General features: G+C 67.6%; 55 protein-coding genes (1 of these 55 only partly in view). 28 read left to right on the top strand and 27 right to left on the bottom strand.

Going from position 1 to position 56,614, the window contains the following annotated elements:
* The first annotated feature begins 16 nt into the window (after positions 1 to 16).
* From WS92_RS15330 to WS92_RS15320, 3 genes are all read left to right on the top strand, one after another.
* Positions 17 to 799, top strand: coding sequence for an aldolase (locus WS92_RS15330; protein WP_059932096.1), 783 nt, complete (start codon positions 17 to 19; stop codon positions 797 to 799).
* 81 nt (positions 800 to 880) lie between these two features.
* Complete coding sequence (locus tag WS92_RS15325) at positions 881 to 1,777, top strand: dihydrodipicolinate synthase family protein (protein ID WP_009911529.1); 897 nt, start codon at positions 881 to 883, stop codon at positions 1,775 to 1,777.
* A gap of 14 nt (positions 1,778 to 1,791) precedes the next feature.
* A complete protein-coding gene (locus tag WS92_RS15320) occupies positions 1,792 to 2,481 on the top strand; it encodes an MOSC domain-containing protein (RefSeq protein WP_015602120.1) in 690 nt (229 codons plus the stop codon).
* Positions 2,482 to 2,531: 50 nt separating this feature from the next.
* On the opposite strand, the gene WS92_RS15315 is transcribed toward WS92_RS15320, so the two are convergent.
* The gene (locus tag WS92_RS15315; protein WP_059932094.1) at positions 2,532 to 3,422 is read right to left on the bottom strand and encodes an alpha/beta fold hydrolase; all 891 of its coding nucleotides are present in this window, start codon (positions 3,420 to 3,422) and stop codon (positions 2,532 to 2,534) included.
* A 114-nt stretch (positions 3,423 to 3,536) separates the two neighbouring features.
* Between WS92_RS15315 and WS92_RS15310 the strand changes: the two genes are divergently transcribed.
* Together WS92_RS15310 and WS92_RS15305 are read left to right on the top strand one after the other, a co-directional pair.
* Complete coding sequence (locus WS92_RS15310; RefSeq protein ID WP_059932092.1) at positions 3,537 to 4,433, top strand: LysR substrate-binding domain-containing protein; 897 nt, start codon at positions 3,537 to 3,539, stop codon at positions 4,431 to 4,433.
* Positions 4,434 to 4,635: 202 nt separating this feature from the next.
* Positions 4,636 to 5,598 carry a LysR family transcriptional regulator gene (locus tag WS92_RS15305; RefSeq protein WP_006024844.1) on the top strand — a complete coding sequence of 321 codons (963 nt, stop codon included), beginning with the start codon at positions 4,636 to 4,638 and terminating at the stop codon, positions 5,596 to 5,598.
* A 294-nt stretch (positions 5,599 to 5,892) separates the two neighbouring features.
* On the opposite strand, the gene copC is transcribed toward WS92_RS15305, so the two are convergent.
* Positions 5,893 to 6,264: a copper homeostasis periplasmic binding protein CopC gene (gene copC / locus WS92_RS15300; RefSeq protein WP_006024842.1), complete on the bottom strand. Its 372-nt coding sequence runs from the start codon at positions 6,262 to 6,264 to the stop codon at positions 5,893 to 5,895.
* A 144-nt stretch (positions 6,265 to 6,408) separates the two neighbouring features.
* Between copC and WS92_RS15295 the strand changes: the two genes are divergently transcribed.
* Positions 6,409 to 7,131 carry a pseudouridine synthase gene (locus WS92_RS15295; protein ID WP_059932090.1) on the top strand — a complete coding sequence of 241 codons (723 nt, stop codon included), beginning with the start codon at positions 6,409 to 6,411 and terminating at the stop codon, positions 7,129 to 7,131.
* Between the two features lie 116 nt (positions 7,132 to 7,247).
* Positions 7,248 to 7,436, top strand: a complete 189-nt coding sequence (locus WS92_RS15290; RefSeq protein WP_006024840.1) for a hypothetical protein — start codon at positions 7,248 to 7,250, stop codon at positions 7,434 to 7,436.
* Here the strand turns inward: WS92_RS15290 and WS92_RS15285 are convergent.
* The gene (locus WS92_RS15285) at positions 7,429 to 8,508 is read right to left on the bottom strand and encodes an NAD-dependent epimerase/dehydratase family protein (RefSeq protein ID WP_059932237.1); all 1,080 of its coding nucleotides are present in this window, start codon (positions 8,506 to 8,508) and stop codon (positions 7,429 to 7,431) included. The genes WS92_RS15290 and WS92_RS15285 overlap by 8 nt on opposite strands.
* A gap of 28 nt (positions 8,509 to 8,536) precedes the next feature.
* On the opposite strand from WS92_RS15285, the gene WS92_RS15280 reads away from it, so the two are divergent.
* From WS92_RS15280 to WS92_RS15270, 3 genes are all read left to right on the top strand, one after another.
* Positions 8,537 to 9,568 (top strand): CDP-6-deoxy-delta-3,4-glucoseen reductase, encoded by a 1,032-nt coding sequence (locus WS92_RS15280; RefSeq protein WP_006024836.1) that lies wholly within the window; start codon positions 8,537 to 8,539, stop codon positions 9,566 to 9,568.
* Positions 9,569 to 9,844: 276 nt separating this feature from the next.
* Entirely contained in the window at positions 9,845 to 11,029 is a 1,185-nt protein-coding gene (locus WS92_RS15275) for an acetylornithine transaminase (RefSeq protein ID WP_006024835.1), read from the top strand.
* 6 nt (positions 11,030 to 11,035) lie between these two features.
* A complete protein-coding gene (locus WS92_RS15270; protein ID WP_015601391.1) occupies positions 11,036 to 11,494 on the top strand; it encodes a GNAT family acetyltransferase in 459 nt (152 codons plus the stop codon).
* A 73-nt stretch (positions 11,495 to 11,567) separates the two neighbouring features.
* On the opposite strand, the gene WS92_RS15265 is transcribed toward WS92_RS15270, so the two are convergent.
* The 8 genes from WS92_RS15265 to WS92_RS15230 form a co-directional block, all read right to left on the bottom strand.
* A complete protein-coding gene (locus WS92_RS15265) occupies positions 11,568 to 12,236 on the bottom strand; it encodes a DUF2278 family protein (RefSeq protein WP_015602268.1) in 669 nt (222 codons plus the stop codon).
* Positions 12,237 to 12,487: 251 nt separating this feature from the next.
* Positions 12,488 to 13,204, bottom strand: a complete 717-nt coding sequence (locus tag WS92_RS15260) for an ABC transporter ATP-binding protein (protein ID WP_059932088.1) — start codon at positions 13,202 to 13,204, stop codon at positions 12,488 to 12,490.
* Positions 13,204 to 13,977, bottom strand: coding sequence for an ABC transporter ATP-binding protein (locus WS92_RS15255; RefSeq protein WP_009911514.1), 774 nt, complete (start codon positions 13,975 to 13,977; stop codon positions 13,204 to 13,206). Before WS92_RS15255 ends, WS92_RS15260 begins: the two co-directional genes overlap by 1 nt.
* 61 nt (positions 13,978 to 14,038) lie before the next feature.
* A complete protein-coding gene (locus tag WS92_RS15250) occupies positions 14,039 to 15,208 on the bottom strand; it encodes an ABC transporter permease subunit (protein WP_015600361.1) in 1,170 nt (389 codons plus the stop codon).
* 10 nt (positions 15,209 to 15,218) lie between these two features.
* A complete protein-coding gene (locus tag WS92_RS15245; protein ID WP_006024830.1) occupies positions 15,219 to 16,169 on the bottom strand; it encodes a branched-chain amino acid ABC transporter permease in 951 nt (316 codons plus the stop codon).
* Between the two features lie 222 nt (positions 16,170 to 16,391).
* The gene (locus WS92_RS15240) at positions 16,392 to 16,892 is read right to left on the bottom strand and encodes a hypothetical protein (RefSeq protein WP_059932086.1); all 501 of its coding nucleotides are present in this window, start codon (positions 16,890 to 16,892) and stop codon (positions 16,392 to 16,394) included.
* 274 nt (positions 16,893 to 17,166) lie between these two features.
* Positions 17,167 to 18,147: a 4-hydroxy-3-methylbut-2-enyl diphosphate reductase gene (ispH, locus tag WS92_RS15235; protein ID WP_006024828.1), complete on the bottom strand. Its 981-nt coding sequence runs from the start codon at positions 18,145 to 18,147 to the stop codon at positions 17,167 to 17,169.
* 2 nt (positions 18,148 to 18,149) lie between these two features.
* Positions 18,150 to 18,605, bottom strand: coding sequence for an FKBP-type peptidyl-prolyl cis-trans isomerase (locus tag WS92_RS15230; protein WP_009911510.1), 456 nt, complete (start codon positions 18,603 to 18,605; stop codon positions 18,150 to 18,152).
* A 138-nt stretch (positions 18,606 to 18,743) separates the two neighbouring features.
* On the opposite strand from WS92_RS15230, the gene radC reads away from it, so the two are divergent.
* From radC to nadB, 4 genes are all read left to right on the top strand, one after another.
* Positions 18,744 to 19,538 carry a RadC family protein gene (gene radC / locus WS92_RS15225; protein WP_015602417.1) on the top strand — a complete coding sequence of 265 codons (795 nt, stop codon included), beginning with the start codon at positions 18,744 to 18,746 and terminating at the stop codon, positions 19,536 to 19,538.
* A gap of 256 nt (positions 19,539 to 19,794) precedes the next feature.
* Positions 19,795 to 20,028, top strand: coding sequence for a 50S ribosomal protein L28 (gene rpmB, locus WS92_RS15220; RefSeq protein WP_004186391.1), 234 nt, complete (start codon positions 19,795 to 19,797; stop codon positions 20,026 to 20,028).
* Positions 20,029 to 20,045: 17 nt separating this feature from the next.
* Positions 20,046 to 20,213 (top strand): 50S ribosomal protein L33, encoded by a 168-nt coding sequence (gene rpmG / locus WS92_RS15215; RefSeq protein WP_004185395.1) that lies wholly within the window; start codon positions 20,046 to 20,048, stop codon positions 20,211 to 20,213.
* Between the two features lie 167 nt (positions 20,214 to 20,380).
* Positions 20,381 to 21,982 carry an L-aspartate oxidase gene (nadB, locus tag WS92_RS15210; protein ID WP_009911507.1) on the top strand — a complete coding sequence of 534 codons (1,602 nt, stop codon included), beginning with the start codon at positions 20,381 to 20,383 and terminating at the stop codon, positions 21,980 to 21,982.
* Between the two features lie 132 nt (positions 21,983 to 22,114).
* Here the strand turns inward: nadB and nadC are convergent, their stop codons facing one another.
* The 6 genes from nadC to purN all read right to left on the bottom strand — a co-directional run bounded on the left by nadC (position 22,115) and on the right by purN (position 28,971).
* Positions 22,115 to 22,999, bottom strand: a complete 885-nt coding sequence (gene nadC, locus WS92_RS15205) for a carboxylating nicotinate-nucleotide diphosphorylase (protein ID WP_059932083.1) — start codon at positions 22,997 to 22,999, stop codon at positions 22,115 to 22,117.
* Positions 22,996 to 24,132: a quinolinate synthase NadA gene (gene nadA, locus WS92_RS15200; protein ID WP_059932235.1), complete on the bottom strand. Its 1,137-nt coding sequence runs from the start codon at positions 24,130 to 24,132 to the stop codon at positions 22,996 to 22,998. Before nadA ends, nadC begins: the two co-directional genes overlap by 4 nt.
* A 156-nt stretch (positions 24,133 to 24,288) precedes the next feature.
* Positions 24,289 to 25,485 carry a DesA family fatty acid desaturase gene (locus tag WS92_RS15195; protein WP_006024821.1) on the bottom strand — a complete coding sequence of 399 codons (1,197 nt, stop codon included), beginning with the start codon at positions 25,483 to 25,485 and terminating at the stop codon, positions 24,289 to 24,291.
* Between the two features lie 196 nt (positions 25,486 to 25,681).
* Positions 25,682 to 27,034 (bottom strand): mechanosensitive ion channel family protein, encoded by a 1,353-nt coding sequence (locus WS92_RS15190; RefSeq protein WP_015601676.1) that lies wholly within the window; start codon positions 27,032 to 27,034, stop codon positions 25,682 to 25,684.
* 15 nt (positions 27,035 to 27,049) lie between these two features.
* Entirely contained in the window at positions 27,050 to 28,312 is a 1,263-nt protein-coding gene (locus WS92_RS15185; protein ID WP_059932081.1) for an RsmB/NOP family class I SAM-dependent RNA methyltransferase, read from the bottom strand.
* A complete protein-coding gene (gene purN / locus WS92_RS15180) occupies positions 28,309 to 28,971 on the bottom strand; it encodes a phosphoribosylglycinamide formyltransferase (RefSeq protein WP_006024818.1) in 663 nt (220 codons plus the stop codon). The genes WS92_RS15185 and purN overlap by 4 nt, the downstream gene beginning before the upstream one ends.
* A 125-nt stretch (positions 28,972 to 29,096) precedes the next feature.
* Between purN and WS92_RS15175 the strand changes: the two genes are divergently transcribed.
* The 5 genes from WS92_RS15175 to dut all read left to right on the top strand — a co-directional run bounded on the left by WS92_RS15175 (position 29,097) and on the right by dut (position 35,325).
* A complete protein-coding gene (locus tag WS92_RS15175) occupies positions 29,097 to 30,089 on the top strand; it encodes a bifunctional riboflavin kinase/FAD synthetase (protein WP_006024817.1) in 993 nt (330 codons plus the stop codon).
* A 111-nt stretch (positions 30,090 to 30,200) separates the two neighbouring features.
* Positions 30,201 to 33,038 (top strand): isoleucine--tRNA ligase, encoded by a 2,838-nt coding sequence (gene ileS, locus WS92_RS15170; protein ID WP_015601466.1) that lies wholly within the window; start codon positions 30,201 to 30,203, stop codon positions 33,036 to 33,038.
* Positions 33,039 to 33,539: a signal peptidase II gene (lspA, locus tag WS92_RS15165; protein ID WP_059932079.1), complete on the top strand. Its 501-nt coding sequence runs from the start codon at positions 33,039 to 33,041 to the stop codon at positions 33,537 to 33,539.
* Between the two features lie 61 nt (positions 33,540 to 33,600).
* Entirely contained in the window at positions 33,601 to 34,812 is a 1,212-nt protein-coding gene (gene coaBC / locus WS92_RS15160; protein WP_059932075.1) for a bifunctional phosphopantothenoylcysteine decarboxylase/phosphopantothenate--cysteine ligase CoaBC, read from the top strand.
* Positions 34,813 to 34,878: 66 nt separating this feature from the next.
* Positions 34,879 to 35,325, top strand: a complete 447-nt coding sequence (gene dut, locus WS92_RS15155) for a dUTP diphosphatase (protein ID WP_006024813.1) — start codon at positions 34,879 to 34,881, stop codon at positions 35,323 to 35,325.
* A gap of 83 nt (positions 35,326 to 35,408) precedes the next feature.
* On the opposite strand, the gene WS92_RS15150 is transcribed toward dut, so the two are convergent.
* The 5 genes from WS92_RS15150 to clpS all read right to left on the bottom strand — a co-directional run bounded on the left by WS92_RS15150 (position 35,409) and on the right by clpS (position 41,181).
* Positions 35,409 to 36,212: a COG4705 family protein gene (locus WS92_RS15150; protein WP_059932073.1), complete on the bottom strand. Its 804-nt coding sequence runs from the start codon at positions 36,210 to 36,212 to the stop codon at positions 35,409 to 35,411.
* 135 nt (positions 36,213 to 36,347) lie between these two features.
* Positions 36,348 to 37,082 (bottom strand): hypothetical protein, encoded by a 735-nt coding sequence (locus WS92_RS15145; protein WP_059932070.1) that lies wholly within the window; start codon positions 37,080 to 37,082, stop codon positions 36,348 to 36,350.
* Entirely contained in the window at positions 37,079 to 38,470 is a 1,392-nt protein-coding gene (locus WS92_RS15140) for an amino acid permease (protein ID WP_059932068.1), read from the bottom strand. Before WS92_RS15140 ends, WS92_RS15145 begins: the two co-directional genes overlap by 4 nt.
* A gap of 99 nt (positions 38,471 to 38,569) precedes the next feature.
* Positions 38,570 to 40,870: an ATP-dependent Clp protease ATP-binding subunit ClpA gene (gene clpA, locus WS92_RS15135; RefSeq protein ID WP_006024809.1), complete on the bottom strand. Its 2,301-nt coding sequence runs from the start codon at positions 40,868 to 40,870 to the stop codon at positions 38,570 to 38,572.
* Positions 40,867 to 41,181, bottom strand: coding sequence for an ATP-dependent Clp protease adapter ClpS (gene clpS / locus WS92_RS15130; RefSeq protein ID WP_006024808.1), 315 nt, complete (start codon positions 41,179 to 41,181; stop codon positions 40,867 to 40,869). Before clpS ends, clpA begins: the two co-directional genes overlap by 4 nt.
* A 529-nt stretch (positions 41,182 to 41,710) precedes the next feature.
* On the opposite strand from clpS, the gene WS92_RS15125 reads away from it, so the two are divergent.
* Positions 41,711 to 41,914: a cold-shock protein gene (locus WS92_RS15125; protein WP_004196460.1), complete on the top strand. Its 204-nt coding sequence runs from the start codon at positions 41,711 to 41,713 to the stop codon at positions 41,912 to 41,914.
* A gap of 123 nt (positions 41,915 to 42,037) precedes the next feature.
* Here the strand turns inward: WS92_RS15125 and WS92_RS15120 are convergent, their stop codons facing one another.
* Together WS92_RS15120 and icd are read right to left on the bottom strand one after the other, a co-directional pair.
* Positions 42,038 to 43,636, bottom strand: coding sequence for a multicopper oxidase family protein (locus WS92_RS15120; RefSeq protein WP_059932232.1), 1,599 nt, complete (start codon positions 43,634 to 43,636; stop codon positions 42,038 to 42,040).
* 170 nt (positions 43,637 to 43,806) lie between these two features.
* Positions 43,807 to 45,066 (bottom strand): NADP-dependent isocitrate dehydrogenase, encoded by a 1,260-nt coding sequence (gene icd, locus WS92_RS15115; RefSeq protein ID WP_006024806.1) that lies wholly within the window; start codon positions 45,064 to 45,066, stop codon positions 43,807 to 43,809.
* Between the two features lie 264 nt (positions 45,067 to 45,330).
* On the opposite strand from icd, the gene WS92_RS15110 reads away from it, so the two are divergent.
* The 6 genes from WS92_RS15110 (at position 45,331) to WS92_RS15085 (ending at position 51,779) form a co-directional block, all read left to right on the top strand.
* The gene (locus tag WS92_RS15110; RefSeq protein WP_059932067.1) at positions 45,331 to 45,909 is read left to right on the top strand and encodes a pseudouridine synthase; all 579 of its coding nucleotides are present in this window, start codon (positions 45,331 to 45,333) and stop codon (positions 45,907 to 45,909) included.
* 260 nt (positions 45,910 to 46,169) lie between these two features.
* Entirely contained in the window at positions 46,170 to 46,388 is a 219-nt protein-coding gene (locus WS92_RS32255; protein ID WP_071810810.1) for a hypothetical protein, read from the top strand.
* A 192-nt stretch (positions 46,389 to 46,580) separates the two neighbouring features.
* Positions 46,581 to 47,090 (top strand): DUF192 domain-containing protein, encoded by a 510-nt coding sequence (locus tag WS92_RS15105; RefSeq protein WP_043282056.1) that lies wholly within the window; start codon positions 46,581 to 46,583, stop codon positions 47,088 to 47,090.
* Positions 47,091 to 47,364: 274 nt separating this feature from the next.
* Positions 47,365 to 49,479, top strand: coding sequence for an elongation factor G (fusA, locus tag WS92_RS15100; RefSeq protein WP_059932065.1), 2,115 nt, complete (start codon positions 47,365 to 47,367; stop codon positions 49,477 to 49,479).
* A gap of 260 nt (positions 49,480 to 49,739) precedes the next feature.
* Positions 49,740 to 50,207: a hypothetical protein gene (locus tag WS92_RS35830; RefSeq protein ID WP_156443001.1), complete on the top strand. Its 468-nt coding sequence runs from the start codon at positions 49,740 to 49,742 to the stop codon at positions 50,205 to 50,207.
* A gap of 84 nt (positions 50,208 to 50,291) precedes the next feature.
* On the top strand, positions 50,292 to 51,779 hold the full coding sequence (locus tag WS92_RS15085; protein ID WP_061083894.1) for a hypothetical protein: 1,488 nt from the start codon (positions 50,292 to 50,294) through the stop codon (positions 51,777 to 51,779).
* A gap of 27 nt (positions 51,780 to 51,806) precedes the next feature.
* Here WS92_RS15085 and WS92_RS15080 read toward each other — a convergent pair whose 3' ends face one another.
* A complete protein-coding gene (locus tag WS92_RS15080; protein WP_156521402.1) occupies positions 51,807 to 52,034 on the bottom strand; it encodes a hypothetical protein in 228 nt (75 codons plus the stop codon).
* A gap of 168 nt (positions 52,035 to 52,202) precedes the next feature.
* Positions 52,203 to 53,048 carry an aldo/keto reductase gene (locus WS92_RS15075; RefSeq protein ID WP_059932061.1) on the bottom strand — a complete coding sequence of 282 codons (846 nt, stop codon included), beginning with the start codon at positions 53,046 to 53,048 and terminating at the stop codon, positions 52,203 to 52,205.
* Between the two features lie 167 nt (positions 53,049 to 53,215).
* Here WS92_RS15075 and WS92_RS15070 point away from each other — a divergent pair, with 167 nt between their 5' ends.
* On the top strand, positions 53,216 to 53,962 hold the full coding sequence (locus WS92_RS15070) for a GntR family transcriptional regulator (RefSeq protein ID WP_015600055.1): 747 nt from the start codon (positions 53,216 to 53,218) through the stop codon (positions 53,960 to 53,962).
* Between the two features lie 14 nt (positions 53,963 to 53,976).
* Here the strand turns inward: WS92_RS15070 and WS92_RS15065 are convergent, their stop codons facing one another.
* Complete coding sequence (locus tag WS92_RS15065) at positions 53,977 to 55,410, bottom strand: CoA transferase (RefSeq protein WP_059932059.1); 1,434 nt, start codon at positions 55,408 to 55,410, stop codon at positions 53,977 to 53,979.
* 164 nt (positions 55,411 to 55,574) lie between these two features.
* Here WS92_RS15065 and WS92_RS15060 point away from each other — a divergent pair, with 164 nt between their 5' ends.
* Positions 55,575 to 56,614, top strand: partial view of a citrate/2-methylcitrate synthase gene (locus tag WS92_RS15060; RefSeq protein ID WP_059932230.1) — the 5' portion only. It continues 298 nt past the right edge of the window; the window shows 1,040 of its 1,338 coding nt (coding positions 1–1,040); it begins with the start codon at positions 55,575 to 55,577; its stop codon lies beyond the right edge, outside the window.

Below are 56,614 nucleotides of genomic sequence, written 5' to 3'. Positions count from 1 at the left end.
ACATCCTGGAGGTGGTATGGTCGACACATTGAAGATGGGCAAGGCCGAGCTCGTCGCGCTCGCGCAGCGGCGGCTCGACAACGAAATCAAGGATAGCGGGTGGACCGCGCGCGAGATGCTTGCGCTCACGTGCCGGATCCTGTTCGACGACGGGCACGACTGCGGCCTCGCCGGACAGATCACGTGCCGTGCGGATACGCCGCACACGTACTACACGCAGCGCCTCGGGCTCGGTTTCGACGAGATCACCGAATCGAATCTGCTGCAGGTCGATCAGGATCTCGAAGTGATCGGCGGCGAAGGCATTCCGAATCCCGCCAACCGCTTTCACACGTGGATCTATCGCGCGCGCCCCGACGTCAACTGCATCATCCACACGCATCCGGCGCACGTCGCCGCGCTGTCGATGCTCGAGACGCCGCTCGTCGTGTCGCACATGGACACCTGTCCGCTCTACGACGATTGCGCGTTCCTGAAGGATTGGCCAGGCGTGCCCGTCGGCAACGAGGAAGGCGAGATCATCTCGAACGCGCTTGGCGACAAGCGCGCGATCCTGCTGTCGCATCACGGCCAGCTCGTCGTCGGCAAAACGATCGAGGAGGCGTGCATGCTCGCGATCCTGATCGAGCGCGCAGCGCGGTTGCAACTGCTGGCGATGGCGGCCGGCGCGATCGAGCCGATCCAGCCCGCGCTCGCGACCGACGCACACGACTGGATCTCGACGCCGAAGCGCGACGCCGTGACGTTCGCGTACTACGCGCGGCGCGCGCTGCGCCATCACCCCGACTGCCTCGGCTGATCCGCCGAATTGCCCGCGCGTCGAATCGATAGCGAACCGACGACGAACCGACGACATCGAGCACTCCGGAGCCCCCGACTCATGTCCAACCCATTGCAAGGCATCATCGCCTACCCCGTCACCCCCTTCTCGCCCGACGGCCAGGTCGACACGACCGCCCTCGGCGCGCTCGTCGAACGCCTGATCGCAAGCGGCGTGCACGGCATTGCGCCGCTCGGCAGCACAGGCGAGAGCGCCTATCTGTCCGACGCCGAATGGGAAGCCGCCGCGTCGGCCTCGATTCGCGCCGTCGACCGCCGCGTGCCGGCCGTCGTCGGCATCTCCGATCTCACCACCGCGAACGCGGTGCGCCGCGCGAAGTTCGCCGAGCAGGCAGGCGCTGACGCGGTCATGGTGCTGCCCGTGTCGTACTGGAAGCTGGACGACGAAGCGATCGTCGGCCACTATCGCGCGATCGGCGACGCGATCGGCATCCCGATCATGCTGTACAACAACCCGGCGACGAGCGGCATCGACATGTCGCCCGAGCTGATCGCACGCATCTTCCGCACGGTCGACAACGTGACGATGGTCAAGGAGAGCACGGGCGACATCAAGCGCATGCACCGGCTCGCGCAACTGGGCGACGGCGCGATCCCGTTCTACAACGGCAGCAATCCGATGGCGCTCGCCGCGCTCGCGGCGGGCGCGGCCGGCTGGTGCACCGCCGCGCCGAACCTGAATGCGCGCCTGCCGCTCGCGCTGTACGAAGCGATGCGCGCGGGCGATCTCGGCACGGCCCGCGCCGTCTTCCACCGGCAACTGCCGCTCTTGCAGTTCATCGTCGCGGGCGGGCTGCCCGTCACGGTGAAGGCGGGGCTGCGGCTCGCGGGCTTCGACGCGGGCGAGCCGCGCAAGCCGCTGCGCCCGCTCGGCGAAGAGCGCACGCGCGAGCTCGCCGCGATTCTCGACGCGCTGCGCGACGCTGCTCACGCGTGAACGGAACGGCGCGCATGCATACGATGAACGCGAAACTCGATGCGCTGCTGATCGGCGCGATACGGCCGCTCGCGGATACGGCGCACGCGAGCGCGATCGGCAAGCAACCGGTGCGCGAGCGCCTGTGGCTCGCGCGCACCGGCTTCGCCGGCGACGAGCAGGCCGACCGCAAGCATCACGGCGGCCCGGACAAGGCGGTCCATCACTATGCGTTCGACCACTATGCGCTATGGGCGGCCGAGATCGGCCCACGCGACGTGCTCGCGCGGCCGGGCGCATTCGGCGAGAACCTGTCGACGCGCGGCATCGCCGAGCGCGACGTGTGCATCGGCGACGTCTTCACGCTCGGCGGCGCGACGCTGCAGGTCTCGCAGTCCCGGCAGCCGTGCTGGAAGCTCAATGCACGCTTCGGATTCCGGAAGATGTCCGCGCGCGTCCAGCAGAGCGGACGGACCGGCTGGTACTACCGCGTGCTCGACGAGGGCTGGGTCGAGCCCGGCGGCGAACTCGCGCTGCGCGAGCGGCCGCATCCGGAATGGCCGCTGTCGAGCGTGCTCGATGTGCTGTACCGGCGCACGCTCGATGCCGGCGCGCTCGAAGCGCTGTCGCGCATCGACGCGCTGCCACTGTCATGGCGCCAACTGTTCGAGCGGCGGCTGAAGGCCGGCGCGGTCGAGGACTGGACGAAGCGGCTCGACGGATGACATGAGCGCGCAACGGGCGGCGAGGACCGGCGCCCGCCGCCCTGTCGCGCTCACGCGCCGGCGCAGAACGCGACGATCGCATCGGCGACGCGCGCCGCCGCCTCGCGTTGCGGAAAGTGACCGACGCCATCGAGTACGACGCGCTCGTAGCGTCCGGCGAAGAACCGCTCGCGCGATGCGGAGCTGTCCGGATGGTTGCAGGTGTCCGCGCCGCCGTGCAGCACGAGCGTCGGCACGGACAGAACGGGCGCGGGATTCAGACGCGCTTCGTCGTGCGCATACGCGGCGCAACCGTTCGCGAAGCCCCAGCGGTGCCGGTACGAATGCAGCACGACGTCTGCCCAGTCGGGCCCATCGAACGCGTCGGCCGCTTCGTCGAAGTCCTCCGGCGCATACCAGCCGGCCGGCGCCCACGTGTCCCACATCGTCCTCGCGAACGCGCGGCGATCGTCGCGCACCGCCCGCTCGCCGCGCGACGTCGCCATGAACCAGTGATACCAGTAACGGCGCGCCTGCTGCAGCGACAGCGGCTGATTCGGGTCGTTCGTGCCGTAGCCGACCGACAGCATCACGAGATGCGACGCCGCCCGCTCACGCAACCCGCACGCGTTCGCGGCGGCGCGCGCACCCCAGTCGTGTCCGACGAGCACCGGGCGTTCCAGCCGCAGCGCGTCGGCGAAATCGAGCAGATCGCGCCCGAGCGCCGCGAGTTGCCCGCTGCGCGGCGTCGCCGCGTCGCGAAAGCGGGTTGGCGCAAAACCGCGCAGCGCGGGCGCAAGCACGCGATAGCCGGCGTCGGCGAGCACGGGCGCGGCCGCTTTCCAGCACGCCGGGCTGTCCGGCCAGCCGTGCAGCAGCACGGCCGTGCGCGCGCCGTCCGGATTCCATTCGAGATACGCGACGTCCAGCAGCGGGGTCGTCGCAAACAGATAGTCGGGCATCGGGGTCTCCGCCGGTTGTCAGGTCGGTGACGTCGATCGTAGCCCGGGCTCTCGTCACGATTCTCAAAGAATCATCATCTATTATTCGAATATCTCGTTGAATCGGTGATCCGCATGAATGCGCCGTCGGACTCGGCAGCGATGTCGCTCGACATCGTGCTGCTGCGCACCTTTCTCGAAGTCGCCGACAGCCGCGGCTTCGCGCCCGCGGCCGAGCGGCTCGCGCTCACGCCGTCGGCCGTCAGCGGGCACATCAAGCGGCTCGAGCAGGCGACGGGCGCCGTGCTGCTCGCCCGCACGACGCGGCAAGTCGAGCTCACGCCCGCAGGCGAGACGCTCTATGCATATGCACGCAACATCGTCGAGATGGAGCGCGAAGCGCGTGCGCGGCTGCGCGGCTCGCCGCTGCACGGCCGGCTGCGCGTGGGCGCGTCGGAGGATTTCGCCGGCGCGTGGCTGCCGCAGGTGCTGCACGCGTTCGGCCGACTGCATCCGCGCGCGACGATCGAGCTGAAGGTCGGCATCACCGCGGATCTGCTGCGGCACCAGGCGTCGGGCCGCCTCGACGTCGTGCTCGGCAAGCATTGCCGCCGCATCGACGACAACGCCGGCGAACTGCTGTGGGAAGAGCCGCTCGTATGGGCGTTCGCATCCGGCGCCGCGCTCGACGCAAACGACGCGCTGCCGCTCGCGCTCTTTCCCGAGCCTTGCGTGTACCGCGAAGTGGCGCTCGCCGCGCTGAGCGACGCGCTGCGGCCATTTCGGATCGCGTTCGAAAGCGGCAGCATGGCGGGCTGCGTGGCGGCCGCGCTCGCGGGATTCGCCGTCACCGTCGTCGCGCGCAGCCAGTTGCGCGACGGCCTGCGCGAATGCGGGCCGAACGACGCACTGCCCGCGCTGCCCGCCGCGCGCTTCTACGCGTTCTCGCATCGACCGACGCCCGCCAGCAACGCGCTGATCGACGCGGTGCGCGAAACCGGACGCCGCCGCCGCTTCGCACCGGCGCATTAACGCGCCGGCGCAAACGAACGCGCGCTCGTTCGAGACGTTCGTCTCACAATGAATCGCCAATACGCGGCAGCCGAAGCGAGATAAACGGTCGACGATGAATCGACGAAAATCGATGAACGCGGGCATAAGAAAATCCCGCGAGTTCGAAAACAAGTCGCGGATATACTAGGATTCATCCATTCAAAATCTCGTCAAAACGTCCATGCGCGAGGTCAATCGTTTCTCCGAGATGGCCGTGTTCGTTCAGGTGATCGAGTCGTGCGGATTCTCTGCGGCGGGACGACGGCTCGACATGACGCCATCGGCGATCAGCAAGTTCGTTCAACGGCTCGAGACGCGGCTCGGCGTGCGCCTTTTGAATCGCACGACGCGCAAGCTGCAGCTCACGCCCGAAGGCGCCGCGTTCTACGAGCGCTGCGTGCGCATCCTCGAAGACATCGCCGACGCCGAGCGCGAGGCGATGCACGGCGCGATTCCGCAGGGGCGCGTGCGGATCAATTCGCACGTGCCGTTCGGCAAGCATCATCTGATGCCGCTCTTGCCCGAGTTCCAGCGCCGCTATCCGGACATCACGCTCGACATCGTGCTGTCGGACGCGGCCGTCGATCCGCTCGACAACCGCAGCGACATCGCGATCCGCTCCGGCGCACTCGACGATTCGCGGCTCGTGATGCGCAGGCTCGGCGGCAGCCGGATGGTCGTCGTCGGCTCGCCCGCGTATTTCGAGCGCAACGGCGTGCCGGCGACGCCCGACGATCTCGATCGCCACAACTGCATCGGCCTCAGCGGCAACGCGAAGGCATGGCCGTTCGTCGCGGCGGAAGGCCAGCGCCTGTTGCCGTCGGGCGGCCACCTGCTGCTCGGCGACAACGAAAGCATCCGCGAAGCGGCCGTTTCCGGGCTCGGGCTCGCGCGGCTCGCGCGCTTTCACGTCGACGCGGACCTCGACGCGGGACGCCTCGTGCCGGTGCTCGAGGCATTCAATCCGGGCGACGAAGAAGAGATCAACGCGGTGTTCGTCGGGCCGAGCGAGCATCTGCCGATGCGCGTGCACGCGCTGCTCGATTTCCTGAAAGAGCGGATACGGATCGGGCCGCGCGCCGCCGGCGATCGCGGCGAGGCGCCGACGCTCGGCGCGCGCGCCGTCGTCACGCGGCTGCGCTGAGCGCGCCGCCGGCGATGCGCTTCGGCGTGCCGTCGCGCGCACGAGCGGGTGCGTGCATATGCATATGTGCGTGCATCGTGCACGCGTGCTCGATGCGCTTTCAGCGGCTAGCCGCGTTTGACTCCGTCCGGAAGCGGGAAAACGGCGAAACGCGCGCCGAACGCCGGCGGACAAATTCGCGGCTTCCGCGCAACCGGCGCGGCGACGAACGATCTCGAATAGCGAATCGACGAGATGTGGATTCGTCGAACGCTGCCGCGCATCGGAACACCGCGGCGGCCCCTCGCCCGGCGCCTATTTCACGGTGAACGTATAGCGGCCCTGCGTGCGGTGGCCGTCGGTTGCAACCGCCACCCACTTGACCGTATACGCGCCGGCCTGCAGCGGCTTGAGCGCGACCGACATGCGCTTGCGATCGTTCGCGTCGACGACCGCCTTCGCGGCCTGGGCCGGCGCGCCGGCTGCGTCGACGACGACGATCGAGCTGAACGCGGGCTCGAGCGTCTCGGTGAAGTCGATCGACACGGCCTGCGGCGCCGCGACCGCGGCATTCGCGGGCGGATCGGTCTTCTCGGGTTTCGCGTGCGCGAATGCGGCGCCCGACAGCGCGAGTGCGAGCGCGGCGGCGAGGCCGCGCCGCGCGACGGAAGTGATCGTCATGGTCATCGTTACCTTCGTTTGAACGAGGAATGGCGGTCGCGAGCGCGACCGCGGGGCCTCGAGCTTACCAGCCCACGCGCGCTTGCGCCCGAGCGCGCCGCGACCGTTCTCCCGATCCGCGTTTGATGCGCTTGGTACAATGCGCGCGCCATGGATCTCGAAAGCATTCTGTTCACCCAAGGCTTCGGGTCGCGCCGCCAGTGCCGCGCGCTCGTCGAAGCGGGACGCGTCGCCGCCGGCGGCGCGACGTGCACCGACGCGCACGCGTCGTTCGACACCACGCAGCTCGTGTTCGAAGTCGACGGCGTCGCTTGGCCGTACCGCGCGCGCGCGTACGTCGTGCTCAACAAGCCGGCGGGCTACGAGTGCTCGCGCGAGCCGCAGCATCATGCGAGCGTGTTCAGCCTGCTGCCGCCGCAGTTCGCCGAACGCGGCGTCCAGTGCGTCGGCCGCCTCGACCAGGACACGACGGGCCTGCTGCTCCTGTCCGACGACGGCCAGTTCGTCCATGCGTACACGTCACCGAAGCGCAAGACGCCGAAGACCTACGTCGCGACGGTGCGCCACCCGCTCGACGACGCGCAGCTCGACACGCTGCGCGCGGGCGTGCTGCTGCACGGCGAGCCGAAGCCGGTCGCGGCGCTCGCCGCCGTCGCCCGAGGAGAACGACTCCTCGAAATAACGATCGCCGAAGGGAAATACCACCAGGTGAAGCGGATGGTCGCCGCCGCGAGCAACCGCGTCGACGCGTTGCATCGCTCGCGCATCGGCGGCTTCGCGTTGCCCGGGGATCTCGCCGAAGGCGCATGGCGCTGGCTCGACGAGCACGATCTCGCCGCATTGCGCGGCACGGCGAAAACCCTGTCAGGGTAAGCCCGAACGGCCGCCGCCCGGCGGCCTGAGCCATGCCGCATCGCAGCATGGCAGTGTCATCAAGCCCCGCTATACTCGAAACAAACCACAATACGTTCCAGGTTTGGGGGGACATCATGACCATCGACAATCCGATCGAAATATCGTCCGTGATACTGGCGTTCGCGGCGCTCGGCGCGATCATCATCGGCGGGCTGCTCACCGCGATGCATCTGAAGCGCAAATATCATCCGAATCTGATTGGCGCGCTGATCGGCGCGCTGCTGTGCTTCCTGTTGATCGAGGCGTTGCCGGCAATCACTTGACCGGGCGCGGCGCGGGCACGGTGCGCAGAAAGTCGTCGACAGTCGGATAACGCAGCGCGATGCGCAATTCGCGCTTCATTCTCGCGTTCGCGAGCCGCCGCGACTCGCGCATGAACGACAGCAGCATCGGCTCGAGCTGCCGCTCCGCTTCGGCGCGCGCGATGCGCGGCGGGCTGCGCATGCCGAACGCGCGCGCGATCCGCTCGAAGTAGTCCCCCATCTTCAGCTCGGTATCGTCGCTCGCATGGACGACCCGCGCGGGCTTGCCGCGCGCGGCGGCGCGCAACAGAATCGACGCGAGATCGTCGGCATGAATATGGTTCGTATAGACGTCGTCGGCCTCGGCGAGGGCCGGCGTCCCCTTCTCGAGCCGCGCGAGCGGCAACCGGTTCGCCGCGTAGATGCCGGGGATCCGCACGATGCGCGCGGACAGCGCACCGCGCGCGGTCGCGCGGCGAAGCTGACGCTCGGCCGACACGCGCCGCTGCGCGCGCGGATTCGCGGGCCGCACCGGCCGCGTTTCGTCAACCCGCGCGCCGCCGCAATCGCCGTAGACGCCGCTCGTGCTCGCGTAGACGACGACGGGACGCGACGGGGCGTCGGGTACAATAGCCGATGCTCGAAAAAGTGGCCGAGCCGATCTGGCAGTGGCCCGCCCGGCGCGCAGCCTGCCGTATGCCGGCGCGAACTGACGCGACGGCCGCCGCGGCGACGCGAGCGCGGCGATGAGCGCCTGCGTTCGGCGATCGACGTCGCCCGTGGCCTGCGGCGGCGCGAGATGCAGCACGACGTGCGCGACGCGCGCGATCCGCTCGAGCGTCGCGCGCGCGTCCAGATCGCCGACGACGGGCACGACTCCCGCCGCCCGAAGTTCGGCGCAGCGCGAGCGCCGGCTCGTCAGCGCGACGACGCGCAGGTTCTCGCGCCGCGCGCGCAGTTGCGCGGCGCAGCGCAGGCCGACGTCGCCGCAGCCGACGATCAATACGCGCGGCCGGCGCAGGATTCGTGTCGCAATCATGGTGTATCGGTTGATCCGCAGGAATGCATTGTAGCTGCCGTGCACGCCTTGCACGGTCCCCACTTTTTGTTCTCAACGACTTATGGCTTTTAACGTAACCCTCAAGCAAAGCGGCCGGCAGTTCCAGGTCGAGGCCGACGAAACCGTGCTCGCGGCGGCGCTGCGCCAGAACGTCCATCTGCCCTACGGCTGCAAGAACGGCGCGTGCGGCTCGTGCAAGGGCACGATCGTGCAAGGCCAGTTCGAGCAGGGGCCGCATTCCGCATCGGCGCTGTCGAACGACGAGCGCACGCGCGGCCTCGCGCTCCTCTGCTGCTCGAAGCCGCAGAGCGACCTCGAAGTCGACGTGCGCGAGATCGCGGGCGTCGACGGCGTCCAGGTGAAGAAGCTGCCGTGCCGCGTCGCGGCGCTCGAGCGCCGCGCGGACGACGTGATCGTGCTGAGGCTGCAGTTGCCCGCGAACGAGCGCCTGCAGTATCTGGCCGGCCAGTACATCGAGTTCATCCTGAAGGACGGCGCGCGCCGCAGCTATTCGATGGCGACCGCGCCGCACGAGGAAGGGCCGATCGAGCTGCACATCCGCCACATGCCGGGCGGCAAGTTCACCGACCACGTGTTCGGCGCGATGAAGGAACGCGACATCCTGCGCCTCGAAGGCCCGCTCGGCACGTTCTTCCTGCGCGAGGATTCGGACAAGCCGATCGTGCTGCTCGCATCCGGCACGGGCTTCGCGCCGATCAAGGCGATCATCGAGCACGCGCACCACGCGAAGCTCGAGCGCCCGATGACGCTCTACTGGGGCGCGCGCCGCAAGAAGGACCTGTATCTGCTCGACGCCGCCGAGCAATGGGCGAAGGAGATCCCGAACTTCAAGTTCGTGCCGGTGCTCTCCGAGCCCGACGCGAGCGACGCGTGGGCGGGCCGCACGGGCTTCGTGCATCGCGCGGTGATCGAGGATCTGCCGGATCTGTCCGGGCACCAGGTGTATGCATGCGGCGCGCCCGTGATGGTCGAATCCGCGCAGCGCGACTTCACGCAGCACCATGGCCTGCCCGCCGACGAGTTCTACGCGGACTCGTTCACGAGCGCCGCGGACCTCGCACACCCGGTCTGAGCGCCGCGCGGCCCGGGAAAACCGCCGCGACACGGAATTGTCGCGTCGCAGCGGTTTACTTGAGGCCGCGTGATGCCTTATGCTTGCGCACATGAACCGCTTCCAGTCCCCTCTCCGACGTCGCCGCTCGCCGCTCCGCACGGATGCCGCCGGCTCGCCACGGACTCGCGCGTAACCGCTTCCCCGTTACGCACAAGCTGTTCGAACCACCAAGCCACGGCATCCCGTGGCTTTTTTTATTGTCTTTTCGCCGACTGCCCGCTGGAGCCTGCCGCTATGCCGCTGAACGACTACCCGATCGACTCGCTGATGTACATCACGAACCGCCCCGACATCGTGTTCACGCACGGCAAGGGCTCGTGGCTCTACGACCACACCGGCAAGCGCTACCTGGATTTCATCCAGGGCTGGGCGGTCAACTGCCTCGGCCACTGCAACGACGGCCTCGTCCAGGCGCTGCAGGCGCAGGCCGAGAAGCTGCTGAACCCGTCGCCCGCGTTCTACAACGAGCCGATGGCGAAGCTCGCGGGCCTCCTCACGCAGCACAGCGTGTTCGACAAGGTGTTCTTCGCGAACAGCGGCGCCGAAGCGAACGAAGGCGCGATCAAGCTCGCGCGCAAATGGGGCCGCAAGTTCAGGAAGGGCGCGTACGAGATCATCACGTTCGACCACGGCTTCCACGGCCGCACGCTCGCGACGATGTCGGCGAGCGGCAAGGCAGGCTGGGACACGATCTACGCGCCACAGGTGCCGGGCTTTCCGAAGGCCGAGATCAACGATATCAACTCGGTCGAGCGGCTGATCAACGACAAGACCGTCGCCGTGATGCTCGAGCCGATCCAGGGCGAAGGCGGCGTGATCCCGGCGTCGCGCGAATTCATGCGGCAACTGCGCGCGCTGACGAAGCAGCACGACCTGCTGCTCATCGTCGACGAAGTGCAAAGCGGCTGCGGCCGCGCCGGCACGCTGTTCGCGTACGAGCTCGCCGGCGTCGAGCCGGACATCATGACGCTCGGCAAGGGTATCGGCGGCGGCGTGCCGCTCGCGGCGCTGCTGTCGAAGGCGGACGTAGCGGTGTTCGAGGCGGGCGACCAGGGCGGCACCTACAACGGCAACCCGCTGATGACCGCGGCGGGCCACGCGGTGATCTCGCAGCTCGTCGCGCCGGGCTTCCTCGAAGGCGTGCGCGCGCGCGGGGAATACCTGAAGCGCAAGCTGCTCGAACTGTCGGAGGAGCGCGGCTTCGAGGGCGAGCGCGGCGAAGGCCTGCTGCGCGCGCTCCTGCTCGGCAAGGACATCGGCCCGCAGATCGTCGAGAAGGCGCGCGACATGCAGCCGGACGGCCTGCTGCTGAACGCCGCGCGCCCGAACCTGCTGCGCTTCATGCCGGCCCTGAACGTGACGAACGACGAGATCGACCAGATGATGGCGATGCTGCGTTCGGTGCTCGATTCGCTCTGATCGCGCATGTCGACCGAGATCGTCACGAACGACGTCGCGATCCGCCCGTTCGGGCTCGGCGACACCGACGCCGTGCTCGCCGTGTGGCGCGACGCGTTCCCGTCGTATTCGGACGCGAGCACGCCGCACCGCGATCCGCGGCGCTCGATCGAGCTCAAGCTCGCGACGCAGCCCGAGCTGTTTTTCGTCGCGACCGCCGACGGGCGTGTCGTCGGGACCGTGATGGCCGGCTACGACGGTCATCGCGGCTGGCTGTATTCGCTCGCGGTCGAACGCGGCGCGCGGCGGCTCGGCATCGGCCGCGCGCTGCTCGCGCATGCGGAGGCGGCGCTCGCCGCGCGCGGCTGCCCCAAGGTGAACCTGCAGGTGCTACCGGGCAACGACGACGCGTGCCGTTTCTACGAAGCGCTCGGCTACCGCGCGGAAGAGCGCATCTCGTTCGGCAAGCGGCTCGCGACGGATTGACGTTGCAGTGAACGCGGCGCACCGCGCCGCCGTTTTTCGCAGCATGCGCCGCCGCCCGCATCGCCGCGCCCGCCTACGAAATCGGCCCCGCGCCCGGCAGCGGATTGCCCAGGCCGTCGGTCGGCACCGCCTGCTGCTCGAATGCCGCGAAGTACGCGGCCCATTGCTCGCCGCCAAGATCGACGAAAAGCGCGCCGTCCTGCCACACGTCGTTGTGATCGTTCGCGTCGTTGCCCGGCCGATGCAGGAAGTGCGGCCCGGACGATCCCTGGTTCATGTGCGTATCGTGTATGCCGTTGCCTTCGACGTACGTGCGCCCGAACACATACAGATCGAGGTTCTGCTGACGCGCGGCGTCGACGAGCCGCAGCATCGACGGAATCGGCTCCGGATGCTCGGTGCCGTCCATTACGTCGCTCATGCGCCACGCGCCTGTTTCGCTCAGGACGTCGCTGCGCACGAAGTCGAGCGCCGGCAGCGCAGCGCCGCCCGTCAGGTCCGTATAGCCTTCCGCCGCCGCGGCGAGCGTCTGCGTGACCGGATGATGGAAATCATAGACGAGCTTGTACTTGAGCAAGTCGTCCGCGTCGTTGGTGCCGACGTTGATCGCAACGTCCCAGTCGCCGTCGGGCAGCGCGAGCGTCAAATGGACGTGATACTGCGTCTCGTTCGCGCGCGCCGCCGCTTTCAGACCCGCAACCGCTTTGATCTTCGCTTTCACGAAACCGTAATCGAGGCTCATGTGCGTCTCCGTTCGAGGGTAGCGTACACATTGTGCCTGAGCTGCGTGTCGGTTTTCGATAGGCCGATCGGCGAACGCGGGCGACAGTTGCTCCGCGCGCACGCTGCCGCGCTCGGCATGCCCCCTGACACATTCGCCGCCCCGGCAAAACGAACGGGAGGCCGCCGAAAAACAAAAAGCCGCCACGGCGCGCCGTGACGGCCTCATGAACGCCACCCCGCGCAAACCGCGCGGCCGGCATCGATCGGCGTTTACTCGCCCAGATACGCGGCGCGCACCTTCGGATCGTCGAGCATCTGCTTCGCGTCGCCTTCCATCGTGACCGTGCCCGAGTCCATCACGTAGCCGCGGTCCGCCGCCTGCAGCGCGAGGCGCGCGTTCTGCTCGACGAGCAGCACCGTGATGCCATCCTTCGAGATCTCGCGCACCACCTCGAAGATCTTCTCGACCATGATCGGCGACAGCCCCATCGACGGCTCGTCGAGCAGCAGCAGCTTCGGCTTGGACAGAATCGCGCGCGCCATCGCGAGCATCTGCTGCTCGCCGCCCGACAGCGTGCCGGCGAGCTGCGTCGCGCGCTCCTTCAGGCGCGGAAAGAAGCCGAACATCCGGTCGACGTCCTTCTTGATCTGCTCGTTGTCGTTGCGCAGATAAGCGCCCATCTGCATGTTCTCGACGATCGACATCCGCGCGAAGATCCCGCGGCCTTCCGGCACCATCGCCAGGCCGCGCTTGAGCAGTTCGTGCGGCGGCACGCCCTTGATCGACTGGCCGTCGTACTCGATGTCGCCCGCCGAATACGGCTTCAAGCCCGTGATCGCCTTCATCGTCGTGGTCTTGCCCGCGCCGTTCGCGCCGATCAGCGTGACGAGCTCGCCCTGACGGACTTCCATGTCAACGCCCTTGACGGCCTGGATGCCGCCGTAGTTGACCTGCAAGCCCTTGATTTTCAACATTGCCGCTGCCATCAGTGCACCCCTGCGCCGAGATATGCCTCAATCACCTTCGGATTCTTCTGCACGTCCTGCGGCAGACCCTCGGCGATCACCTTGCCGTAATCGAGCACCGTCATCCGGTTGCACAGGTGCATGACGAGCTTCACGTCGTGCTCGATCAGGAGAATCGTCCGGCCGTCCGACCGGATCTTGTCGAGCAGACGCGTGAGCTCGACCTTCTCGGTCGCGTTCATCCCGGCCGCCGGCTCGTCGAGCGCGAGCAGCTTCGGATCGGTCGCGAGCGCGCGCGCGATCTCCAGGCGCCGCTGGTGGCCGTACGACAGGTTGCGCGCGGTGTAATCCGCGTACTGCAGCACGCCGACGTAATCGAGCAGTTCGATCGCGCGCTCCTTGATCTCGCGCTCTTCCTTGCGCTCGGCGGGCGTCTGGAACACGGCGCCCAGCAGGCCGTGCTTCGTGCGCACGTGGCGCCCGACCATCACGTTCTCGAGCGCGGTCATTCCGCCGAACAGGCGAATGTTCTGGAACGTGCGCGCGATGCCCGCCTTTGCGACCTGATGCACGGCGGTCGGCGTGTAATCCGCGCCGTCGAGCTTGAACTCGCCGGAATCCGGCGTATAGAGCCCCGTGATCACGTTGAAGAAGGTGGTCTTGCCCGCGCCGTTCGGGCCGATCAGGCCGTAGATCTGGCCCTCGCGGATCTCGAGGCCGACGTCGGACAGCGCCTGCAGGCCGCCGAAGCGCTTGTTCACGCCTTTGACGGACAGTCGAATTTGTTCGCTCATTACCTTTTCTCCAGTGTCGACCGGCGCTGGCGCTTCAGCGCTTGCGCCGGTCCCACGTCCTTTACGCGCGCACCGGCTTCTTGCCGCCGCGCTTCGCCAGTTTCGCGATCCTGTCCTCATGCTTCGGCGCGGGCCACAGGCCTTCCGAGCGATACAGCATGATGACCACCATCGCAAGGCCATAGAGTGCCTGGCGAATCACTTCGGTATCGACGATGTCGTGGCCGAACAGCATGTGCTGCAGCGGGCTCATCGTCGAGCGCAGGAATTCGGGGAACACGGCGAGCAGGACTGCGCCGAGGATCACGCCCGGGATGTGGCCCATGCCGCCCAGCACCACGCACGCGAGCACGACGACCGATTCCCAGAACGTGAACGATTCCGGCGACACGAAGCCCTGGAACGCGCCGAACATCGCGCCCGACAGGCCGCCGAACGACGCGCCCATCGCGAACGCGAGCAGCTTCACGTTGCGGGTGTTGATGCCCATCGCCTTCGCGGCGATCTCGTCTTCGCGGATCGCGGCCCATGCGCGGCCGATACGCGAGTGCTGCAGGCGCGTGCAGACCCAGATGACGAGCAGCGCGCAGAGCACGAACAGGTAGTAGTACATGTACACGGACGGCAGCGAGAAGCCGAAGATCTCGTGCGTCTGCGACAGGTTGAAGCCCGCGACCTGGACGGGATCGATGCCGGTGATCCCCTGCGGCCCGTTCGTCACGTTGACCGGACGGTCGAGATTGTTCATAAAGATCCGGACGATCTCGCCGAAGCCGAGCGTGACGATCGCGAGGTAGTCGCCGCGCAGGCGCAGCGTCGGCGCGCCGAGCAGGATGCCGAAGATCGCCGCGAGCGCCATCGCGATCGGCACGATCAGGAAGAATGGCACGTGCAGGCCGCCCGGCACCATCTGCGCGATCCAGTCGAAGTGCGACGTCAGGTGAGGCGAGCTCAGGAGCGCCGCGGTATAAGCGCCCACCGCGTAGAACGCGATGTAGCCCAGGTCGAGCAGGCCGGCGAAGCCGACCACCACGTTCAGGCCCAGCGCAAGCATCACGTACAGCATCGCGAAATCGAGCACGCGGACCCAGTAGTTGCCGCCCGCCGCGCCGATGACGAGCGGCGCGGCGATCACGAACGCCGCGATCAGGATGCCGATGGTGGCGGTCTTCGCGGGATGGCGCTCCTCGACGAGCGAAGCCGACGTTTCGATCGGTTGAATGGATGTCATGTTGTTCTCCTTACGCGCGATCGGCGACACGTTCGCCCAACAGGCCCGACGGCCGGAACACGAGCACAATGATGAGCACGATGAACGCGAACACGTCTTGGTAATTGCTGCCGAACACCCCGCCCGTCAGATTGCCGATGTAGCCCGCGCCCAACTGCTCGATGAGGCCGAGCAGCACGCCGCCCACCATCGCGCCGCCGAGGTTGCCGATCCCGCCCAGCACCGCGGCCGTGAACGCCTTCATGCCGGGGATGAAACCCATGTAGAAGTGGACGTTGCCGTATTCGGACGCAATCATCACGCCTGCGAGCGCCGCGAGCGCGGAGCCGATCATGAACGTCGCGGAGATCACGAAGTTCGGGTTCACGCCCATCAGGCTCGCCGTGTTCGGGTTCTCGGCGATCGCGCGCATGGCGCGGCCGAGCTTCGTCTTGTGCACGAGGAGGAGCAGCCCCGCCATCACGAGGAACGCGACGATGATGATCGTGATCTCGGTCATCGAAATCACCGCGCCCGGATTGTTCTCGCCCGCCCTGATCACGTTGATCGGATCGGTCGGCAGCAACTGCGGGAACGGCAGCGGGTTGCGCGACCAGATCATCATCGCGGCCGTCTGCAACAGGATCGACACGCCGATCGCGGTGATGAGCGGCGCGAGGCGCGGCGCGCGACGCAGCGGCCGGTACGCGACGCGCTCGATCGTGAAGCCGACGCACGCGCAGACCACCGCGGCGATCCCGAGCCCGATCGTCAGCGTGGCGACGTGGCCGAGCCCGGGAAAGTGGTTCTGCAACACCGTGATCGCGGAAAGCGCGACCATCGCGCCCACCATCAGCACGTCGCCGTGCGCGAAGTTGATGATGCCGAGAATGCCGTACACCATCGTGTAGCCCAACGCGATGATGGCGTAGACACTGCCGAGCACCAGTCCGTTGAGGATCTGCTGGACGAAAATATCCATTTAAAGCTCCTTGGCCCGTGCCACCGGATGCGCGCTCAGCCATGCGGATAAGCGATGGAATCGCGCGATCTCAACGACACTGCGGGTACTTGATCAATACCGGTAAGGTGATGCCGGCCCGGCGCGGACGATGCGGACTGTGCGACCGCGCGTCTTGCCGGGACGGATACGAAAACGGCACCGCACTGAAGCCTCGGTGCCGTCGCGAGTCCCGTCTGTAGTTCACGACTCGAGGACGGTGTGCTTGGCCTCCTTGAAGTCGTAGAGCGTCCATGCGCCAGCCCTCGCGGAGCCGACGCGGCCGCGCGTGACGCCGGCCGCCTCGCGGGCGGACGCCGACATCGGCTGCGGCACGTCGAATGCTTCGCTCGGGATGGCGCGCCTCGTGGTGTCGGCGATCGCGTGCACTGCGTCGCTCGTAATCGGCGCACGTCGGGACGGCGCCGCCACGCGACGGACTGCCGTCCGTCGCGCAACCGGCTCGCCCGGCGCGCCGATGTCGACGGATGCGACGACGTCGATGCGTGCGCGCTTGATCCGAGTCGGCTTCGCGGCGAAATTCGCCGCAGGACGCCCGGCCCCGGCGACGATCACGTCGCCCGGGGAGGCGGCCGAGGCTGTCGCGAGCCGCGCCGCCGCCCCGCCGTCGCGTCCGTCGGCGGCCGCTGCGAAGAGCGCAACCGCCGCGTCGACGGGCCCGGCGTAAACCAACTCCAGATGCATCGAATAAGGTCTCCAGCGCCTTGCCAAAACCATGTTCCGAGGCCATCAGGCCTGAAAACGGGCGCATTGTAACTCTATTTATAGGACGACCAATATTCCTGATTCGACAGGGTTTTCCTGCATTGCAACCTTTTTTGAGAGCGGAGTTCGGGACGATATTGCAACCGGGTTGCACTGTCTTAGTGCCGAATGGTTGCTCCCGGGGAAAACGCGCCCAAAACAAAAGCGCGCCCGAGGCGCGCTTTTTGCATTCCGACGGAAACGAAACCGGCGATCAGACGGCGGAAGACAGATTCAGGCCGCGCGGCAACGGGAACGACACGTTCTCCTCGATGCCTTCGAGCGCCCGCACGTTGGTCACGCCGAGCTCGCGCAAGCGCGCGATCACGGCCTGCGCGAGCACCTCGGGCGCTGACGCGCCGGCGGTCACGCCGATCCGGCGCTTGCCGGCGACCCAGGCCGGGTCGATCTGCTCGGGCGCGTCGACCATGTAGGCGGCGACGCCGCGCTTCTCGGCGACCTCGCGCAAGCGGCTCGAGTTCGAGCTGTTCGGGCTGCCGACGACGATCACGACGTCGCACTGCGGCGTCATGAACTTCACCGCATCTTGGCGGTTCTGCGTTGCGTAGCAGATGTCCTGCTTCTTCGGCTCGCGAATCGCGGGAAATTTCGCCTTGAGCGCGCCGATGATCTCGGCCGCGTCGTCGACGGACAACGTCGTCTGCGTGACGAGCGCGACGCGCCCGGGATCGGGCAGCTCGAGCTTGCGCACGTCCTCGACGCTCTCGACGAGATGCATGCCGCGCTCCACCTGGCCCATCGTGCCTTCGACCTCCGGGTGGCCCTTGTGGCCGATCATCACGATGTCGACGCCTTCCTGGCGCATCTTCGCGACCTCGACGTGCACCTTCGTGACGAGCGGACACGTCGCGTCGTAAATGCGCAGCCCACGCACGGCCGCCTCGTCGCGCACCGCCTTCGACACGCCGTGCGCGCTGAAGATCACCGTGTTGCCGGACGGCACTTCCTCGAGTTCCTCGACGAAAATCGCGCCCTTCTTCTTCAGGTCCTCGACGACGTACTTGTTGTGCACGATCTCGTGGCGCACGTAGATCGGCGCGCCGTGCATCGCGATCGCACGCTCGACGATCTCGATCGCGCGGTCGACGCCCGCGCAGAAACCGCGCGGCTGGGCGAGCAGAATCTCGGCGTCGGCCGCGGCAACCTGGCCGGACAGCGTATCGGTGGAGCTCATGATTACAGAATCCCGATGATTTTCACTTCGAACGTGAGCGCCTGGCCCGCGAGCGGATGGTTGAAATCGAAGAGCGCGGCGGTCTCGCCGATCTCCTTGAGCACGCCCGCGTAGCGGCCGCCGTCCGGCGCGTTGAATTCGATCAGGTCCCCCGGCGCGAAATCGTCGCCGACCATGCCGTTTTCGCGCAGCGTCGCAAGCGACACGCGCTGGATCATGTCCGGATTGCGCGGCCCGAACGCTTGCTCGGGCGCTAGCCGGAAGGTCGAATGGTCGCCCGCCTTGAGGCCGGTCAGAATCTCCTCCAGCGACGGCGCGAGCTGCCCCGCGCCGAGGAGGAGCGTGGCGGGCTTGTCGGAGAACGTGTTGACGATGTCGGCGCCGTCGGCAAGGGCGAGCCGGTAATGAAGCGTGACGTGCGAACCGGGCTTCACTTCTGCAAGGTCGATGAGGCTCATGGGGTACTCGTTCAATCGGCGCCCGAAAAACGGCGGGCGGCGCAGCGCAAAGCCCATATTGTAAGTCACCTCGGCGATCGAAGCGGAATGCCGGCGCGATTCGCCTTGCGAGCACACAGGATATTGGAGGTCAGCAGCATGCGGCACGAGAGTCTCTCGGCTGGAGAAAACGTTGACGACGAGCCCGCGCGCGAGCGGCCCACCGCACCGCCCGCCGCCTTGCCGCCCGCCGCGCTGCCGCCCGTCGTCGCGCTGCCGGCCCGCGCGGCCGCGCGCCGCGGCCGCGATCTGCCGCGCGAGCGCCTGCTCGCGCGCGGCCCCGCCGCGCTGTCCGACGCGGAGCTCGTCGCGCTTCTGCTCGGCTCGGGCCTGCCCGGCCACGACGTGTTTGCGCTCGCGCACACGCTGCTCGCGCGCTTCGGCTCGCTGCGCGCACTGCTCGACGCGGCGCCCGACGATTTCAAGGGCCTGCGCGGAATCGGCCCCGCCCGCACCGCGATCCTCGTCGCGGTCGTCGAGCTCGCGCGCCGCGCGCTCGCCGAGAAGGCCCGCGAGCGGCCGCTCGTCGATTCGCCCGGCGCGGTCGAGGATTATCTGCGGCTCCTGATCGGCACGCGGCCGCGCGAAGTATTCGTCTGCCTCTTTCTCGACGCGCGGCACCGGCTGGTGCAGACGGAGGAAACCGCGCACGGATCGCTTACGCGGATGGCCGTCTATCCGCGCGAAATCGTGCGGCGTGCGCTCGCGCTGAATGCGGCGGCGCTCATCGTCGCGCATAATCACCCGTCGGGCGCGGTGCGGCCGAGCGCCGCGGACCGGCGCCTGACGAGCGTGCTGCGCGACGCGCTCGCGCTCGTCGACGTCAAGTTGATCGATCATTTCGTCGTCGGCGCAAGCGATACGTTTTCGTTCGCGCAGGCGGGCTGGATCTAGCTCGCCGCGGGCGCCGCGCCCCGCAACATCCGCATGCGAAATTGGGTTTGATTTTCCTGAAGTTTTTCTGTTAGAATCGCCGTCTGTCTTTTTTCCAACCAGTTCTGAAGCCGCTGAAGCGGTCTCGTGGCAGGTCGTCAGGCCGACCACGGATCGGAGGCGCTTTTCCCGGCAAGGTCTAAGCTCACGCGGCCATGCGAGGAAGAGAGCCTTCACCGGCGATCGAACCCGAATTCAGCGTATTAGGAGTGCTCTCATGGCACGCGTATGCCAAGTAACTGGGAAAGCGCCGATGAGCGGCAACAATGTTTCCCACGCCAACAACAAGACGAAGCGTCGCTTCCTGCCGAATCTGCAAAACCGCCGGTTCTGGGTGGAAAGCGAAAACCGTTGGGTGCGTCTGCGCGTCTCGAACGCCGGCCTGCGCCTGATCGACAAGAACGGCATCGATTCCGTGCTCGCTGACCTGCGCGCACGCGGCGAAGCCTAAGTCCAAGGAGCACGAACATGGCGAAAGGCGCACGCGACAAGATCAAGCTCGAGTCCACCGCGGGCACGGGTCACTTCTATACGACCACGAAGAACAAGCGCAACATGCCGGAAAAGATGGAGATCATGAAGTTCGATCCCGTCGCCCGCAAGCATGTGGCGTACAAGGAAACCAAGATCAAGTAATTCTCCGGTTTCAACGAGCCTGACGACGACGAAAAGCCCCGCAATCGCGGGGCTTTTTGCGTTGGCGGGCACGCAAGCGTTTCTCCGACGCGGTATGCTCTGCCCTTTCCGCCGCATTGCGCATGGCGGGAAAGATAAGACAAAACGCGCAAGAAACGGAGATGCAGATGAATTTCGATGTGGCGATCGTGGGCAGCGGCCTCGCCGGTCTGTCGGTCGCGCTCAATCTCGCGCAAACGCGACGCGTCGCGCTGATCGCGAAGCGGTCGATGATGGAGGGCGCGAGCGGCTACGCGCAAGGCGGCATCGCCGCGGTGCTCGATTCGGCGGACAGCGTCGAGAATCACGTGAGCGACACGCTGATCGCGGGCGGCGGCCTGTGCGACGAAGCGGCGACGCGCTACATCGTCGAGCACGGCCGCGAGGCGATCGAATGGCTGATCTCGCAAGGCGTGCCGTTCACGAAGGACGACGCCGCCGAGCTCGGCTTTCACCTGACGCGCGAAGGCGGCCACAGCCATCGCCGCATCATCCACGCGGCGGACGCGACGGGCCACGCGGTGCTCGCGACGCTGTCCGCGCGCGCGCGCACGCATCCGAACATCACGTTCTTCGAGGATCACCACGCGATCGACCTGATCACGTCCGATCGCCTCGGGCTGCCCGGCCTTCCAGGCCGGCGCTGCGTCGGCCTCTATGCGCTCGACGTGCAGACGGGCCGCACGGTGACGATCGAGGCGCCGCACACGGTGCTCGCGACGGGCGGCGCGGGCAAGGTCTATCTGTACACGACGAACCCGGACACGGCGACGGGCGACGGCATCGCGATGGCGTGGCGCGCGGGCGCGCGCGTCGCGAACATGGAGTTCATCCAATTCCATCCAACGTGCCTCTTCCATCCGTACGCGAAGTCGTTCCTCATTTCCGAGGCGGTGCGCGGCGAAGGCGGCCTCCTCAAGCTGCCGGACGGCACCCGCTTCATGCCCGCGCACGATCCGCGCGCGGAGCTCGCCCCGCGCGACATCGTCGCGCGCGCGATCGACTTCGAGATCAAGAAGCGCGGGATCGACTGCGTGTATCTCGACATCAGCCACCAGCCCGAAGCGTTCCTGCGCGAGCATTTCCCGACGATCCACGCGCGCTGCCTCGAGTTCGGCATCGACATCTCGAAGGAGCCGATCCCGGTCGTGCCGGCCGCGCACTACACATGCGGCGGCGCCGTCACCGATCTGGCCGGGCGCACCGACGTCGCGGGCCTGTACGCGGTCGGCGAGACGTCGTACACGGGCCTGCACGGCGCAAACCGTCTCGCGAGCAACTCGCTGCTCGAATGCCTCGTGATCGGCCGCGCGGCCGCCGAGGCAATCGAAGCCGCCGGTTACGATTCGGCGACGCACGGCCCGCTGCCCGCGTGGGACGAGAGCCGCGTCGCGGACGCCGACGAGGAAGTGGTCGTCGCGCACAACTGGGACGAACTGCGCCGCCTGATGTGGAACTACGTCGGCATCGTGCGCACCGACAAGCGCCTCGAGCGCGCGCAGCATCGGCTCAAGCTGCTGCGCGACGAGATCCACGAGTACTACGCGAACTTCCGCGTAAGCCGCGATCTGCTCGAGTTGCGCAATCTCGTCGACGTCGCATCGCTGATCGTCGACAGCGCGCGGGCGCGCCACGAAAGCCGCGGGCTGCACTACAGCCGCGACTGGCCGCACGCATTGCCGAAGGCGCTGCCGACCGTGCTCACGCCGCCGCGGCGCGCGCCGAAATAACGACGGCCGGCCGCGCGGCACGACGCGCATCGGCCAGGCGGCGCGCGATAAAAAAGGCCGCCCGCGCATCGAGCGCCGGCGGCCTTTTCTTCAGCCCGGCTGCGCGCATCCGCGATGCGCGCGGCCATCATGTCATTCGACGATACGCATCGAATAATCGGTCGCGCGCACGTCTTTCGTCAGCGCGCCGATCGAGATCCGATCGACGCCCGTCTCGGCGATCGCGCGCACCGTATCGAAGTTCACGCCGCCCGACACCTCGAGCACCGCGCGGCCCTCGGTGATGCGCACTGCGTCGCGCATCATGTCGAGCGTGAAATTGTCGAGCAGCACCGATTGCGCGCCGTGCGCGAGCGCCGTGCGCAACTGGTCGAGCGTTTCGACCTCGATCTGCACCGGCACGTCGGCGTTCAGCGCGAACGCCGCATCGAGCGCCTCGCCGACGCCGCCCGCCGCCGCGATGTGATTCTCCTTGATCAGGATGCCCGCGTAGAGCGCGAGCCGCTGGTTCGCGCCGCCGCCCACGCGCACCGCGTACTTCTGCGCGAGCCGCAGGCCCGGCAGCGTCTTGCGCGTATCGAGAACCCGCGTGCGCGTCTCGGCGATCCGGTCGACGTAGCGGCGCGTCGCGGTCGCGACGCCCGACAGCAGTTGGAGGAAATTGAGCGCGTTGCGCTCGGCCGTCAGCAGCGAGCGTGCAGGGCCGCGGAGTTCGCAGACGGTCGAATCGGCCGTCATCCTGTCGCCTTCGCGATAGCGCCAGTCGACTTCGATCGACGGATCGACCACGCGCACCACCGCGTCGAACCACGGCACGCCACACAGCACCGCGTCCTCGCGCACGATCACGCGCGCGCGGCGCGGCGCGCCGTCCGGCACGAGACGCCCGGTCTGATCGCCGCTGCCGACGTCCTCGGCGAGCGCATCGGCGACATTGCGCGCGATCGCCGCGTCGAACGCGGCGCCGTATTCGCGCGAGATTTCCGCGAAGAGCGGCGACACCGCGTCGATCGTCATGCGGCCCCCACGTTCGCAAAGAGCGACTGGTCGCGCTGCAGATCGCCGCTCGCCCGCACGCGCTGCCGGTGACGCGCGGCGAAATCGAGCATCCGGTCGATCGGCACGCGCGCGCGCTCGGCGATCGCCGTATCGACGAAGATCTCGTTGTGACCGCGCTCGAGCACGTCGGCGAGGTTCGACAGCGCGTTCATCGCCATCCACGGGCAATGCGCGCAACTCTTGCACGTCGCGCTGTTGCCGGCCGTCGGCGCCTCGATGAAGGTCTTGCCGGGGGCCGCGAGCCGCATCTTGTGCAGAATGCCGAGATCGGTCGCGACGATGAAACGCCGCGCATCGAGCTTCACGGCAGCATCGATCAGTTGCGTCGTCGAGCCGACGACATCCGCCAGCGCGACGACGCTCTCGGGCGATTCGGGGTGCACGAGGATCTTCGCGTCCGGGTATTCGCGGCGCAGCAGATCCAGCTCGATGCCCTTGAATTCGTCGTGCACAAGACACGAACCCTGCCACATCAGCATGTCCGCGCCCGTTTTCTTCCGGATGTAGCCGCCGAGATGCCAGTCCGGCGCCCAGATGATCTTCTCGCCGCGCGCGTGCAGATCGGCGACGATCTCGAGGCCGATCGACGACGTGACCATCCAGTCGGCGCGCGCCTTCACGGCGGCGCTCGTATTCGCGTAGACGACGACCGTGCGATCCGGATGCGCGTCGCAGAACTGCGAGAACTCGTCGACCGGGCAGCCGAGATCGAGCGAGCACGTCGCGTCGAGGTCGGGCATCAGCACGCGCTTGCCCGGGCTCAGGATCTTCGCGGTCTCGCCCATGAAGCGCACGCCGGCCACCACGAGCGTCTGCGCGTCATGATCGCGGCCGAAGCGGGCCATCTCGAGCGAATCGGCGACGCAGCCGCCCGTTTCGTCCGCGAGCGCCTGCAGGTCCGCATCGACGTAATAGTGCGCAACCAGCACCGCCCTTTCACGCTCGAGCAGTGCCTTGATTCGCGCCTTCAGCGCGTCGCGCTCGTCGGGGGCGAGCGCCGCCGGCACCTTCGCCCATGCCTCGCCAACGCCGCAGGCCGCCCCTGCCGCGATCGGGCGGTCGTACTCGACGGGTTTGATCGCCGATTGCATCCTCATCTCCTATCGACCGGCGCTTGCTCCGGTTCCATGCAAAGCACAGCCCTGCTGATCGGCCAGCATCGCAAAACCACTGGCCCAAAAGAAAAAACCCCGCCAGCGCGGGGTTTGTGACGTCATGAAATTCTAATCGATTTCGGCGCGGACGACTCACGCGTAGCGGCGCAGGCGCGTCGCGAACTCCTGCAATGCCTTGATGCCGCTTTGCTCGGCGCGATGGCACCAGTCCTGCAACTGCGCGAGCAACTGTTCGCGCGATGCGTTCGAGCGCTCCCAGATCGCGGCGAGCTCGGCGCGCAACTGGAAGAACGTGTGCAGCTTCTGGCTGTTCGCGAAGATCTCCGGCAGCATCCGCTTCTGCGGCTCGTCGAGGCCCGCCTCGTCCTTGTGGAACCACTTGCGTGCGCCGCGCATCAACTGATACTTCTCGCGCGCGCCCAATTCCTTCAGATGCGCGAGTTCCTGCTTGTACGCACGCTTGAGCGTCTTCGCATAGCGCGCCATCACCTCGTAACGGTTCGACAGCACGGCCTGCAGCGTTTCCTGGTCGAGCACCGTCTTGCGCGCGGCGAGACGCGGCGTCGGCGCGATCTTCTTCACCTTCGCGAGCCCGAACGCCGACATGATGCGGATGTACATCCAGCCGATGTCGAACTCGTACCACTTGTTCGACAGCTTCGCCGACGTCGCAAACGTATGATGGTTGTTGTGCAGTTCCTCGCCGCCGATCACGATGCCCCACGGAAACAGGTTCGTGCTCGCGTCGGCCGCGTTGAAGTTGCGATAGCCCCAGAAGTGGCCGAGGCCGTTCACGACGCCCGCCGCCCAGAACGGAATCCACACCATCTGGACCGCCCACACGGTAAGGCCGACCACGCCGAACAGCGCGACGTCGATCACCATCATCAGGCTCACGCCGAGAATCGGATACTTCGAGTAGAGATTGCGCTCGAGCCAGTCGTTCGGCGTGCCGTGGCCGTACTTGCGCATCGTCTCTTCGTTCTTCGCCTCCGCGCGATACAGCTCGGCGCCTTCGAGCAGCACCTTCCAGATGCCGCGCGTCTGCGGGCTGTGCGGGTCCTCCTCGGTCTCGCATTTCGCGTGGTGCTTGCGGTGGATCGCCGCCCACTGGCCCGTCAGCATGCCCGTCGTCATCCACAGCCAGAGGCGGAAGAAATGGCTCATGACCGGATGCAGATCGAGCGCGCGGTGCGCCTGGCAGCGATGCAGATAGACCGTCACGCCGACGATCGTCACGTGCGTGACGGCGAGCGTGAACAGCACGATCTGCCACCACGAGAAACGCAGAAGCCCGTTGGAAAGGAAATCGAGCAGGGAATTCAACAAGGCAGTTACCTGTGGAAGTAGTAAGAACGCCGGCTCAAATGACCCGCGTCAAGAAAATGAAAGCATACAGCACGATAGGATCGAATTTTACTTCATCCGTTCCAAGTCTTTGTAAAAAATGAATATTTTTTGTGGCGGCGCAATACGCGCGCACGGGTTTTCGGGTTGAGCGGGGGCGCGGCGGCGCCCCGCCGCGCTATGCGTCCCGCGGCTGCCGCCCCGCCGCCAGGCCGTCCGCGGCCGGCGCGGACGCGATGCCGTCCGGCAGCCCGATCACGCGCACTTCCCGCTGCGGGAACGGGATCGAGATCCCGTGTGCGACAAAAAGCCGCCAGATGTTCCGATTGACCGCCGAACGCACGCTCGCCGTCCCCTTCGCCGCGTCGGCGATCCAGAAGCCGAGCTCGAGATCGATGCCGTCCGCGCCGAAGCCGACGAGATAAGGCGTCGGCGCCGGCTCCTCGAGCACGCGCTCGACGCCCTTCGCCGCGTCGGCGAGCAGCGCCATCGCCTGCTCGACGTCCGACGTGTACGCGACCTGAACCGCGACCTTCGCATAGCCGCGCGTCAGGTACGACGACTGGTTCTGCACGACGTCGGTGATGAGCTTCTCGTTAGGGATCAGCGTTTCGTTGCCGTCGAGGCCGCGCACGACCGTGTAGCGCGTGCGGATCTGCGTGACGACGCCCTGCAGGCCGCCGACGTTGATCGCGTCGCCGAGCCGCAGCGACCGGTCGAGCAGGATGATGAAGCCCGACACGTAGTTGCTCGCGATCTTCTGCAGGCCGAAGCCGAGCCCGACGCCGAGCGCGCCGCCGAACACGCCGAGCACGGTCACGTCGATGCCGACGAGCGACAGCCCGATCAGCACCGCCGCGAAGATGAGAAGCGCGCGTCCGACGCGCGCGAGCACGACCCGCAGGTTCGCGTCGAGCGAGCGCGCGCGCATCAGCCGCTCTTCGAGCACCGAGCCGAGCCACATCGCGACGACGAGCGTCACGCAGATCCACAGCGCGCCCGACACGATCGACAGCAGCGTGAGGCGCGCATTCGCGACGCGGAACTGGACGCTGTCGAGCCACGCGAGCACGTCGCGCTGGATGCCGAGCACCGTGAGCGCCATCGCGATCCACACGACGGTCGACACGATCTTCTCGACGATCGACAGCCACGCATGCGTGTGGCCGTCGCGCGCGAACACGCGGCGCGCGACGAAGAACAGGATGTAGATGAGGCCGATGCCGAAGAGCGGCACGAGCGCGAGCTGCAGCAGCGACGTTGGCATCAGCTCGTCGAACACGGTTTCCGCGAGCCACATGAACGCACCGCCGATGAGCGGGAACAGCGCGCGGTTCAGACTCAGCGCGCCGGGGCCGGGCGAGCGGCCGGCCGCGCGCCGGCGCGCGTCGATCCGCCCGCGCAGGTAGCGCGCGACGAGCCACGCGAGCGCGAGCGAGCCGAGGAACGCGACCGCCTGCCAGATCATCGCCGGCTGGCCGAAGTCGCGCGCGACGGCCGCGAGCTGCCGCGTCAGGTGATTCGTGACCATGCGCGAGCCCGCCCGTTACTGCGCGCGCCGCTCGAGCACCGCGGCGAAGAAGCCGTCGGTCGCGTGACGGTGCGGCCAGAGCGATAGATAGTCGCCCGTATCGAGCGCGATCCGCTGCTCGGCGAGCACGCGGCTCGCCGGCACGAGCGCGAACTCCGGATGCGCGGCGAGAAATTCGGACACGATCGCCTCGTTCTCCGCCTCGAGCACGCTGCAGGTCGCGTAGACGAGCCGGCCGCCCTTCTTCACGAGGCGCGAGGCGCTCGCGAGAATCGACGCCTGCTTCGGCGCGAGCTCGTCGAGCGTCTCGCGCGACTGGCGCCACTTCAGGTCGGGATTGCGGCGCAGCGTGCCGAGGCCGCTGCACGGCGCGTCGACGAGCACGCGGTCGATCTTGCCCGCGAGCCGCTTGATCTTCGCGTCGTGCTCGCTGTCGATCAGCACCGGGTTCACGTTCGACAGGCCGCTCCTCGCGAGGCGCGGCTTGAGCTTCGCGAGGCGCTTCTCGGACACGTCGAACGCATAGAGGCGCCCCGTCGAGCGCATCATCGCGCCGAGCGCGAGCGTCTTGCCGCCCGCGCCCGCGCAGAAATCGACGACCATCTCGCCGCGCCGCGGCGCGACGAGCGAGCACAGCAGTTGGCTGCCCTCGTCCTGCACCTCGATCTGCCCTTCTTCGAACAGCTTGAGCTTCGTGAGCGCCGGCTTGCCGACGACCCGCACGCCGAACGGCGCGAACGGCGTCGCGCCCGCGTCGATGCCCGCCGCGCGCAGGCCGTCGACGACCTGGTCGCGCGTCGCCTTCAGCGCGTTCGCGCGCAGATCGAGCGGCGCCGGATAGTTGACGGCCGCAGCGAACTGCGCGAGCTCGTCGGCGCCCATGCGCTCGGCGAGCGCCTGATGAATCCAGTCGGGCAGGTTCGTGCGCACGCGCAGCGGCAGGCTCGCCGGATCGATCTTCGCGACGTGGTCGAGCCACGCCCATTCGGCATCCGACACGAACGGCCTGAGCGCCGAGCGGCCGACCGTCTGCATCAGGCCGAGCAGCGCCAGGCGCCGCGCCGGCGCGCCGACGCCGCTTTCGGCGAGGTGCGCGTACTCCATCTTCCGCCGCAGCACCGCGAACACCGCCTCGGCGATCACGCCGCGCTCGGCGTGGCCGAGCTTCGGATGCGCGCGGAAAAAACGGCTCGTCGTCACGTCGGCCGGGCCGGCGAATTTCAGGACCTCGGCGAGCAGCGCCTCGGTCTGGCCAATCAGGAAACCGTGCAGCTTCATACGCCCTCGCTCGTCGACGTGTCGATTGCATCCGCGAACAGCCAGCGCGCCTCGTCGGGCGCGACGATCGCGCGCCCCGCGTCGAGGCGCAGCTTCCCTTCGACGAACCAGCGCACCGCGCGCGGATACAGCACGTGCTCGGCGGCGAGCACGCGCGCGGCGAGCGCGCCGGCGTCGTCGCCCGCGACGACGGGCACCGCCGCCTGCGCGACGATCGCGCCGCTGTCGAGCTCCGGAATCACGAAGTGGACGGACGCGCCGTGCAGCGCGACGCCCGCGTCGAGCGCCTGCTGATGCGTGTGGATGCCCTTGAAGCTCGGCAGCAGCGACGGATGGATGTTCAGCATCCGTCCCTCATATTTGGCGACGAAGGCCGGCGTGAGGATGCGCATGAAGCCGGCGAGCACGATGAGATCGGGGGCGAAGCGGTCGACCTCGACGGCGAGCGCCGCGTCGAAGCTGTCGCGGCCGTCGAACGCGCGGTGGTCGACGACGGCCGTCGCAATGCCGTGCGACGCCGCGAATTCGAGGCCGGCGGCGTCCGGCCGGTTGGAGATCACGGCGGCGACCTCGGCAGGCCAGCCCTCGCGCGCGCAAGCGCGTACGATGGCCTCCATGTTGCTGCCGCGGCCGGAAATCAGGATGACGAGTTTTTTCATCCGCGGGATTTTACCATTCGGCCCTGCCGTTTCCGGCATCCTGAGCCGCCCGGCCGCCCGAACGTTTATAATCTCTTGCTTTGCGGCATCCGGCCGCGCTTTCCCCCACGCTGTCACCCGCTATCGTGAAAGTCTTCCGCGGCCTGCCCAACGCCGAGAGCCGCGCCCCGTGCGCGCTGACGATCGGCAACTTCGACGGTGTCCATCGCGGCCACCAGGCCCTGCTCGCGCGCGTGCGCGCGGCGGCGGACGCGCGCGGGCTGCCCGTGTGCGTGATGACGTTCGAGCCGCACCCGCGCGAGTTCTTCAATCCGGCGAGCGCGCCGCCGCGCATCGCGATGCTGCGCGACAAGCTCGAGGCGCTGCGCGAGCACGGTGTCGACCGCGTGGTCGTCGAGCACTTCAACCATACGTTCGCGAGCCAGTCGCCCGAGGCGTTCGTCGAGCGCACGCTCGTCCACGGGCTGCACACCCGCTGGATCATGGTCGGCGACGACTTCTGCTACGGCGCGAAGCGCGCGGGCAATTTCGCGTCGCTGAAGGCGGCGGGCGAGCGCTTCGGCTTCGAGGTCGAGCAGATGGAAACGCTCGCCGACGCCGACGGCGCGCGGATCTCGAGCTCCGGCGTGCGCGCCGCGCTCGCGGCGGGCGACCTCGGCGCGGCCGCGCGCGCGCTCGGCCACGGCTACGCGATCAGCGGCCACGTCACGCACGGCCTGAAGCTCGGCCGCGACCTCGGCTTCCCGACACTGAACCTGCCGATCGCGCACAAGCGTCCGGCGCTGTCCGGCATCTTCGTCGTGCATGTGCACGGCATCGCGCCCGAGCCGCTGCCGGGCGTCGCGAGCCTCGGCGTGCGGCCGACCATCGACGATTCCGGCCGCGTGCTGCTCGAGGTGCACCTGCTCGACTGGCACGGCGACGCCTACGGCAAGCTCGTTCGCGTCGAATTCCTGAAGAAGCTGCGCGACGAGGCGAAATTCGTCGATCTCGAGACGCTCGCGCGCGCGATCGCGCAGGACGTCGTCGACACGCGCGCGTACTTCGCCGAGCACGGCCGCGCGCCGGGCAGCCGCGCCACCGGCTTCGCGACGTCGGCCACCGACCGAATTAGCTGACCGGCGCCGCGCCCGCACGGGCGCCGCCCGCGCCGCGCCGCCGAAACCCGCGCCCGCCTCACCGATTATCATGACGCGCGAGCGTCCCCCAGATTTCACAGCGATCCCGACATGAGCAACAAGAAAGCCGATTCGAAACCGCAGGCCAAGTATCCGGTCAACCTGCTCGACACGCCGTTCCCGATGCGCGGCGACCTCCCGAAGCGCGAGCCGCAATGGGTGAAGGACTGGGAGGCGCGCGGCGTCTACGAGAAGATCCGCGCGGCGAGCCAGGGCCGCCCGAAGTTCATCCTGCACGACGGCCCGCCGTACGCGAACGGCGACATTCACCTCGGCCACGCGGTCAACAAGATCCTGAAGGACATGGTCGTGAAGTCGCGCAACATGGCAGGCTTCGACGCGCCGTACGTGCCCGGCTGGGACTGCCACGGGATGCCGATCGAGATCCAGATCGAGAAGCAGTTCGGCAAGTCGCTGCCCGCCGCCGAGGTGATGGAAAAGGCGCGCGCGTACGCAACCGAGCAGATCGAGAAGCAGAAGACGGGCTTCAAGCGCCTCGGCGTGCTCGGCGACTGGAGCAACCCGTACAAGACGATGAACTTCCAGAACGAGGCGGAGGAAATCCGCGCGCTCGGCAAGATCATCGAGAAGGGCTACGTGTACCGCGGCCTGAAGCCCGTGAACTGGTGCTTCGACTGCGGCTCCGCGCTTGCCGAGGCGGAAGTCGAATACAAGGACCGCACCGATCCGACGATCGACGTGCTGTTCGCGTTCGCCGAGCCCGCGAAGACCGCGCATGCGTTCGGGCTGAGCGCGCTGCCGCGCGCCGAAGGCGGGATCGTGATCTGGACCACGACGCCGTGGACCATCCCCGCGAACCAGGCGCTCAACCTGCATCCGGACGTCGTCTACGCGCTCGTCGACACCGAGCGCGGCCTGCTCATCCTCGCCGAGGAGCGCGTCGAAGCGTGCATGAAGGACTTCGGCCTCACGGGCAGCGTGGTCGCGACGGCGCGCGGCGACAAGCTCGCGAACCTGCGCTTCCACCACCCGCTCGCCTCCGCGCACCCTGGCTACAAGCGCACGTCGCCCGTCTATCTCGGCGACTACGTGACGACCGACACCGGCACGGGCGTCGTCCACTCGTCGCCTGCATACGGCGTGGAGGACTTCGCGTCGTGCAAGTCGCACGGGATGACCGATTCCGACATCATCAACCCGGTGATGGGCGACGGCCGCTACATCGAATCGCTGCCGCTGTTCGGCGGGCTCACGATCTGGGACGCGAATCCGAAGATCGTCGACGCGCTGAAGGCAGCGGGCTCGCTGCTGCGCAACGAGCACTACTCGCACAGCTACATGCACTGCTGGCGCCACAAGACGCCGATCATCTACCGCGCGACGTCGCAATGGTTCGCCGGCATGGACACGCAGCCGGCCGCCGGCGGCCAGACGCTGCGCGAAACCGCGCTCGACGCGGTCGACGCGACCGCGTTCTATCCGTCGTGGGGCAAGCAGCGCCTGCACGCGATGATCGCGAACCGCCCCGACTGGACGCTGTCGCGCCAGCGCCAATGGGGCGTGCCGATGGCGTTCTTCGTCCACAAGGAAACGGGCGAGCTGCATCCGCGCACGCTCGAGCTGCTGGAAGCCGTCGCGCAGCGCGTCGAGAAGCAGGGCATCGAGGCGTGGCAGACGCTCGACGCGCGCGAGCTGATCGGCGACGACGCGAACCTGTACGAAAAGAACCGCGACACGCTCGACGTCTGGTTCGATTCGGGCACGACGCACTGGCACGTGCTGCGCGGCTCGCACAAGGATCAGTTGCAGTTCCCGGCCGATCTGTATCTCGAAGGCTCGGACCAGCACCGCGGCTGGTTCCATTCGTCGCTGCTGACCGCGTCGATGCTCGACGGCCGCGCGCCGTACAAGGGCCTCCTCACGCACGGCTTCACGGTCGACGGCGAAGGCCGCAAGATGAGCAAGTCGCTCGGCAACGGGATCGATCCGCATGAAGTCGCGAACCGCCTCGGCGCGGAGATCATTCGCCTGTGGATCGCGTCGACCGACTATTCGGGCGAGCTCGCAATCTCCGAGGAAATTCTCAAGCGCGTGACGGAAGGCTATCGCCGGATCCGCAATACGCTGCGCTTCCTGCTCGCGAACCTGTCGGATTTCGATTACGTGAAGGACGCGCTGCCCCCCGGGCAATGGCTCGAGATCGACCGCTACGCGGTTGCGTTCGCCGCGCAGTTGCAGACCGAGCTGCTCGCGCATTACGAGAAGTACGAGTTCCACCCGGTCGTCGCGAAACTGCAGACGTTCTGCTCGGAAGACTTGGGCGGCTTCTATCTCGACGTGCTGAAGGACCGCCTGTACACGAGCGCGCCCGCGTCGAACGCGCGCCGCTCCGCGCAGACGGCGCTCTACCACGTGACGCAGGGCCTGTTGCGCGTGCTCGCGCCGTTCCTGTCGTTCACGGCGGAGGAAGCATGGCGCGTGTTCCAGCCGCAAAGCGACACGGTCTTCACCGAAACCTATTACGCGTATCCGGAAGTCGCGGACGCCGACGCGCTCGTCGCGAAGTGGGCGCTGCTGCGCGACGTGCGCGGCAACGTGACGAAGGCGCTCGAGGAAGCGCGCACCGCGAACCGGATCGGCTCGTCGCTGCAGGCGCAAGTCGAAGTGCGCGCGTCGGGCGAGCGCTACGACGCGCTCGCGAGCCTCGGCGACGATCTGAAGTTCGTGCTGATCACGTCGGCGGCGACGGTCGTGAAGGTCGATGCGCAAGACGACGAAAGCGTCGAAGTCGCGGCGTCGACGTACCAGAAGTGCGAGCGCTGCTGGCACTACCGCGAGGACGTCGGCTCGCACGCCGATCATCCGACGCTCTGCGGCCGCTGCTTCTCCAACCTGTTCGAAAACGGCGAAACCCGGAGCGCTGCGTAAATGGTGAAGATTCAGTCGAAATCCGCGGGCGGCGCGCTCGCGCCGTGGCTCGGCATCTCGCTGATCGTGATCCTGTTCGATCAGTTGACGAAGATCGCCGTGCTCAAGACGTTCGCGTACGGCGCGATGCACGCGCTCACGCCGTTCTTCAACCTGACGCTGATCTACAATCGCGGCGCCGCGTTCGGCTTTCTCGCGACGGCGGGCGGCTGGCAACGCTGGGCATTCACCGCGCTCGGCATCGGCGCGACGCTCGCGATCTGCTATCTGCTCAAGCGCCACGGCCACCAGCGGCTCTTCAGCCTGTCGCTCGCGCTGATTCTCGGCGGCGCACTCGGCAACGTGATCGACCGCCTGATCTACGGCCACGTGGTCGACTTCCTCGACTTCCACGTTGGCGCGTGGCACTGGCCCGCGTTCAACCTCGCCGACTCCGCGATCACTGTGGGCGCGGTGCTGCTCATCTACGACGAGCTGCGTCGCGTGCGCGGCGCGCGCTAAGCGCATACACTTCGCGCAGGGGCCGGCGCGCGCCGGCCCCACGTGCTTTCGGAGGCCTCAGTTGGCACACGCAGAACTCGCAGGAAAACATCTCGTCCTCGGCCTCTCGGGCGGCATCGCCTGCTACAAGATCGCCGAGCTCACGCGTCTTCTGACGAAGGCGGGCGCGACCGTGCAGGTCGTGATGACGGAAGCCGCGACGCAGTTCATCACCCCCGTCACGATGCAGGCGCTGTCCGGCCGCCCCGTCTACACGAGCCAGTGGGACGCGCGGATGCCGAACAACATGGCGCACATCGATCTGTCGCGCGAAGCCGACGCGATCGTGATCGCGCCCGCGTCGACCGACGTCCTCGCGAAGCTCGCGCACGGCTTCGCCGACGATCTGCTGTCGACGCTGTGCATCGCGCGCGACTGCCCGCTGCTCGTCGTGCCCGCGATGAACCGCCAGATGTGGCAGAACCCGGCAACGCAGCGCAACGTCGCGCAACTGCGCCACGACGGCGTCGCGGTGCTCGGCCCCGATTCGGGCGCGCAGGCGTGCGGCGAAGTCGGCGACGGCCGGATGCTCGAGCCGGAGGCGATCTTTGAAGCGATCGTCACGCATTTCCAGCCGAAGGTGTTCGCGCATCGCCGCGTGCTGATCACGGCCGGCCCGACGTTCGAACCGCTCGATCCGGTTCGCGGCCTGACGAACCGCTCGAGCGGCAAGATGGGCTTCGCGCTCGCGCGCGCCGCGCAGCAGGCGGGCGCCGACGTGCATCTCGTCTCGGGCCCCGTCCATCTGCCGACGCCGTGGGGCGTGTACCGCGAGGACGTGCAGACCGCGCAGCAGATGTACGATGCGGTGCTGAACGCGGTGCCGGACACGGACGTGTTCATCGCGGTCGCCGCGGTCGCCGACTGGCGCGCCGCGCAGCCCGCCGAGCACAAGATCAAGAAGACCGCCGACCACAGGATGCCGGCGCTCACGTTCGTCGAGAACCCCGACATCCTCGCGACAGTCGCCGCGCTGCCCGATGCGCCCTACTGCGTCGGCTTCGCGGCGGAAAGCGGCGATCTCGACGTGCACGGCGAAGAAAAGCGCGTGCGCAAGAACGTGCCGCTCCTGATCGGCAATCTCGGGCCGCTCACGTTCGGCCTCGACGACAACGAAGTCGTGCTGTTCGAAGCGGGCGGCACGACGCGGCTGCCGCGCGCCGACAAGATGACGCTCGCGCACGCGATCGTCGCCGAGATCGCGAAGCGCCTGCCCGACACGAGCCTCATCTGACGCATTGCCGCGGCCGCGCCGCGCCGCGCCACGCCACTCTCAACCCTCGTCACCGACTTTCGCCGCATGAAACTCGATCTGAAGATTCTCGACGCGCGCATGCGCGACTACCTGCCGAAATACGCGACGACGGGCAGCGCGGGCCTCGACCTGCGCGCGTGCCTCGACGCGCCCGTCACGCTGAAGCCGGGCGACACGGCGCTCGTGCCGACGGGCCTCGCGATCCATCTCGCCGATCCCGGCCACGCGGCGCTGATCCTGCCGCGCTCGGGCCTCGGCCACAAGCACGGCATCGTGCTCGGCAACCTCGTCGGCCTCATCGATTCGGACTACCAGGGCGAGCTGATGATCTCGACGTGGAACCGCGGCCAGACCGAGTTCGTGCTGAACCCGTTCGAGCGCCTCGCGCAGCTCGTGATCGTGCCGGTCGTGCAGGCGACGTTCAACGTCGTCGACGACTTCGCGCAAAGCGAGCGCGGCGCGGGCGGCTTCGGCAGCACCGGCCGCCACTGACCGGCCGCGTGCGGGGCCTCGCCTGGTCCGGCTGCCCCGCACGCTCGCCCGCCGTCTCATTCCCGTTTCCGTCGGGCCGCCGCTCAATCCTCGAGCGCGGCGCGTTCCTCCCAGCCGACGCGCGGCTGCCGCGCCACGTTCGCCGCCCGCTCCCGCTTCTGCCGCTTCGCTTCGCCGGCGCTCGCATAAATCACGAGCGCGATCAGCACGCCCGCGAGAATCGCCGACGAGCCGACGGTGCCGAAGCCGAGTCCGCCCTTCGCGACGGGCTTCGTCAACAGATCGCCGACCGTCGCGCCGAACGGCCGCGTGAGCACGAACGCCGCCCAGAACAGGAACACCTTCGACACGTTCGTGAAGTACGCGGCAAGCACGATCACCGCGAGCAGGCCGCCGATCAGGAACGCGCCGCCCGCGAAGCCGAGGCCCGAGCTGTCGGCGAGAAAATCGCCGAGCGCGGTGCCGAGCGTGTTCGAGAACAGAATCGCGATCCAGTAGAGCACCTCGACCTTGCGCGTGCGAATCTCGGTCACGGCGAGCGATTCGCCCTGCAGGCGCCACACCGCGAAGATCGTCAGCAGGATCGCGATGAGGATGCCCGAGCCAGCCGCATAGCCGAGGCCGAGCGAGCGGTCCATGAAGTCGGACATCGTCGTGCCGGCCGTGCTCGTCGCGACGATCACCGCCCAGTAGATCGCCGGGCGGTAGCGCGTCGTCGCGAGCTGCGCGGCGAGCGCGACGATGAAGAACGAGAACAGGATCAGCGAGCTGTACGCGTAGCCGACGTCGAGCGTCATCGACAGCAGATCGCCGCCGGTTTCACCGAGCGTCGTCGCGCAGATCTTCATTACCCAGAATGCGAGCGTGATCGCAGGGAGTTTGTTCATGCGAGCCTCTCGAAGGAATTCGGAACAGTTCATTCGCCGCAATGCGGCACGAGCCCCGAATGCTAGAGAACGGTCGCTTAAGAGAGTGTTAACCCGCATGCGCGGTGCGCGAACATGCCGGTTCCAGCATGCGCGTTATTGCTGCCTGCGCAGGATTCCCTCAGGATTCGCGCCCAGGATGAAACAATCACGCGCCGACACGACAAGATAGTCGCCGAGACGCCGCACGTCGAGATCGCACACGCCGTCCGACGCCGGCATGCGCGACAGCTTCGCTTCGTCACCCGACACGGGCCGCATCCGCAGCAGCATCTCGACGCGCGACTGCGCGCCGCCCGCGCCGCCGCCGGCAAACGAATAGCTGATGCGATCGCCGTGCACGATGAGCCGACGCGCGCCCGCGCTGCTGCGCCAGCGGCCGTCCCACGCGGACGGCGGCGCGGGTTTCGTCGCCTGCCGCAAATGCGAGCGCACGAGCCATCCGGACGTCTCGGCGCCCGCGCCGTCGATGTACGTCGCATGCACCATCCCGCCCTGCCACATATCGCCTTCCGCCGTTTCGCTGACGACGACCTCGCGCCCCTTCGCGACGTAATGGCCGCTGTTCGTGAAGTGGAACGACGCGCCTTGCGCATCTGGCTCGCGCGTGAAGAACGGAGTCTTCGGCGCCTGCACGCTCGCGAGCCAGGGTGTCGTGTCGAGGGGCGGAACAGCGGAGCTGCTCGACGCCGCGAACGCCGCGCCAAACGGGCCGGCGAGCGCGCCCAGCGCAGCCAGCAACGTGCGCTTCTTCATGCGCACGAGCCTGCTCGCCCGCGCGGCCGTCGCGGAGTCGACATCGGATGCGTCGCTCGTCTTTCTCGTCGTCATGCTGTCTCTCGCCAGATGTGCCGCGCGCGGTAATGCAGCCGATAGGCGAGCGTCAGCAGCACGATGAACGCAACGCCGACCATCATCGTCATTCTGAACTCGCGCGTGAACGCAGTCGTCACGAGCACCGCGCCGACGAGCGCCACGCCCGCCAGGCTGCCCGCCGGATGCAGCCACATGCGGAACGCGGGTGCGGGGCCACGATAGCGTGCGCGAAAGCACAGATGCGTGACGAAGATCATCAACCACGTGAACAACGCGCCGAACATCGCGATCGCCATCAGCAGCGTGAACGCGGTCTCCGGATACAGCGCGACCAGCACGGCCGCGACCGCGACGCCGCTCGACGACACGACGAGCGCCGCCAGCGGCACGCCGTTCGCGCCGACGCGCCCGAACATCGCGGGTGCGAGCCGCGCGCGCGACAGGCTGAACATCATCCGCGTCGTCACGTACAACTGGCTGTTCATCGCGGACAGCGCGGCGATGAGCACGACGAAATTGATGACGCCCGCCGCATACGGCACGTGCGTCGCGGCCATCACCTTGACGAACGGGCTTTCGTCGGTGCCGGCCTGCGTCCACGGCACGATCGCGAGCATCAGCGCGAGCGTGAGCAGATAGAACAGCACGAGGCGGAACACGGTCGATCGAAACGCGCGCGACACCGCGCGCTGCGGATCGCGCGCCTCGCCCGCCGCGATCGCGACCGTTTCGATGCTCATATAGCTGAAAATCGCGACGATCACCGCGACCCACGCGCCCGAGAAGCCCTTCGGGAAGAAGCCGCCGTGCGCCGAATAATTCGCGAATCCGATGCCGGACGACGCGGGCGCCGTCGCGACAAAGTACGCGCCGAGCGCGATGAACATGACGATCGCGGCGATCTTCAGCATCGAGAACACGTATTCGACGACGCCGTAGAGCGTGACGCTCGTCATGTTGACCACGATCAGCGCGGCCGAAAAGCCGACGACCCAATACCAGCCGGGCACGCCCGGATACCAGTACTTCATGAAGACGGCGATCGCACTCACCTCGGTGCCGACCGCGAACACGACGGCCGACCAGTATGCATAGCGGACGAGAAATCCCGCGAGCGGGCCGACGTAGTGCTCGGCATACGCGCCGAACGACCCGGACGTCGGATGCGCGACGGTCATCTCCGCGAGCGCGCCCATCAGCAGCAGCGCGATCAGCGCGCCGATCGCATATGACACCAGCACGCCCGGCCCCGCTAGCCCGATCGCGAAGCCGCTGCCCAGAAAGAGGCCCGTTCCGATCGCGCCTCCGATCGCGATCATCGCCATCTGAGCCGACGAGAGCCCGCGCCGCAGGCCCTTCTCGCGTTCGACGATCAAGTCGAACGTCCGTTGTTGTTGTGTCAAACCAGACTCCTGCTTCCGTACCTTTTATCTGCCGCAAATAAAGCGAAACGGCGCGGAAGACTTCCCGCGCCGTTCATGCGAAACGTTTTGAACCTGCGATTATTCGACTTCGACCGCCTCTTCGTTCGGCTTGCTGGGCGGCGTCGCAGTCTTGTCGAACGACAGCAGCACCTTGTCGTCCTCGTCGACGTCGACCGTCACGTGGCCGCCGTTCACGAGCTTGCCGAACAGCAGCTCGTCGGCGAGCGCGCGCCGGATCGTGTCCTGGATCAGCCGCTGCATCGGCCGCGCGCCCATCAGCGGGTCGAAGCCGTGCTTCGCGAGATGCTTGCGCAACGCGTCGGTGAAGAGCGCGTCGACCTTCTTCTCGTGCAGTTGCTCCTCGAGCTGGATCAGGAACTTGTCGACCACGCGCATGATGATTTCCTCATCGAGCGCACGGAAGCTGATCGTCGCATCGAGCCGGTTGCGGAACTCGGGCGTGAACAGGCGCTTGATGTCCGCCATCTCGTCGCCCACTTCGCGCCGCGTCGTGAAGCCGATCGTCGCCTTCTGCATCGACTCCGCGCCCGCGTTCGTCGTCATGATGATGATGACGTTGCGGAAATCCGCCTTGCGGCCGTTGTTGTCCGTCAGCGTGCCGTGATCCATCACCTGCAGCAGCACGTTGAAGATGTCCGGATGCGCCTTCTCGATCTCGTCGAGCAGCAGCACGCAGTGCGGCTTCTTCGTGACCGCCTCGGTGAGCAACCCGCCCTGGTCGAACCCAACGTATCCGGGCGGCGCGCCGATCAGGCGGCTCACCGCGTGACGCTCCATGTATTCCGACATGTCGAAGCGAATCAGCTCGATGCCGAGCGTGAACGCGAGCTGGCGCGCCACTTCGGTCTTGCCGACGCCCGTCGGGCCGGAGAACAGGAACGCGCCGATCGGCTTGTCGAGCTTGCCGAGTCCCGCGCGCGCCATCTTGATCGCGGACGCGAGCGCGTCGATCGCCGGGTCCTGGCCGAACACGACGCTCTTCAGGTCGCGATCGAGCGTCTGCAGCTTGCTGCGGTCGTCCTGCGACACGCTCTGCGGCGGGATGCGCGCGATCTTCGAGATGATTTCCTCGATCTCGCTCTTGCCGATCGTCTTCTTCTGCTTCGACTTCGGCAGCACGCGCTGCGCGGCGCCCGCCTCGTCGATCACGTCGATCGCCTTGTCGGGCAGATGACGATCGGTGATGAAGCGCGCCGACAGCTCGGCCGCGGCCGACAGCGCGCCCGACGAATACTTGACGCCGTGATGCTCCTCGAAGCGAGATTTCAGGCCGCGCAGGATCGCGACCGTCTGCTCGACGCTCGGCTCGGTCACGTCGATCTTCTGGAAGCGCCGCGACAGCGCCGCATCCTTTTCGAAGATGCCGCGATATTCGGTGAACGTCGTCGCTCCAATGCACTTGAGCGTGCCCGACGACAGCGCCGGCTTCAGCAGGTTCGACGCGTCGAGCGTGCCGCCCGACGCGGCGCCCGCGCCGATCAGCGTGTGGATCTCGTCGATGAAGAGAATCGCGTGCGGACGCTCCTTCAGCTCCTTCAACACCGTCTTCAGACGCTGCTCGAAATCGCCGCGGTACTTCGTGCCCGCGAGCAGCGCGCCCATGTCGAGCGAATACACCTGCGCGTTCGCGAGGATGTCGGGCACCTCGCCGCGCGTGATGCGATACGCGAGGCCCTCGGCGATCGCCGTCTTGCCGACGCCCGCCTCGCCGACGAGCAGCGGATTGTTCTTGCGGCGGCGGCAGAGCACCTGCACGACGCGCTCGACCTCGGACTCGCGCCCGATGAGCGGATCAATGCGGCCGTCCTTCGCCATCTGGTTCAGGTTCTGCGTGAACTGCGCGAGCGGCGTTTCCTTCTGCGTGCTCGCGTCCTCGCCTTCGGCGTTCGCGTCGGCGGGCTTCGCGGATTCGCTGCTGCTCGTCTTCGCGATGCCGTGCGAAATGAAGTTGACGACGTCGAGGCGCGTCACGCCCTGCTGTTGCAGATAGTAGACGGCGTGCGAATCCTTCTCGCCGAAGATCGCGACGAGCACGTTCGCGCCCGTGACTTCCTTCTTGCCGTTCGAGGTCGACTGCACGTGCATGATCGCGCGCTGGATCACGCGCTGAAAGCCGAGTGTCGGCTGCGTGTCGACGTCGTCGGTGCCGGGAACGGTCGGCGTGTTGTCGTGGATGAAGTTGCGCAGGTTCTGCCGCAGATCCTCGATGTTCGCCGCGCACGCGCGCAACACCTCGGCTGCCGTCGGATTATCCAGCAGGGCCAACAAAAGATGCTCGACCGTAATGAACTCATGCCGCGCCTGGCGCGCTTCCATGAACGCCATGTGCAGGCTGACTTCCAATTCCTGGGCAATCATGCTTCCTCCATCACGCACTGCAGCGGATGCCCGGCCTGCCGCGCATGGGTAACGACTTGCTCGACTTTGGTCGACGCGATGTCTCGCGTATAGACCCCACAAACCCCCCGCCCTTCGCGATGCACCTTCAGCATAATCTGTGTGGCCGTCTCGCGATCTTTCCTGAAATACTCCTGCACGATCATCACCACGAATTCCATTGGCGTGAAGTCGTCGTTCAGGAGCACCACCTTGTACATCGAAGGCGGCTTGAGCTTCTGTTCCTTGCGTTCCAGGACGGTGCTGTCCTGCTTGTCCGGGATAATCGCCATACACCCATTCTAAACAACTCGGACAGGCCCGCAATCCTGTCATTAACCGACTGACCAGCCGGCGCCCTCCCCGGCTCCCCACGTGCGGCAGCGTCCCTCTCACATCGAACGGGAGCCGGCTGCGGGGCCGGCTCCCGTTCGATGTGCAAGCATGCGGCATGCCACCCGCGCACCATGCGTGGATCGAGTATCCCACAACGCGCACGACCTCGAACGCGCGTCACTCGAGCCTGGTATGTGCGACGATTATGCGACTTTTCAAGCCCCCTCGCTCGCTCCGATGCTGCAAAGCAAAGCGGGATAAACCCTGAAAATGGGTTCTTTACAACGTCCCCGTATACGTCTAAAAATTTTCTTGACACTCAATTAAAGAGCGCCAACAATCAAGCTGGCACTTTTTTCAATTTGTCTTTGACAAATGAAAGAGGCCGAGGTGAGCTTGTGAGGGGGGAACGGCTGCGTATGCAGGTCGTTTAGCTTTTCGAGCGTGCTCGTTGTAAGTAGCGACTGTGTGACAGGGGAAGTAGGTATGGCAACTGGTATTGTCAAATGGTTCAATGACGCGAAGGGCTTCGGTTTCATCACGCCCGACGAAGGCGGCGAAGATCTGTTTGCACATTTCTCGGCGATCAACATGCAGGGCTTCAAGACCCTGAAGGAAGGCCAAAAGGTCAGCTTCGAGGTGGTGCAAGGCCCGAAGGGTAAGCAAGCGTCGAACATCCAAGCTGCTTGAGGGCCGTCTGGATCAGAAATGAAAACCCGGCTTCCAGCCGGGTTTTTTTCGCCCGCCCACGCAGCGCCCGAGCGTCGCAGCGAGCACGCGCATGCGCTCGCCCTCCCTTGGCCGCCGCCCATTTCAAACGACTTTCAGCGTTCCCATCATCCCGAGATCCTCGTGCTCGAGGATGTGGCAGTGGAACATCCGCTCGCCGCGCTCCGTCTGTGTCGTGACAATCCGCACACGCTCGCCCTTCCGAACGTTCACCGTGTCGCGCCACGCGCGATAAGGCTCGGGCATCGTCTTTCCGTCGAACTCGCGCTCGACGACCTGGAATTGCGTGCCGTGCAGATGGAACGGATGGTCCATGTCGGTTTCGTTGCGAATCGTCCACGATTCGACGTCACCGCGCCGGCTCGTCAACGTCGCGCGATGCGGCTCGAACGTCGTGCCGTTCACCATGAAGCGCATGCCGGCCGGTCGGCCCCGCGCGTCCGCGCGCATCATCGCGGCCATGTCCATCTGCTCGCCGAACACGACTTCCTTGCGCGCAACCGGCTCGCCGAGCGCGGGCACCGCGCGCAGCCGATCGGGCAACGCGCGCGACGCGGCGGGCTCGAATGCGACGTCGGCAAGCGGCAGCGCGGGATCGGGCGGCAGGCTGCCGTGCGCGGCATCCGACATCGCCATCTTGCCGCGCTCGTACTCGAGCGCCATCAGCGCCGCGCGCGACGCACGGTCGCCCGCGCGCACGACGAGCTCGGCGCGCTCGCCCGGCGCGAGCAACAGCGACGTCACGTCGCGCGGCGCGTCGAACAGGCCGCCGTCGGTGCCGACGTGCGCGAACGCGCGCCCGTCGTCGAACGCAATGCGCAGATAGCGCGCGCTGCATGCATTCCATACGCGCCAGCGCTCGTCGCCAGTGAGCGAAATGCGCGGCCGCCGCGCACCGTTGACGAGCACGAACTGACCTTGGCGACCGTTCATCCAGTCCATCATGTCGTTCGGCGCAATCGCGCCGTCGCGCGCCAGCTTCAGGTCGGACACGAACAGATGCCGCTCGGGCCAGCCGGCGAGCGGGTCGTCGGCCGCGCGCACGACGAACGGCCCCGCGAGCCCGCGAAATACCTGCTCGGCTGTCGCCATGTGCGGATGCGGGTGATACCAGTACGTGCCCGCGCTCCCCTTCGGCAGCGTGAAGCGATAGACGCGCGTCGCGCCCGGCGCGACGAGATCGGACGGATTGCCGTCCTGGTCGGGCGGCACGGGCAAACCGTGCCAGTGGATCGTCGACGGCTGCGGCAGCCGGTTGACGAAGCGGATCTCGACCGTATCGCCTTCGCGCACGTCGATGAGCGGGCCGACCGCGGGCCCGTGCGCGCCCGCGCCGAACTGCCAGAACGTCGTCGCTGCGACGCCCGGCAAGAGCGCGCGCGCAACGGGCTGCGCGACGAGCGTCGCGCGGAACGCGCCCGGCTCGCGGCTCTCGTTCGCGAGCACGCGCAGCGCGGAGAGCGGCGCGCCCGCGGGCAGCGCGTCGGCGGCCGCGAGCGCGGCCGGCGCCGCCGGCTTGCCGTGCCGCGCGCGAGCCGGCGCGGGCGACATGTCCGGCATGTCGTCCATCCCCTCCATGCCTTTCATGCCATCCATCGCGTGGCCCGCGGCGAACGCGCCGCGCGCAAAGAGCGACGCCGCGGCGGCCGCGAGCGCGCTTGAGAGAAAGTGTCTGCGCAACATCGATCGATTCATCCCTGTGTCGCCGAAACGGAGATTCCGACGATACACCAGTCGGCGCGCACACTGCGCGCCGCTTTGCTGACAACGCGCACGCGCCGCACCAAAACGAAACACCCCGGCGGGCACGCGGCCCGCCGGGGTGTCGCTCGACATCGGCTACGCCGACGCGCTTACTGCATGTTTTCGATCAGCACCTGACCGAAACCCGAGCACGACACTTGCGTCGCGCCTTCCATCAGGCGCGCGAAGTCGTACGTGACGCGCTTCTGCTGGATCGACTTTTCCATCGCGGCAATGATGACGTCGGCCGCTTCGGTCCAGCCGAGGTGGCGCAGCATCATTTCGGCCGACAGGATTTCCGAACCCGGGTTCACGTAATCCTTGCCCGCGTACTTCGGTGCCGTGCCGTGCGTGGCTTCGAACATCGCGACCGAATCCGACAGGTTCGCGCCCGGCGCGATGCCGATGCCGCCGACTTGCGCGGCGAGCGCATCCGAGATGTAGTCGCCGTTCAGGTTCAGCGTCGCGATCACGTCGTACTCGGCCGGACGCAGCAGGATCTGCTGCAGGAACGCGTCGGCGATCGAATCCTTGATCACGATCTCGCCGCCCGTCTTCGGGTTCTTGACGCGCATCCACGGGCCGCCGTCGATCAGCTCGGCGCCGAATTCCTTCTGCGCGAGCGCGTAGCCGGCGTCACGGAACAGGCCTTCCGTGAACTTCATGATGTTGCCCTTGTGCACGAGCGTGACCGACTTGCGGTTGTTGTCGATCGCGTACTGGATCGCCTTGCGCACGAGACGCTCGGTGCCTTCCGTCGACACGGGCTTGATGCCGATGCCCGACGTTTCCGGGAAGCGGATCTTCTTCACGCCCATCTCGTCCTGCAGGAACTTGATGAGCTTCTTCGCCTGCTCGGATTCGGCAGCCCATTCGATGCCGGCGTAGATGTCTTCCGAGTTCTCGCGGAAGATCACCATGTCGGTCTTTTCCGGCGCGCGCACCGGCGACGGCACGCCCTTGAAGTACTGGACCGGGCGCAGGCAGACGTACAGGTCGAGATCCTGGCGCAGCGCGACGTTCAGCGAGCGGATGCCGCCGCCGACCGGGGTCGTGAGCGGCCCCTTGATCGACACGACGTATTCCTTCAGCACCTGCAGCGTCTCTTCCGGCAGCCACACGTCCGGGCCGTAGATCTTCGTCGCCTTCTCGCCGGCGTAGATCTCCATCCAGTGGATCTTCTTCTTGCCGCCGTATGCCTTCTCGACCGCCGCGTCGACGACCTTGATCATCACCGGCGTGATGTCGAAGCCCGTGCCGTCGCCCTCGATGTAAGGGATGATCGGCTGATCGGAAACGTTGAGCGAGAAATCCTTGTTGACGGTGATCTTGTCACCGCCTTCCGGGACCTTGATGTGCTGATACGGCATGATCGACTCCAGTGATATGGCTGGGCTGGTGGGTATCTGGTTGTGCGCGGCCGGGCGCGCGCGGCGCCGGCCCTGCGTCCGCGACGGCGAGCCGCTATTCTAGCGCTCTCGCGGCGCAAGGCGGCGCGAATCCGGTGCGCGGGACTCGCGCAAGTCTTATATAAGACAAAAGACTTGCCGTTCCGTATTATGCATTAAGATTCCGCCATTTGCCATAGAACGCGGCCCGCGTCGCGCCGCCCGTCCCCTCGCGAGCCTTGCCTCATGCGCCTCATCGCCCTCAACAAGCCGTTCGGCACGATCTGCCAGTTCTCCCCGCACGAAACCCGCGCGTCGCTCGGCGACTGGGTGAAGACGCCCGATGTCTACCCGGCGGGCCGCCTCGACGCCGACAGCGAGGGGCTGCTTCTGCTCACCGACGACGGCGCGCTGCAGGCGAAGATCGCCGAGCCGCGCCACAAGCTCGTCAAACGCTACTGGGCGCAGGTCGAGGGCGCGCCGGACGCGGCCGCGCTCGCGGCGCTCGAGCGCGGCGTCGATCTCGGCGACTACGTGAGCCGCCCGTGCCGCGCGCGCTTCGTCACGCCGCCCGAGACGCTCTGGCCGCGCACCCCGCCGGTCCGCTACCGCGCGGCGATTCCGACGACCTGGATCGAGCTCGAGATCGCCGAGGGCAAGAACCGCCAGGTGCGGCGAATGACCGCGGCCGTCGGTTTCCCGACGCTGCGTCTCATCCGCGTCGGCATCGGCGCGCTCGACGTGTTCGCGCTCGGCCTGTCGCCCGGCGAGACCCGCGAGTTGCCGCCGCGCGCGCCGTGGGAGCGCGCAAAGCGGCCCGGATGACAATCCAGTGGCGCGTTTCATCACACGTCAACCGACTGCGAACCCGACGCGTTAAACCACGCAGATGCCACTCCCAGCTATCCGGCATTGGCGTCCGAACCGCGCTCCCGTCGCTCGAGCGACACCCCGCGAACCGGCCGCCCGCAGCGCGAAGAGATTTTTCTCGATGCGTCTGTCAACCGAAAGGTGGATGGCACGTTAGACGACATGACTCCTATGCCGGGTCATTTGGTTAATTAACTAAAGCTGAGGAACACAACATGAACAAACTGATCGCCGCTCTGGTCGCTGGTCTCTTCGCAACGGCTGCTTTCGCGCAAGCTTCGGCTCCGGCCGCTGCTTCGGCTCCGGCTGAGAAGGCTGAAGCTGCTTCGGCACCGGCTAAGAAGGCCCACGCCAAGAAGCACCACGCCAAGAAGCATGCGAAGAAGGCGAAGGAAGCCAGCGCCGCTGAAGCCCCGGCTGCCGCTTCGAACTAAGTAAGCAATTTGTAAAACGCAGTCAAGAACAAGCTGTTGCCGTTCTTACGGCGTTACAAGGCAGATCACCGCGAGGCGATCTGCCTTTTTCTTTGCGTCGCCGTTTGCCCGCCTCGCGCCGCGCCCGATGTGCGCGCGACGCCGCGCTTCGCGTACCATGCGGGTCTCGAATTCCCGATAGGAGCCCTAGCCGTGCGATTTTCCCCGCGCCCTTCGCTCGCCCGACTCGTGCGAGCCGCCGTCCTTCCGGTCGCGCTCGCGCTCGCCGCGGGCGGCATGCATGCCGCGTCCGCGCAAACCGCGCAGTTGCCGCCCGGCGCGAAGCAGCCGGGCGAATTCCCGCGCGTGAAGCTGCGCGCCGGCATGTACGTGATCGATGCGGCCGTCGCGGCGAACGACGCCGATCGCGAGCAGGGTCTCATGTACCGTTCGCAGCTCGCGCCGAACGAAGGGATGCTGTTCGTGTTCAACGAGAACGCCGTCCATTGCTTCTGGATGAAGAACACGCTGATCCCGCTGTCGATCGCGTTCATCCGCGCGGACGGCACGATCACCGACATCGACGAGATGAAGGCCGAGACGACCGACAATCACTGTCCGCGCAACAACGGCGTCTATGCGCTCGAGATGAGCAAGGGCTGGTTCGCCGCGAAGGGCGTCAAGCCCGGAATGAGGATCGACGGGCTGCCGAAGCCGCAGTGACGCACGGCGCGGGCGATCGATGCACGCTGCCCGCCCCGCTCGCCTCCGTCCGACAAGCCGGCCGCGCGCCGGCTTTTTTTGCGCGCCGTTTTCGTGCGCGGCCGGCGCGACGGAACGAGCCGAACACGCCCGCCACGGTGCAGGACTTGATTGCCGATCCATCGCCCGCATCTGCAAAAGCCTCGAGCAAGCGCTATCCTTTAAGTCTCGAAAGAGCGACGGCGCCGGCCGCACCGGCCGGGCCGTTTTCGTCCAGAACCATCAGGAGGTTCACGTGCCCCGCAAAACCCCCATCGAGCGCTATCGCAATATCGGGATCAGCGCTCACATCGACGCCGGCAAGACCACGACGACCGAGCGCATCCTCTTTTATACCGGCGTGAGCCACAAGATCGGCGAGGTTCACGACGGCGCGGCCACGATGGACTGGATGGAGCAGGAGCAGGAGCGCGGCATCACGATCACGTCCGCGGCGACGACCGCATTCTGGAAAGGCATGGCCGGCAATTATCCGGAGCATCGGATCAACATCATCGATACCCCTGGCCACGTCGACTTCACGATTGAAGTAGAACGCTCGATGCGCGTGCTCGACGGCGCGTGCATGGTCTACGACTCGGTGGGCGGCGTGCAGCCGCAGTCCGAAACCGTGTGGCGCCAGGCGAACAAGTACAAGGTGCCGCGCATCGCGTTCGTCAACAAGATGGACCGCGTCGGCGCCGATTTCTTCCGCGTGCAGCGGCAGATCGGCGAGCGCCTGAAGGGGGTTGCCGTGCCGATCCAGATCCCGGTCGGCGCGGAAGAGCACTTCCAGGGCGTCGTCGACCTCGTGAAGATGAAGGCCATCGTCTGGGACGACGAGAGCCAGGGCGTGAAGTTCACGTACGAGGACATCCCGGCGAACCTCGTCGACATCGCGCACGAGTGGCGCGAGAAGATGGTCGAGGCCGCCGCCGAAGCCAGCGAGGAACTGCTCGAGAAGTACCTGACCGATCACAACTCGCTCACCGAGGACGAGATCAAGGCCGCGCTGCGCAAGCGCACGATCGCCAACGAGATCGTGCCGATGCTCTGCGGCAGCGCGTTCAAGAACAAGGGCGTGCAGGCGATGCTCGACGCGGTGATCGACTATCTGCCGTCGCCCGCCGATGTGCCCGCGATCCTCGGCCACACGCTCGACGACCAGCAGGCGGAACGTCATCCGAGCGACGACGAGCCGTTCTCCGCGCTCGCGTTCAAGATCATGACCGACCCGTTCGTCGGCCAGTTGATCTTCTTCCGCGTGTACTCGGGCGTCGTCGAATCGGGCGATACGCTGCTCAACGCGACGAAGGACAAGAAGGAGCGGCTCGGCCGGATCCTGCAGATGCACGCGAACGAGCGCAAGGAAATCAAGGAGGTGCGCGCGGGCGACATCGCGGCCGCGGTCGGTCTGAAGGAAGCGACGACGGGCGACACGCTGTGCGATCCCGCGAAGCCGATCATCCTCGAGAAGATGGAATTCCCCGAGCCCGTGATCTCGCAGGCGGTCGAGCCGAAGACGAAGGCCGACCAGGAAAAGATGGGGCTCGCGCTGAACCGTCTCGCGCAGGAGGACCCGTCGTTCCGCGTGCAGACCGACGAGGAATCCGGCCAGACGATCATCTCCGGGATGGGCGAGCTGCACCTCGAAATCATCGTCGACCGGATGAAGCGCGAGTTCGGCGTCGAGGCGACGGTCGGCAAGCCGCAGGTCGCGTATCGCGAGACGGTGCGCACGGTGGCCGACGACGTCGAGGGCAAGTTCGTCAAGCAGTCGGGCGGCCGCGGCCAGTACGGCCACGCGGTGATCAAGCTCGAGCCGAACCCCGGCAAGGGCTACGAGTTCCTCGACGAGATCAAGGGCGGCGTGATTCCGCGCGAGTTCATCCCGGCGGTCAACAAGGGCATCGAGGAGACGCTCAAGAGCGGCGTGCTCGCGGGCTACCCCGTCGTCGACGTGAAGGTGCATCTGACGTTCGGCTCGTATCACGACGTCGACTCGAACGAAAACGCGTTCCGCATGGCCGGCTCGATGGCGTTCAAGGAAGCGATGCGCCGCGCGAAGCCGGTGCTGCTCGAGCCGATGATGGCGGTCGAGGTCGAGACGCCCGAGGACTTCATGGGCAACGTGATGGGCGACCTGTCGGGCCGGCGCGGCATCGTGCAGGGGATGGAGGACATCGCGGGCGGCGGCGGCAAGCTCGTGCGCGCCGAAGTGCCGCTTGCCGAGATGTTCGGCTATTCGACGTCGCTGCGCTCGGCGACGCAAGGCCGCGCGACCTATACGATGGAGTTCAAGCACTACGCGGAAACGCCGTCGAACGTGTCGGAAGCGGTCATCAACGCGAAGCAGGTCGGGCGCGGCTGAACGGCGCGGCATCCGATGCCGCGCGGCCCGCGGCGCCGCCCGATCGATGAAAGCGAGCCCGTCCGGAAACGGACGGGCTTTTTTGCTGTGCGCATCGCCCGGACATCGGCGAAGCCACGGCGAGGCGTTCGCGGCCGCCGCGTCATGACGATCGGCTTCGCCGTCACGCTCGGCATCGCGCGGACCGCGTGCTCGCTGCGCGAGCGTTTCGCCACGTTTCACGACATCGGCGGCACGCTTGGCGCACCGAGTCCGCAACGTTGCCGCTCGTGCCGGCGCGCATGCGCGCCTCACGGCTTCGTCGCACGCCGGCTGCGTCCGCCGTTCCTGCTCGTCAGGACGAGCAGGCGCATGTCTGCGGTCGGCAGGCTGCCCGGCCGAGTTTCAATACTGAAACCAAAATCGGCACGCTTGCGATGTTCGCCAAGCAGGCGAGTCATGGGCAGCCGCGCGTCAGGGTCCGGCTGTTTCCCCGCGCCGTTCACGGCCGGCTGACGCTGATCGACTCGATGGACGACGTGCCGACCTTCCTCCTGACGTTTCATTTCAGAAACGAAACCGCTTCACCGATGTTTCAGCGCTGCGCTAGCAACGCACTCACGCCTTGCACGACGGGCGCGCGCGGCCAATGGCACGGTTATCGCAGAGAAGGGCTCGCACGGCGGGCCCGCGTACCGATCGACGTTGCCGACTGGTCACGCGCCAGTTCGAAGACGATCGTCGACTGAAACGGCAACGCATCGTTTGGCCCCTGGGCAACACGCGCATAAAGCCGCACGGCAATAGGAACTGCGCGCTTTGGGAGGCCAATGATGCACAAAATGAAACAACCGCTCCACGCGGCGGGACGATGCTATCGCGCGACCTTGCTGGCTGCGGCCGCATTCGCGTGCTGCTGCGGCTCGTATGCTGTCGCGCAAGAAACCACGCCTACGGGGCCGAGCGCCGTGCAGTCGCGCGACGAAGCGCCATCGTCCGCGCCGTTGCCAGTCGCGCAGAACGCGATGCCGGCCGGCACGCCGGACGGGGCCGCCGATGCAGACGTCACGATGCCGCTCGCGGAAGTTGCGTCGCCGTGCTCTGCCGATCCGCTCCCGTGCGGATCCGAGTTCCATCTCGCCGGCGGCGTGGGGGGCAATGGAGAAAGCGGAATCGGAAGCGGCGGCAGCGCGGGCAGCGGCCATGGAAGCGGCGGCAGCGGAGACGGCGGGAATGGCGCCGTCGGGCCTGCGGGGATCGGCGTCGGCGGGACGACGGGTTCGACCTCCGGCGGCGCGACCGGCACGGGTCGCGGCAACGGCAACTCCGCCGGCAATGCATCGGGCAGCGCGAGCTCCGGCGGCGGGACGTCGGGCCACGGCAGTTCGGGGGGCGGTGCTTCGGGCGGTGGCACTTCGGGCGGCGGTGCTTCGGGCGGCGGTGCTTCGGGTGGTGGTGCTTCGGGTGGTGGTGCTTCGGGTGGTGGTGCTTCGGGCGGCGGCACTTCCGGCGGCGGCACTTCCGGCGGCGGTACTCCCGGTGGCGGCACTTCCGGCGGCGGTACTTCCGGTGGCGGTACTTCCGGCGGCGGTACTTCCGGCGGCGGTACTTCCGGCGGCGGTACTTCCGGTGGCGGTACTTCCGGTGGCGGTACTTCCGGCGGCGGGCATTCCGGCGGCGGCACTTCCTCCGGCGGCGGTACTTCCGGTGGCGGCACTTCCGGCGGCGGTACTTCCGGCGGCGGTACTTCCGGCGGCGGTACTTCCGGCGGCGGTACTTCCGGTGGCGGCACTTCCGGCGGCGGTACTTCCGGCGGCGGTACTTCCGGTGGCGGTACTTCCGGTGGCGGCACTTCCGGCGGCGGTACTTCCGGCGGCGGCACTTCCGGCGGCGGTACTTCCGGTGGCGGACACTCCGGCGGCGGCACCAGTGGCGGCAACGGCGGTGGCAATAGCGGCGGCCACGGTAACGGTAGCGGAAATGGTGGCGGCACCAGTGGCGGTAATGGCGGCGGCAATGGCGGTGGTCACGGCAACGGAAGCGGCGGCAGCAATGGCGACGGTAACGGAGGCCATGGCAACGGCGGCGGACACGGAAACGGAAACGGCAGTGGTGGCGGAGGCAACGGTGGCGCCAACGGTGTTGGCAATGGCAATGGCGGCAGCAACGGCGGCCACGGTAACGGTAACGGCAATGGTGGCGGCACCAGTGGCGGCAATGGCGGTGGTCACGGCAACGGAAACGGCGGCAGCAATGGCGGCAGCAATGGCGGCGGTAACGGAGGCCATGGCAACGGCGGCGGACACGGAAACGGTCGGTGACCCAGCGCGCCGAGCGGCATCGCCGAATCACAGCATGTCGAGCGCGTCTGCTGCGCGGCGCACGGAAGCACGCGTCGAGCTGCGCGCGCTCGCATCGCTCGACACAAGATCGAACGCTGCGCGGTTTTCGTGCACGTGATCGATCCGTGCCGCGTAACACACCACAACCGCGCCAAGCTCGACACGCTCTGTCCAAGCGCCGCGCATCAACGCCGCATCGCGCAATCGCGGAACCTCATCGAGCGGCGAACGCATCGGCAGGCGCGTGTGATCGACAGAGCTATGGCGCATCGCCGGCATCCGGCGCGCGGCGAGCGATGGCAGCGGATCGAATTGCGATTCGCGCGACGCACCGCCCGCAGGTCGCACAAGCAAGCCGCTCGCCCGAACCGGCCGCCTTGCCTTGCCGCAGCGCGCGCGGCGCTACAGCATGTCGAGCGGCCGCTTGCCGCGCGGCGGCTTGAACTGCGCGTCGAGCCGCGCGAGCTCGCCTTCGTCGAGCACGAGATCGAGCGCCGCGCGATTGTCGCGCACGTGCTCGACGCTGCCCGCCTTCGGAATCGCCAGCACGTTCGGCTGCCCGAGCACCCATGCGAGCGCGACGCGCGGCGGCGACACGCCGCGCTCGCGTGCGATCTCATCGAGCGCCGTGCGCTTCGGCAACCGCATGTGATCGATCGGGCTGTACGCCATCGCCGGCATCGCGCGTTGCGCGAGCCACGGCAGCAAATCGAACTCCGGGCCGCGACGCGCGAGATTGTAGAGAATCTGGTTCGTCGCGCAGGCGTCGCCGCCCGCTTCGGCGACGAGTTCCTCCATGTCGTCGACGTCGAAATTGCTGACGCCCCAGTGGCGAATCTTGCCCGCGTCGCGCAGCGCCTCGAAGCCCGCGACCGTCTCCGCGAGCGGAACCGGGCCGCGCCAGTGCAGCAGATACAGATCGACGCGATCGGTGCGCAAGCGCTTCAGCGTCGCCTCGCACGCGGCGGCGACGCCAGCGCGGCTCGCATGCGGCGGCAGCACCTTGCTCACGACGAACAGCCGGTCGCGCACGCCGGCGAGCGCTTCGCCGACGAGCGTCTCGGTCGCGCCGTCGCCGTACATCTCCGCGGTATCGATGAGCGTCATGCCGAGGTCGACGCCCTCGCGCAGCGCGGCGATCTCGGCCGCGCGCTTCGCGGGCCGCTCGCCCATTTCCCAGGTGCCCTGCCCGAGCTTCGGTATGCGTTCGCCGCCGGGCAGCGCGACGGTTTCGAGCCTGCTGGTCATATCGCTCCTCGTCACGTGTGCGGGCGCGGCACGCGCTGCGTGCGGCCCGCGGGTGTTTCGTCAGTGTAACGATTCGACGCGCGCCGGACAGCATGGCGCGCAAAACCCGGCTATAACCGCGGCGCGTGATGTCTTAGAATGGCCGCACTGTTTTCTACGTCCACTCCATGAAGCCATCGACGGAAGACCGCTGGTCCGACCTGCGCCCCGACCCCGACAACGACACGCCGCTCTATCTGCAACTCGCCCGCAAGCTGGGCGACGCGATCCACGACAACCGCTGGGCCGCGGGCGAAGCGCTGCCTTCGGAACGGCTGCTCGCGGAATCGCTCGGCGTGTCGCGAATCACCGCGCGCAAGGCGATCGCGCTCCTCGTCGAGCAAGGGCTCATCCGGCGCACGCAAGGCGCGGGCAACTTCATTCAGCCGCGCTACGAGGATCCGCTGTCGCGACTGTCGAGCTTCAGCGAGATGCTCAAGCGCCGCGGCTTCACGCCGAGTTCGACGTGGCTGTCGCGCGACGTCCAGCCCGCGAATCGTGACGAGGTGATCCAGCTCGGGCTGTCGCCCGCCGCGTCGGTCACGCGCCTGAAGCGCCTGCGGCTCGCGGACGGCATCGTGATGGCCGTCGAGAACTCGACGTTTCCCGCAACGATCGTTCCCGATCCGCAGGCGATCGGCGATTCGCTGTACAGCTATCTCGAGCAGCGCGGCACGCCGATCGTGCGCGCGCTGCAGCACTTCCGCGCGGTCAACGCGACCGACGAGATCGCGCGGCAGATGGGCATCGCGCCGCACGACGCGCTCCTTCTGATCACGCGGATCGGCTTCACGCACGATCAGCGCGCGATCGAGCTGACCGACACATACTGTCGAAACGATTACTACGATTTCGTCGTCGAGCTGCGCAAGTAGGCGGCAAGCGCGCGTCACGGCAGCCAGCGCGGCGCATCGCGGCCGAATGGCGCGGGGCCGCACGAAAAGCGCGGCGGCGTCGCCGACAGCGTCTCCGCATGCCGCACGCCGCGCACCGCGCCGAACGGCGACGCGAGCGCGTCGTCGAGGCAGTCCCGCACGTCGTCGAGCGTCGTGTCGGGCACGCGCTCGCCGCCTTCGACAATGCCGAACGATTGCAGCCAGCGCCCAGTCTGCGCGAGCGACACGCGCACGTGCCAGCTTCCGCCTTCGTGCGCGCGACGCGCGAGCGCCGTCATCGCGCCGAACGCGGCGAGATAGCCGGTCGCGTGATCGAGCGCCTGACACGGCAGATGCCGCGGCGCGCGCCCGCCCGCTGCCCGCCGCTCGACCCACGCGATACCGCTCGCCGACTGCACGAGGCTGTCGAAGCCGCGACGCGACGCCCACGGCCCGTCATAGCCGTATGCGCACACCGATACGCAGACGATGCCCGGATGCCGCCGCGCGAGATCATGCGCGCCGAAGCCGCGTGCGTCCAGCGCGCCGGGCCGGTACGACTGCACGAACACGTCGGCTTGCGAGGCAAGCGCATCGAGCGTCGCGCTACCCTGCGCGTCGCGCAGATCGACGAACGCCGCACGCTTGCCGCGGCCGTTGTCGATCGCGAATGCGGGAATGTTCGGCAGATGCGGGCTCGTGACGACGAGCGTCTGCGCACCATGCGCGGCGAGCGTGCGCGCCGCGACCGGCCCCGCGATGATCCGCGTCAGATCGAGCACGCGCACGCCAGAAAGCGGCTGCCCGGCCGCATGCGGGCCCTCGTCTGCCCCCTCGTCCGCCCCCTCGTCCGCCCCGATCGGCCGCGGCGGCGCATCGCCGGTTCGCTCGATCTCGACGAGCGGCCGGCGCGCGAGCGCGCGCGCGTGCTCGTGCGCCTGCCATTCTTCCGGAGACCGAATCAGTGCCGCGCACAGGCCCGCATCGGCGAGCGCCGCTTCCAGCGCGTCGCCGTCCCAGCCGCGCACCGCCGCCACCACCCGCGCGCGCTCTTCGCCGCAACCGAGCACGTCGAGCGCGCCTCGCAGGTGATGCGGGAAATTCGCATGCAACTGAATCCACCGCGCGTCGCGCGTCTCGTAGAAGCCGGTGACGGGATGCCTCGGCTCGGGCGGCGCGCGACCGTCGACGCGCAGATACCGCTCGCTGCGAAACGCCGCGAGCGCGTGCCGCACCGATACGCGAACCCGCTGCGCGCGAGCCGTCCGCACACGATCGCATTCGGCGGCGGCGAGCCCCGCCGCCGCGATCGACGCCGCAGCAAGCGTGCCGATTCGATGAACCGACGGCAAGCACGGATCGCCGCCGTCGAGATCGACGCGTTCGAGCGCGGCCGGGTCGCCGCCCGCGAGACGCCACAGATGCGTCAATGCGTGCCGGGGAGTCATCGCATCGGCCTCGCCGTGGTGAACATTGAAACGAGTCTAGAATGGCGCGCGGACGCATTCAATCCCGATTGCGAGCCTCCGTGCTCGACGAACGGCCGCCGCGCGAGCGTCGCGCGCGCATCGCCCCGATCGTCCGTCCGCCCTTCGACCGAGGAACCGCCGCCATGTCCCGCTTGAGCGCGAACGAAGCCGCGCAACTGCTCGGCGTCAGCGTGCCGACCCTCTACGCGTATGTGAGCCGCGGCCTGCTGCGCTCGCGCGCCGACGGCGCGAGCAGGCGCCGCTATTACGACGCCGACGAGGTTCGCCTGCTCGCGCGCCGCCGCGCGGACGCGAAGCGCGCGGGGAACGTCGCGGAGCGCACGCTCGATTGGGGCGTGCCCGTCCTCGAATCGCGCATCACGCAGATCGCAAACGGCACGCTGCGGTATCGCGGCCGCGATGCGATCGCGCTCGCGACGGCGGCGACGCTCGAAGAGACCGCCGCGCTGCTGTGGGAGTGCCCGCCCGCGCGCTTGCAAGCGGCGCCCGGCGTCGGCCCGTCGTTCGATACGGCGCGCTGGCTCGGCGCGCTCGATCCGTGGCGCGATCGGTCGCCGCTCGAGCGCGCGCTCGCGCTGCTGCCCGTCGCCGCGCCCGCGACGCTGTCCGATGCCGCCCGCGTTTCGCCGTCGGCCGACGATGCGCCGCCGCGTGACGCATCGCCCGACATGCCGGCTCCCGCCGCTGCTCCCGCCGCCAACGCCACCGCCGACGCCGACGTCCGACGCCGCGACGCCCAGCTCGACGAAGCCGCCGTGCTGCTGCGCGTCGCGACGGCCGCGCTCGCGGCGCGCGCGCCGTGCGCCGAGCCCGTGCATCGGCAGTTCGCCGCCGCATGGCAACTGACGGACCCGCGCGACGCCGAGCTGCTGCGGATCGCGCTCGTGCTCTGTGCCGATCACGAGCTCAATCCGTCGACGTTCGCCGTGCGCTGCATCGCGTCGACGGGCGCGCCGCTGTTCGGCGCGATCGCGGGCGGCCTCGCCGCGCTGTCCGGACCGCGCCACGGCGGCGAGACGCGGCGCGTCGCGGCGCTCCTCGACGGCGCCGCGCACGCGCGCGATCTCGACCGCTACGTCGCCGCGCGGATCGCCGCGTACGAACGCGAGCCGGACGCGCGCACGCGGCTGCCGGGCTTCGGCCACCCGCTGTATCCGGACGG

Origin of the sequence: Burkholderia sp. MSMB1588, from assembly GCF_001546925.1 — a bacterium.
GTDB classification, from domain to species: domain Bacteria; phylum Pseudomonadota; class Gammaproteobacteria; order Burkholderiales; family Burkholderiaceae; genus Burkholderia; species Burkholderia humptydooensis.
Note: the sequence above shows the minus strand (reverse complement) of the source record. Positions and strands in the feature narration are given on the sequence as shown.

Coding starts and splice junctions, on each gene's coding strand:
- WS92_RS15330 (WP_059932096.1), top strand. CDS start 17: ATGGTCGACACATTGAAGATGGGCAAGGCCGAGCTCGTCGCGCTCGCG.
- WS92_RS15325 (WP_009911529.1), top strand. CDS start 881: ATGTCCAACCCATTGCAAGGCATCATCGCCTACCCCGTCACCCCCTTC.
- WS92_RS15320 (WP_015602120.1), top strand. CDS start 1,792: ATGCATACGATGAACGCGAAACTCGATGCGCTGCTGATCGGCGCGATA.
- WS92_RS15315 (WP_059932094.1), bottom strand. CDS start 3,422: ATGCCCGACTATCTGTTTGCGACGACCCCGCTGCTGGACGTCGCGTAT.
- WS92_RS15310 (WP_059932092.1), top strand. CDS start 3,537: ATGAATGCGCCGTCGGACTCGGCAGCGATGTCGCTCGACATCGTGCTG.
- WS92_RS15305 (WP_006024844.1), top strand. CDS start 4,636: ATGCGCGAGGTCAATCGTTTCTCCGAGATGGCCGTGTTCGTTCAGGTG.
- copC (WP_006024842.1), bottom strand. CDS start 6,264: ATGACCATGACGATCACTTCCGTCGCGCGGCGCGGCCTCGCCGCCGCG.
- WS92_RS15295 (WP_059932090.1), top strand. CDS start 6,409: ATGGATCTCGAAAGCATTCTGTTCACCCAAGGCTTCGGGTCGCGCCGC.
- WS92_RS15290 (WP_006024840.1), top strand. CDS start 7,248: ATGACCATCGACAATCCGATCGAAATATCGTCCGTGATACTGGCGTTC.
- WS92_RS15280 (WP_006024836.1), top strand. CDS start 8,537: ATGGCTTTTAACGTAACCCTCAAGCAAAGCGGCCGGCAGTTCCAGGTC.
- WS92_RS15275 (WP_006024835.1), top strand. CDS start 9,845: ATGCCGCTGAACGACTACCCGATCGACTCGCTGATGTACATCACGAAC.
- WS92_RS15270 (WP_015601391.1), top strand. CDS start 11,036: ATGTCGACCGAGATCGTCACGAACGACGTCGCGATCCGCCCGTTCGGG.
- WS92_RS15265 (WP_015602268.1), bottom strand. CDS start 12,236: ATGAGCCTCGATTACGGTTTCGTGAAAGCGAAGATCAAAGCGGTTGCG.
- WS92_RS15260 (WP_059932088.1), bottom strand. CDS start 13,204: ATGGCAGCGGCAATGTTGAAAATCAAGGGCTTGCAGGTCAACTACGGC.
- WS92_RS15255 (WP_009911514.1), bottom strand. CDS start 13,977: ATGAGCGAACAAATTCGACTGTCCGTCAAAGGCGTGAACAAGCGCTTC.
- WS92_RS15250 (WP_015600361.1), bottom strand. CDS start 15,208: ATGACATCCATTCAACCGATCGAAACGTCGGCTTCGCTCGTCGAGGAG.
- WS92_RS15245 (WP_006024830.1), bottom strand. CDS start 16,169: ATGGATATTTTCGTCCAGCAGATCCTCAACGGACTGGTGCTCGGCAGT.
- WS92_RS15240 (WP_059932086.1), bottom strand. CDS start 16,892: ATGCATCTGGAGTTGGTTTACGCCGGGCCCGTCGACGCGGCGGTTGCG.
- ispH (WP_006024828.1), bottom strand. CDS start 18,147: ATGAGCTCCACCGATACGCTGTCCGGCCAGGTTGCCGCGGCCGACGCC.
- WS92_RS15230 (WP_009911510.1), bottom strand. CDS start 18,605: ATGAGCCTCATCGACCTTGCAGAAGTGAAGCCCGGTTCGCACGTCACG.
- radC (WP_015602417.1), top strand. CDS start 18,744: ATGCGGCACGAGAGTCTCTCGGCTGGAGAAAACGTTGACGACGAGCCC.
- rpmB (WP_004186391.1), top strand. CDS start 19,795: ATGGCACGCGTATGCCAAGTAACTGGGAAAGCGCCGATGAGCGGCAAC.
- rpmG (WP_004185395.1), top strand. CDS start 20,046: ATGGCGAAAGGCGCACGCGACAAGATCAAGCTCGAGTCCACCGCGGGC.
- nadB (WP_009911507.1), top strand. CDS start 20,381: ATGAATTTCGATGTGGCGATCGTGGGCAGCGGCCTCGCCGGTCTGTCG.
- nadC (WP_059932083.1), bottom strand. CDS start 22,999: ATGACGATCGACGCGGTGTCGCCGCTCTTCGCGGAAATCTCGCGCGAA.
- nadA (WP_059932235.1), bottom strand. CDS start 24,132: ATGCAATCGGCGATCAAACCCGTCGAGTACGACCGCCCGATCGCGGCA.
- WS92_RS15190 (WP_015601676.1), bottom strand. CDS start 27,034: ATGGTCACGAATCACCTGACGCGGCAGCTCGCGGCCGTCGCGCGCGAC.
- WS92_RS15185 (WP_059932081.1), bottom strand. CDS start 28,312: ATGAAGCTGCACGGTTTCCTGATTGGCCAGACCGAGGCGCTGCTCGCC.
- purN (WP_006024818.1), bottom strand. CDS start 28,971: ATGAAAAAACTCGTCATCCTGATTTCCGGCCGCGGCAGCAACATGGAG.
- ileS (WP_015601466.1), top strand. CDS start 30,201: ATGAGCAACAAGAAAGCCGATTCGAAACCGCAGGCCAAGTATCCGGTC.
- lspA (WP_059932079.1), top strand. CDS start 33,039: ATGGTGAAGATTCAGTCGAAATCCGCGGGCGGCGCGCTCGCGCCGTGG.
- dut (WP_006024813.1), top strand. CDS start 34,879: ATGAAACTCGATCTGAAGATTCTCGACGCGCGCATGCGCGACTACCTG.
- WS92_RS15150 (WP_059932073.1), bottom strand. CDS start 36,212: ATGAACAAACTCCCTGCGATCACGCTCGCATTCTGGGTAATGAAGATC.
- WS92_RS15145 (WP_059932070.1), bottom strand. CDS start 37,082: ATGACGACGAGAAAGACGAGCGACGCATCCGATGTCGACTCCGCGACG.
- clpA (WP_006024809.1), bottom strand. CDS start 40,870: ATGATTGCCCAGGAATTGGAAGTCAGCCTGCACATGGCGTTCATGGAA.
- clpS (WP_006024808.1), bottom strand. CDS start 41,181: ATGGCGATTATCCCGGACAAGCAGGACAGCACCGTCCTGGAACGCAAG.
- WS92_RS15125 (WP_004196460.1), top strand. CDS start 41,711: ATGGCAACTGGTATTGTCAAATGGTTCAATGACGCGAAGGGCTTCGGT.
- WS92_RS15120 (WP_059932232.1), bottom strand. CDS start 43,636: ATGTTGCGCAGACACTTTCTCTCAAGCGCGCTCGCGGCCGCCGCGGCG.
- icd (WP_006024806.1), bottom strand. CDS start 45,066: ATGCCGTATCAGCACATCAAGGTCCCGGAAGGCGGTGACAAGATCACC.
- WS92_RS15110 (WP_059932067.1), top strand. CDS start 45,331: ATGCGCCTCATCGCCCTCAACAAGCCGTTCGGCACGATCTGCCAGTTC.
- WS92_RS32255 (WP_071810810.1), top strand. CDS start 46,170: ATGAACAAACTGATCGCCGCTCTGGTCGCTGGTCTCTTCGCAACGGCT.
- WS92_RS15085 (WP_061083894.1), top strand. CDS start 50,292: ATGCACAAAATGAAACAACCGCTCCACGCGGCGGGACGATGCTATCGC.
- WS92_RS15080 (WP_156521402.1), bottom strand. CDS start 52,034: ATGCGTTCGCCGCTCGATGAGGTTCCGCGATTGCGCGATGCGGCGTTG.
- WS92_RS15075 (WP_059932061.1), bottom strand. CDS start 53,048: ATGACCAGCAGGCTCGAAACCGTCGCGCTGCCCGGCGGCGAACGCATA.
- WS92_RS15070 (WP_015600055.1), top strand. CDS start 53,216: ATGAAGCCATCGACGGAAGACCGCTGGTCCGACCTGCGCCCCGACCCC.
- WS92_RS15065 (WP_059932059.1), bottom strand. CDS start 55,410: ATGACTCCCCGGCACGCATTGACGCATCTGTGGCGTCTCGCGGGCGGC.